This window comes from Pseudomonas sp. 5P_5.1_Bac1 (assembly GCF_025466015.1).
In the GTDB taxonomy this organism is placed as follows: Bacteria; Pseudomonadota; Gammaproteobacteria; order Pseudomonadales; family Pseudomonadaceae; genus Aquipseudomonas.
This window is the reverse complement of record NZ_JANLNX010000108.1, coordinates 1-54843: the sequence shown is the minus strand read 5'-3', so window position 1 is coordinate 54843 and position 54843 is coordinate 1. Positions and strand designations below refer to the sequence as shown.

The 54843-nt window shown below is 62.1% G+C and carries 54 protein-coding genes, 2 tRNA genes and 4 pseudogenes (1 of these 60 only partly in view); 29 read left to right on the top strand and 31 right to left on the bottom strand.

Features of this window, described 5'->3' with window-relative positions:
- A protein-coding gene (locus NTD82_RS23590; RefSeq protein WP_262130619.1) for an amidohydrolase crosses the window boundary here: on the bottom strand, positions 1-1642 show its 5' portion. It extends 206 nt beyond the left edge of the window; the window shows 1642 of its 1848 coding nt (coding positions 1-1642); the start codon lies at positions 1640-1642; its stop codon lies off the left edge, out of view.
- Positions 1643-2144: 502 nt separating this feature from the next.
- On the opposite strand from NTD82_RS23590, the gene NTD82_RS23585 reads away from it, so the two are divergent.
- The gene (locus NTD82_RS23585) at positions 2145-4946 is read left to right on the top strand and encodes an ATP-binding protein (RefSeq protein ID WP_262130490.1); all 2802 of its coding nucleotides are present in this window, start codon (positions 2145-2147) and stop codon (positions 4944-4946) included.
- On the opposite strand, the gene NTD82_RS23580 is transcribed toward NTD82_RS23585, so the two are convergent.
- On the bottom strand, positions 4934-6334 hold the full coding sequence (locus NTD82_RS23580) for an ATP-binding protein (protein ID WP_262130489.1): 1401 nt from the start codon (positions 6332-6334) through the stop codon (positions 4934-4936). The two genes, NTD82_RS23585 and NTD82_RS23580, sit on opposite strands and share 13 nt — an antisense overlap.
- A 251-nt stretch (positions 6335-6585) precedes the next feature.
- On the opposite strand from NTD82_RS23580, the gene NTD82_RS23575 reads away from it, so the two are divergent.
- A complete protein-coding gene (locus NTD82_RS23575; protein WP_262130488.1) occupies positions 6586-7494 on the top strand; it encodes a DUF2167 domain-containing protein in 909 nt (302 codons plus the stop codon).
- 49 nt (positions 7495-7543) lie between these two features.
- Here NTD82_RS23575 and NTD82_RS23570 read toward each other — a convergent pair whose 3' ends face one another.
- Positions 7544-8497 carry a GlxA family transcriptional regulator gene (locus NTD82_RS23570; protein WP_262130487.1) on the bottom strand — a complete coding sequence of 318 codons (954 nt, stop codon included), beginning with the start codon at positions 8495-8497 and terminating at the stop codon, positions 7544-7546.
- A 209-nt stretch (positions 8498-8706) separates the two neighbouring features.
- Between NTD82_RS23570 and NTD82_RS23565 the strand changes: the two genes are divergently transcribed.
- Positions 8707-9429, top strand: coding sequence for a pirin family protein (locus tag NTD82_RS23565; protein ID WP_095153775.1), 723 nt, complete (start codon positions 8707-8709; stop codon positions 9427-9429).
- Positions 9430-9448: 19 nt separating this feature from the next.
- On the opposite strand, the gene NTD82_RS23560 is transcribed toward NTD82_RS23565, so the two are convergent.
- Positions 9449-9742 carry a DUF1330 domain-containing protein gene (locus NTD82_RS23560; protein ID WP_262130486.1) on the bottom strand — a complete coding sequence of 98 codons (294 nt, stop codon included), beginning with the start codon at positions 9740-9742 and terminating at the stop codon, positions 9449-9451.
- Positions 9743-9818: 76 nt separating this feature from the next.
- On the opposite strand from NTD82_RS23560, the gene ribBA reads away from it, so the two are divergent.
- The 5 genes from ribBA to NTD82_RS23535 all read left to right on the top strand — a co-directional run bounded on the left by ribBA (position 9819) and on the right by NTD82_RS23535 (position 15101).
- Positions 9819-10940, top strand: coding sequence for a bifunctional 3,4-dihydroxy-2-butanone-4-phosphate synthase/GTP cyclohydrolase II (gene ribBA / locus NTD82_RS23555; RefSeq protein ID WP_262130485.1), 1122 nt, complete (start codon positions 9819-9821; stop codon positions 10938-10940).
- Positions 10941-11171: 231 nt separating this feature from the next.
- The gene (locus tag NTD82_RS23550) at positions 11172-12197 is read left to right on the top strand and encodes an ABC transporter substrate-binding protein (RefSeq protein WP_262130484.1); all 1026 of its coding nucleotides are present in this window, start codon (positions 11172-11174) and stop codon (positions 12195-12197) included.
- Positions 12194-13117 carry an ABC transporter permease gene (locus tag NTD82_RS23545; RefSeq protein WP_095153779.1) on the top strand — a complete coding sequence of 308 codons (924 nt, stop codon included), beginning with the start codon at positions 12194-12196 and terminating at the stop codon, positions 13115-13117. Before NTD82_RS23550 ends, NTD82_RS23545 begins: the two co-directional genes overlap by 4 nt.
- 6 nt (positions 13118-13123) lie before the next feature.
- Positions 13124-13933 carry an ABC transporter permease gene (locus NTD82_RS23540; protein WP_095153780.1) on the top strand — a complete coding sequence of 270 codons (810 nt, stop codon included), beginning with the start codon at positions 13124-13126 and terminating at the stop codon, positions 13931-13933.
- Between the two features lie 19 nt (positions 13934-13952).
- Complete coding sequence (locus tag NTD82_RS23535; RefSeq protein WP_095153781.1) at positions 13953-15101, top strand: ABC transporter ATP-binding protein; 1149 nt, start codon at positions 13953-13955, stop codon at positions 15099-15101.
- Between the two features lie 73 nt (positions 15102-15174).
- Here the strand turns inward: NTD82_RS23535 and ahpF are convergent, their stop codons facing one another.
- From ahpF to NTD82_RS23500, 7 genes are all read right to left on the bottom strand, one after another.
- The gene (gene ahpF, locus NTD82_RS23530) at positions 15175-16737 is read right to left on the bottom strand and encodes an alkyl hydroperoxide reductase subunit F (RefSeq protein ID WP_262130483.1); all 1563 of its coding nucleotides are present in this window, start codon (positions 16735-16737) and stop codon (positions 15175-15177) included.
- A 117-nt stretch (positions 16738-16854) separates the two neighbouring features.
- Positions 16855-17418, bottom strand: coding sequence for an alkyl hydroperoxide reductase subunit C (gene ahpC, locus NTD82_RS23525; protein WP_095153783.1), 564 nt, complete (start codon positions 17416-17418; stop codon positions 16855-16857).
- 215 nt (positions 17419-17633) lie between these two features.
- Entirely contained in the window at positions 17634-18989 is a 1356-nt protein-coding gene (gorA, locus tag NTD82_RS23520) for a glutathione-disulfide reductase (protein WP_262130482.1), read from the bottom strand.
- A gap of 100 nt (positions 18990-19089) precedes the next feature.
- Positions 19090-19929 (bottom strand): UTP--glucose-1-phosphate uridylyltransferase GalU, encoded by an 840-nt coding sequence (gene galU / locus NTD82_RS23515; protein ID WP_095153785.1) that lies wholly within the window; start codon positions 19927-19929, stop codon positions 19090-19092.
- A 253-nt stretch (positions 19930-20182) separates the two neighbouring features.
- Positions 20183-21097, bottom strand: coding sequence for a c-type cytochrome (locus NTD82_RS23510; protein WP_262130481.1), 915 nt, complete (start codon positions 21095-21097; stop codon positions 20183-20185).
- On the bottom strand, positions 21094-21738 hold the full coding sequence (locus tag NTD82_RS23505) for a c-type cytochrome (protein ID WP_262130480.1): 645 nt from the start codon (positions 21736-21738) through the stop codon (positions 21094-21096). The genes NTD82_RS23510 and NTD82_RS23505 overlap by 4 nt, the downstream gene beginning before the upstream one ends.
- 176 nt (positions 21739-21914) lie before the next feature.
- The gene (locus tag NTD82_RS23500) at positions 21915-22265 is read right to left on the bottom strand and encodes a hypothetical protein (protein ID WP_095153788.1); all 351 of its coding nucleotides are present in this window, start codon (positions 22263-22265) and stop codon (positions 21915-21917) included.
- 158 nt (positions 22266-22423) lie between these two features.
- Between NTD82_RS23500 and NTD82_RS23495 the strand changes: the two genes are divergently transcribed.
- From NTD82_RS23495 to csrA, 7 genes are all read left to right on the top strand, one after another.
- Positions 22424-22726 (top strand): DUF1883 domain-containing protein, encoded by a 303-nt coding sequence (locus tag NTD82_RS23495; RefSeq protein WP_095153789.1) that lies wholly within the window; start codon positions 22424-22426, stop codon positions 22724-22726.
- Positions 22727-22731: 5 nt separating this feature from the next.
- Positions 22732-22902, top strand: a complete 171-nt coding sequence (locus NTD82_RS23490) for a hypothetical protein (protein ID WP_262130479.1) — start codon at positions 22732-22734, stop codon at positions 22900-22902.
- Between the two features lie 33 nt (positions 22903-22935).
- The gene (locus NTD82_RS23485) at positions 22936-24009 is read left to right on the top strand and encodes an NAD(P)H-dependent flavin oxidoreductase (protein WP_262130478.1); all 1074 of its coding nucleotides are present in this window, start codon (positions 22936-22938) and stop codon (positions 24007-24009) included.
- Positions 24010-24092: 83 nt separating this feature from the next.
- Positions 24093-24851, top strand: coding sequence for a molybdate ABC transporter substrate-binding protein (gene modA, locus NTD82_RS23480; protein ID WP_175649990.1), 759 nt, complete (start codon positions 24093-24095; stop codon positions 24849-24851).
- Positions 24851-25531, top strand: a complete 681-nt coding sequence (gene modB / locus NTD82_RS23475) for a molybdate ABC transporter permease subunit (RefSeq protein WP_110970534.1) — start codon at positions 24851-24853, stop codon at positions 25529-25531. The genes modA and modB overlap by 1 nt, the downstream gene beginning before the upstream one ends.
- A 3-nt stretch (positions 25532-25534) precedes the next feature.
- Entirely contained in the window at positions 25535-26632 is a 1098-nt protein-coding gene (gene modC, locus NTD82_RS23470; RefSeq protein ID WP_262130477.1) for a molybdenum ABC transporter ATP-binding protein, read from the top strand.
- 362 nt (positions 26633-26994) lie between these two features.
- Positions 26995-27192, top strand: a complete 198-nt coding sequence (gene csrA / locus NTD82_RS23465; RefSeq protein WP_095153794.1) for a carbon storage regulator CsrA — start codon at positions 26995-26997, stop codon at positions 27190-27192.
- A 75-nt stretch (positions 27193-27267) separates the two neighbouring features.
- On the opposite strand, the gene NTD82_RS23460 is transcribed toward csrA, so the two are convergent.
- The 3 genes from NTD82_RS23460 to NTD82_RS23450 are packed head-to-tail and all read right to left on the bottom strand — an operon-like array spanning position 27268 to position 30248.
- A complete protein-coding gene (locus NTD82_RS23460) occupies positions 27268-27636 on the bottom strand; it encodes a response regulator (RefSeq protein WP_095153795.1) in 369 nt (122 codons plus the stop codon).
- 18 nt (positions 27637-27654) lie between these two features.
- Positions 27655-29097: an ATPase domain-containing protein gene (locus tag NTD82_RS23455; RefSeq protein ID WP_262130476.1), complete on the bottom strand. Its 1443-nt coding sequence runs from the start codon at positions 29095-29097 to the stop codon at positions 27655-27657.
- Positions 29076-30248: a two-component system sensor histidine kinase NtrB gene (locus NTD82_RS23450; RefSeq protein ID WP_262130475.1), complete on the bottom strand. Its 1173-nt coding sequence runs from the start codon at positions 30246-30248 to the stop codon at positions 29076-29078. The genes NTD82_RS23455 and NTD82_RS23450 overlap by 22 nt, the downstream gene beginning before the upstream one ends.
- A 273-nt stretch (positions 30249-30521) precedes the next feature.
- Here NTD82_RS23450 and NTD82_RS23445 point away from each other — a divergent pair, with 273 nt between their 5' ends.
- From NTD82_RS23445 to NTD82_RS23420, 6 genes are all read left to right on the top strand, one after another.
- Entirely contained in the window at positions 30522-30719 is a 198-nt protein-coding gene (locus tag NTD82_RS23445) for a hypothetical protein (RefSeq protein ID WP_175649985.1), read from the top strand.
- A gap of 10 nt (positions 30720-30729) precedes the next feature.
- Entirely contained in the window at positions 30730-31434 is a 705-nt protein-coding gene (locus tag NTD82_RS23440; protein ID WP_095153799.1) for a YoaK family protein, read from the top strand.
- 86 nt (positions 31435-31520) lie between these two features.
- Positions 31521-31605, top strand: a tRNA-Leu gene (locus NTD82_RS23435).
- A gap of 129 nt (positions 31606-31734) precedes the next feature.
- The gene (locus NTD82_RS23430; RefSeq protein WP_371929269.1) at positions 31735-31944 is read left to right on the top strand and encodes a hypothetical protein; all 210 of its coding nucleotides are present in this window, start codon (positions 31735-31737) and stop codon (positions 31942-31944) included.
- Between the two features lie 52 nt (positions 31945-31996).
- Positions 31997-32401, top strand: a complete 405-nt coding sequence (locus NTD82_RS23425) for a bacteriocin (protein ID WP_095153800.1) — start codon at positions 31997-31999, stop codon at positions 32399-32401.
- Between the two features lie 228 nt (positions 32402-32629).
- Positions 32630-34333 carry an AMP-binding protein gene (locus NTD82_RS23420; RefSeq protein WP_262130474.1) on the top strand — a complete coding sequence of 568 codons (1704 nt, stop codon included), beginning with the start codon at positions 32630-32632 and terminating at the stop codon, positions 34331-34333.
- 47 nt (positions 34334-34380) lie between these two features.
- Here NTD82_RS23420 and NTD82_RS23415 read toward each other — a convergent pair whose 3' ends face one another.
- Positions 34381-36312, bottom strand: coding sequence for a sigma-54-dependent Fis family transcriptional regulator (locus tag NTD82_RS23415; protein WP_262130473.1), 1932 nt, complete (start codon positions 36310-36312; stop codon positions 34381-34383).
- Between the two features lie 338 nt (positions 36313-36650).
- Here NTD82_RS23415 and NTD82_RS23410 point away from each other — a divergent pair, with 338 nt between their 5' ends.
- The 3 genes from NTD82_RS23410 to NTD82_RS23400 all read left to right on the top strand — a co-directional run bounded on the left by NTD82_RS23410 (position 36651) and on the right by NTD82_RS23400 (position 39953).
- Positions 36651-37508, top strand: coding sequence for a transporter (locus tag NTD82_RS23410; RefSeq protein WP_262130472.1), 858 nt, complete (start codon positions 36651-36653; stop codon positions 37506-37508).
- A 136-nt stretch (positions 37509-37644) separates the two neighbouring features.
- Positions 37645-39717, top strand: a complete 2073-nt coding sequence (locus NTD82_RS23405) for a PQQ-dependent dehydrogenase, methanol/ethanol family (protein WP_410017087.1) — start codon at positions 37645-37647, stop codon at positions 39715-39717.
- Positions 39718-39779: 62 nt separating this feature from the next.
- Positions 39780-39953, top strand: coding sequence for a hypothetical protein (locus tag NTD82_RS23400; protein ID WP_262130470.1), 174 nt, complete (start codon positions 39780-39782; stop codon positions 39951-39953).
- Between the two features lie 105 nt (positions 39954-40058).
- Here the strand turns inward: NTD82_RS23400 and NTD82_RS23395 are convergent, their stop codons facing one another.
- Both NTD82_RS23395 and NTD82_RS23390 read right to left on the bottom strand, forming a co-directional pair.
- Entirely contained in the window at positions 40059-40832 is a 774-nt protein-coding gene (locus NTD82_RS23395; RefSeq protein ID WP_095153805.1) for an ABC transporter ATP-binding protein, read from the bottom strand.
- 88 nt (positions 40833-40920) lie between these two features.
- Entirely contained in the window at positions 40921-41094 is a 174-nt protein-coding gene (locus tag NTD82_RS23390; protein WP_157969688.1) for a hypothetical protein, read from the bottom strand.
- A gap of 513 nt (positions 41095-41607) precedes the next feature.
- Between NTD82_RS23390 and NTD82_RS23385 the strand changes: the two genes are divergently transcribed.
- Positions 41608-41904 (top strand): DUF3077 domain-containing protein, encoded by a 297-nt coding sequence (locus tag NTD82_RS23385; protein ID WP_262130469.1) that lies wholly within the window; start codon positions 41608-41610, stop codon positions 41902-41904.
- 133 nt (positions 41905-42037) lie between these two features.
- Here the strand turns inward: NTD82_RS23385 and pseH are convergent, their stop codons facing one another.
- The 5 genes from pseH to NTD82_RS23360 all read right to left on the bottom strand — a co-directional run bounded on the left by pseH (position 42038) and on the right by NTD82_RS23360 (position 44605).
- Positions 42038-42586: a UDP-4-amino-4,6-dideoxy-N-acetyl-beta-L-altrosamine N-acetyltransferase gene (gene pseH, locus NTD82_RS23380; protein ID WP_262130468.1), complete on the bottom strand. Its 549-nt coding sequence runs from the start codon at positions 42584-42586 to the stop codon at positions 42038-42040.
- Between the two features lie 23 nt (positions 42587-42609).
- A complete protein-coding gene (locus tag NTD82_RS23375; protein WP_262130467.1) occupies positions 42610-42789 on the bottom strand; it encodes a hypothetical protein in 180 nt (59 codons plus the stop codon).
- 275 nt (positions 42790-43064) lie between these two features.
- Positions 43065-43814 (bottom strand): hypothetical protein, encoded by a 750-nt coding sequence (locus NTD82_RS23370; protein ID WP_262130466.1) that lies wholly within the window; start codon positions 43812-43814, stop codon positions 43065-43067.
- Positions 43815-43860: 46 nt separating this feature from the next.
- Positions 43861-44274 carry a hypothetical protein gene (locus NTD82_RS23365; protein ID WP_095153812.1) on the bottom strand — a complete coding sequence of 138 codons (414 nt, stop codon included), beginning with the start codon at positions 44272-44274 and terminating at the stop codon, positions 43861-43863.
- Between the two features lie 34 nt (positions 44275-44308).
- A complete protein-coding gene (locus tag NTD82_RS23360) occupies positions 44309-44605 on the bottom strand; it encodes a hypothetical protein (protein ID WP_262130465.1) in 297 nt (98 codons plus the stop codon).
- Between the two features lie 158 nt (positions 44606-44763).
- Between NTD82_RS23360 and NTD82_RS23355 the strand changes: the two genes are divergently transcribed.
- Both NTD82_RS23355 and NTD82_RS23350 read left to right on the top strand, forming a co-directional pair.
- On the top strand, positions 44764-45018 hold the full coding sequence (locus NTD82_RS23355) for a Pathogenicity locus (RefSeq protein ID WP_095153814.1): 255 nt from the start codon (positions 44764-44766) through the stop codon (positions 45016-45018).
- Positions 45019-45084: 66 nt separating this feature from the next.
- On the top strand, positions 45085-45627 hold the full coding sequence (locus NTD82_RS23350; protein WP_262130464.1) for a hypothetical protein: 543 nt from the start codon (positions 45085-45087) through the stop codon (positions 45625-45627).
- 215 nt (positions 45628-45842) lie between these two features.
- On the opposite strand, the gene NTD82_RS23345 is transcribed toward NTD82_RS23350, so the two are convergent.
- The 4 genes and pseudogenes from NTD82_RS23345 to NTD82_RS23325 all read right to left on the bottom strand — a co-directional run.
- Complete coding sequence (locus tag NTD82_RS23345) at positions 45843-46019, bottom strand: hypothetical protein (RefSeq protein WP_262130463.1); 177 nt, start codon at positions 46017-46019, stop codon at positions 45843-45845.
- Positions 46020-47136: 1117 nt separating this feature from the next.
- Positions 47137-47247 (bottom strand): annotated as a pseudogene (locus NTD82_RS23335) (site-specific integrase); the annotation flags it as partial.
- 654 nt (positions 47248-47901) lie between these two features.
- Positions 47902-48234 (bottom strand): annotated as a pseudogene (locus NTD82_RS23330) (DUF4113 domain-containing protein); the annotation flags it as partial.
- Between the two features lie 32 nt (positions 48235-48266).
- Positions 48267-48558, bottom strand: a pseudogene (locus NTD82_RS23325) (hypothetical protein); the annotation flags it as partial.
- Positions 48559-48669: 111 nt separating this feature from the next.
- Here NTD82_RS23325 and NTD82_RS23320 point away from each other — a divergent pair.
- Entirely contained in the window at positions 48670-49023 is a 354-nt protein-coding gene (locus NTD82_RS23320) for a hypothetical protein (protein ID WP_262130462.1), read from the top strand.
- Positions 49024-49026: 3 nt separating this feature from the next.
- On the opposite strand, the pseudogene NTD82_RS23315 reads toward NTD82_RS23320, so the two are convergent.
- Positions 49027-49233, bottom strand: a pseudogene (locus NTD82_RS23315) (tail assembly protein); the annotation flags it as partial.
- A gap of 451 nt (positions 49234-49684) precedes the next feature.
- Positions 49685-50541 (bottom strand): IS5 family transposase gene (locus NTD82_RS23310; protein WP_262130461.1). Its coding sequence is split into 2 segments (ribosomal slippage): positions 49685-50193 and positions 50193-50541, totalling 858 coding nucleotides; the frame shifts between segments, so codons are not numbered across the junction.
- Between the two features lie 169 nt (positions 50542-50710).
- Here NTD82_RS23310 and NTD82_RS23305 point away from each other — a divergent pair.
- The gene (locus NTD82_RS23305; protein WP_262130460.1) at positions 50711-51055 is read left to right on the top strand and encodes a hypothetical protein; all 345 of its coding nucleotides are present in this window, start codon (positions 50711-50713) and stop codon (positions 51053-51055) included.
- A 99-nt stretch (positions 51056-51154) separates the two neighbouring features.
- Here the strand turns inward: NTD82_RS23305 and NTD82_RS23300 are convergent.
- The 3 genes from NTD82_RS23300 to NTD82_RS23290 form a co-directional block, all read right to left on the bottom strand.
- A tRNA-Cys gene (locus tag NTD82_RS23300) sits at positions 51155-51228 on the bottom strand.
- 190 nt (positions 51229-51418) lie between these two features.
- A complete protein-coding gene (locus NTD82_RS29490; protein ID WP_410017086.1) occupies positions 51419-52072 on the bottom strand; it encodes a methyl-accepting chemotaxis protein in 654 nt (217 codons plus the stop codon).
- A gap of 1723 nt (positions 52073-53795) precedes the next feature.
- Complete coding sequence (locus NTD82_RS23290) at positions 53796-54563, bottom strand: autoinducer binding domain-containing protein (protein ID WP_262130458.1); 768 nt, start codon at positions 54561-54563, stop codon at positions 53796-53798.
- Between the last annotated feature and the right edge of the window lie 280 nt (positions 54564-54843).

Below are 54843 nucleotides of genomic sequence, written 5' to 3'. Positions count from 1 at the left end.
TGTCCAGCGGGCCGTGGTTGCGGAAGTCGTCGGCGCCGAACACCACCTTGCCGCCGACCACGGTCAGCACCGACTCGATCCACTTGATGGCTTCTTCATCGACGCTGAAGTAGTCGGCGCTGAGCACTGCGACGTCCGCCAACTGGCCGACCTTGATCTGGCCCTTCTTGCCCTGCTCCGAGGAGAACCAGGCGCTGCCGTGGGTGAACAGCTCCAGCGCGGTGAGGCGCGACAGCCCTTCCTCATGCAACGCCAGGCCGCCGACGGTGCGACCGCTGACCATCCAGTACAGCGAGGTCCACGGGTTGTAACTGGAAACCCGGGTGGCGTCGGTGCCGGCGCCGACCGGCACGCCTTCGGCAAGCATGCGCTTGATTGGCGGGGTCGCTTCGGCGGCCTTGGCGCCGTAGCGCTCGACGAAGTATTCGCCCTGGAACGCCATGCGGTCCTGGATCGCGATGCCGCCGCCCAGCGCCCGCACCCGCTCGATATTGCGCGGGGTGATGGTTTCGGCGTGGTCGAAGAACCACGGCAAGCCGTTGAACGGAATGTCGCGGTTGACCTTCTCGAACACATCGAGCATGCGGCTGATGGATTCGTCATAAGTGGCGTGCAGGCGGAACGGCCAGCGCTGCTCAACCAGGTGGCGCACCACCGGCTCAAGGTCCTGCTCCATGCTCGGCGGCAGGTCCGGGCGCGGTTCGAGGAAGTCCTCGAAGTCGGCAGCGGAGAACACCAGCATCTCGCCGGCGCCATTGTGGCGCAGCATGTCGTCGCCTTGGTGCAGCTTGACGCTGCTGGTCCAGTTCTTGAAATCGGCCAGTTCGTCCTTGGGCTTCTGAGTGAACAGGTTGTAGGCGATGCGCACCGTCAACTGGTCTTGTTTGGCCAGTTGCTCGATCACCTCGTAGTCGTCAGGGTAATTCTGGAAACCGCCGCCGGCATCGATGGCGCTGGTCAGGCCGAGGCGGTTGAGTTCACGCATGAACTGGCGGGTCGAGTTGACCTGATATTCCAACGGCAGCTTCGGCCCCTTGGACAGGGTCGAGTAGAGAATCATCGCGTTGGGCCGCGCCACCAGCATGCCGGTGGGCTCGCCCTTGCTGTCGCGGACAATCTCGCCGCCCGGCGGGTTGGGGGTATCGCGGGTATCGCGGGTGTAGCCGGCGACCCGCAACGCGGCGCGGTTGAGCAAGGCGCGGTCATACAGGTGAAGGACGAACACCGGCGTGTCGGGCGCGGCCTGGTTCAGCTCTTCCAGGGTCGGCATGCGTTTTTCGGCGAACTGGAATTCGTTCCAGCCACCGACCACCCGCACCCATTGCGGGGTCGGGGTGCGCTCGGCCTGGTCCTTGAGCATACGCAGGGCGTCGGCCAGCGACGGCACGCCTTCCCAGCGCAGTTCGAGGTTGTAGTTGAGGCCGCCACGGATCAGGTGCAGGTGCGAGTCGTTGAGGCCGGGGATCACGCAGCGGCCCTTGAGGTCGATGACCTGGGTGCCGGTGCTGCGCGCGGCCATGGCCTGGGCATCGCTGCCCACGGCGATGAAACGCCCATCCTTGATCGCGACTGCGGTGGCTTGCGGATTTTCCCGGTCCACGGTGTGGAACTGGCCGTTGAACAGAATCAGGTCGGCATTCATTGCAGGTCCTTGGTCAGAAGTGAGTGAGGCGAAGGACAACCGCGGCAGCAGCGTCGCGGCGGCGGTCAGGAGAGAGCCGGCGGCCAGCAGGCGTCGGCGGGCCGGGTCGGTGTGGTCATCGCGGTCAGTCATGGCCGCGCTCCTCGTCACCGTCGGTCGCGACGGTGTGGCGTTCACCGGGCCGCACTGTGGATGATTCAGTCATGTCGGACTCCCCTGGCGCTTGATCCCGTTGATTCTTGGGCGTGAGGCGATCATGGACGAGTTAATCGTTGTTAATTATTCCCCTGCGCGGCGTAGTGTTTTTCCCTCGACTGCCGGCAGGCGCCCGCAAACAGGGCCTGCACCGTGCACAGCTGTACAAGCGTAGACCGCGTACCGAGGCGCACCGGCGACGCCGCCATTGCGTTGCTGCCCGAACCTGCCCAACATGCGCCAAAGCCACGCGGCAGAGCCCTTTCAGGGCCGCTGCCGGTAGTCGGAACAGCGTCAGGAGCACGATGTGAGCAACAACAGCGAACAGGCCATTCAGTTCGGCCCTTACCGGGTGTTTCCCGGCCAGCGCCTGATCGTCGAGAACGAACGGCCGTTGCGCCTCGGCCGGCGCGCCATGGACATCCTCCTCGCGCTGCTGGCGCGGCCCGGCGAAGTGCTGGGCAAACAGCAACTGATGGCGCTGGTCTGGCCCGACACGGTAGTCGAGGACATCAGCCTGCGCGTACACATCGCCGCCTTGCGCAAGGCACTCGGCGACGGCCAGGGCGGGCAGCGCTACATCGTCACCGTGGCCCAGCGCGGCTACAGCTTCGTCGCGCCGCTGACGCTAAAGACCCCACCGCCGCTGTCGCCCGACCGGGTCAACGCCGCGCACAACCTGCCCCTGCGGCGCACTCGGCCAATCGGCCGCCAGGTGCTGGTCAATCAACTGCTCGATCAACTGTCGCAGCAACGCCTGCTGACCCTCGCCGGCCCCGGTGGCATCGGCAAGACCACCGTGGCGCTGCGGGTCGCCGAGCAACTGCTCGGGCACTACCGCGACGGCGTTCGCCTGCTCGACCTGAGCCCGCTGAGCAGCCCGTCGATGATCGTCAGCAACCTCGCCGGCGTATTCGGTCTGGCCCTGCCCGACCAGGCGCCGCTGGACGCCCTGTGCAATTACCTGAGCGAACGTCAGGTGCTGCTGGTGATCGACAACGCCGAGCATCTGGTGGACTCGGTCGCCAGCCTTTGCGAACACCTGCTGCGCTGCGCCCCGCGCTTGCAGATCCTGGTGACCAGCCGCGAGAGCCTGCGTGCCGAAGGTGAATGGCTGCAGCGCCTCGACGCGCTGGAATGCCCGCCGGCCGACGCCCTGCTCGACCCCGCCGAAGCGCTGCGCTACAGCGCCGTGCAACTGTTCGTCGAACGGGCCATCGCCAGCCAGGACAGCTTCGAACTCGACACCACCAACCTGACCACGGTGCTCGCTATCTGCCGTCAGCTCGACGGCATTCCGCTGGCCCTGGAACTGGCCGCGGCGCAACTGGCGACCCTCGACCTCGACGGTCTGCTCGGCGATCTGCGCAAACACCTGGCCCAGCCGCAGATTGACGCGGCCCCGCAGCAACTGCTCGGCGCCACGCTGGACTGGAGCTTTCAGTTGCTCAACGACAGCGAGCGCACCTGCCTGCGCCGGCTCAGCGTGTTTCGCGGCGGCTTCACCCTGGCCTCGGCGCTGGCCCTGGTCACCGACGAACGCCTCGGCCGCGAGCAGGTGCTGGATGCGCTGAGCCAGTTGGTGACCAAGTCGCTGCTCAATGTCGATGTCGGTGATGAAGAGGTGTTCTACCGCCTGCTCGACACCACCCGCAGCTACGCCATGGCCAGGTTGCAACAGGCCGGCGAGTTGCCGGCGGCGCTCAAGCGCCATGCCGAGCGCTATCTGGTGATCATGCAGCAGGCCGAACGCGAGTGGCCGCAGACCAGCGCCGAGCAGTGGCTGGAGCGCTATTCGCGGGCCCTCGACGATCTGCGCGCGGCGCTGGAATGGGGTTTCGCCAGCAGCGACGCGGGCCTGCTCGGCGCCCGGCTGACCGCCGCGTCGGCACCGTTGTGGCAGGAACTGTCGCTGCTCTCGGAGCATGGCCGGCATATCCGCAAGGCGCTGTTGCACCTGGACGCCGACGCCCATCCCGCCGCACACCTGCACATCAACCTCAAGCTGGCGATGGGCACCTTCAGCTACCACGACCATGGCGGCAACCAGGAAACCCTCGACGCCTTCGGCAGCGCCCGCGAACTCGCCGAGCGCCACGGCGACATGCCCGGCCAGTTGCGGGCGATCTCCGGGCATATGGCGGTCAACCTGAGCCGGGGCGAATACCAGCAAGCGCTGCACCTGAGCCGCGACTTCGACCAGCGCGGCCTCAGCCACGACCCGCAACTGGCCCTCAGCGCCCAGCGCCTGCGCGGGCTTGGCCTGCACTTCAGCGGCGATCAGGCCGGCGCCCGCGCCGAGGCCGCCGACGCGCTGCAACGCATGGCCCACAGCGGCCGCCTCAACCGCTTCACCCAAGGTTTCGGTGTGCAATATGACCAGAGCGTCGCCGCCCTCACCCTGCTGGCGCGCATTCTCTGGCTGCAGGGGCTGGCGGAACAGGCCGCGTGCACCGCCGAGCAGGCGCTGGACCTGGCGCGCCAGATCAACCATGGCACCACGCTGTGCTACACCCTCGCCCTCAGCGGCTGCGTCATTCCCTGGTACAACGGCGACGCGGAACAGGCCCGGGAGCGCGTGGCGCTGCTACGCGAGCAGTCCATCCGCCATTCCGTGGGTGTATTCCAGGACTGGGCCGAGCACTACGCCCGGGCACTCGATGGCGAACCCGGCAAGCCGGCCACCGGCTTGATCGGCGACCTGCTGGCGACGCAGGTGCCAGGGCGGGTCGATACCGCGCTGCTGGAAAGAGCACACAACGGCGACGCCGGCTGGGCCGGCCCTGCCCTGCTCTGCTCACGGGCCGAGCAGCTTATGGTGGCGGGCGCGAATGCTCGTCAGGAAGCCGAAGTCCTGTTGCTCAAGGCCCTCGGCATCGCCCGCAAACAACAGGCGCTGGCCTGGGAACTGCGCAGCGCCAGCGCCCTGGCGCAGCTCTGGCTGGAAGACGGCCGACCGCTGCCCGCCCGGCAGTTACTGGCGCCGGTGCTTGCCCGTTTCAGCGAAGGGTTCGCCACGCCGCAGGTGCTGCGGGCGCGCCAGTTGCTGGAGCAACTGCCCGCCCGTGAACAACCACGCAGCCGCTACGAAAGCACTCAGGCCGGCTGAAGCAGCGCGCCGTCCTCGACGCTCTGGCGCAGGTACCAACCGGTGCTGTTCAGCACCCGGTAACGCAGCGGCGCGTAATGCACCGCCAGCAGCGATTTGGCGGCCAGTCGCTCCACCGCCCGCACGGCGGGCAGCGGGCCGATGCCGTCGGCGGCGACATGGGCGACCGCCTGTTCCAGGCTGAATGGCCGGCTCAGTTGCGCGAGGCTGCGCAAGACCTGCTGCTCGATCGCCGGCAGGCGCTGGAAACTCCAGTCCAGCGCCGCCTTCAGCGATTGATGCCGGGCCTGGGCGGTGCGCCGTCCCCGATTTAGCACCTGCAGACCTTCACTCAAATGCGCACGCAAGCCGACCAGGGCGAACACATCGATCTGCGCCGCCGCCAGCTCCAACGCCAGCGGCAACCCGTCGAGCCGCCGGCAGATTTCCCAGACCGCCTTGAGGTCCTGCGGGCGCAGGACGAAATCCGCCTGCCGGGCCTGGGCGCACCTGACGAACAGGCGCACCGCGGCATAGCTCATGAACTGCTCCACGCTGTGCGCGTCGCTGCTGGGCGGGACCGCCAGCGGTGCCACGGGTAACAGGGTTTCACCGCGAATGCGCAACGGCTCGCGACTGACCGCCAGAATCGTCACCCCCGGCGCCAGCGCCAGCAGCGCTTCGGCCAGCCGGCGACTGCCCTGCGGCATCGCCTCGCAGTGATCCAGCACCAGCAGCAGTTGCCGATTCAATAGGTAGCCCGGTAAACCCGCCAGCGGACACTCGTCACAAGGCGCCAGGCCCTGATCACGCAGCAGGCCGGTGACCGCCTCGCGTGGGCATTGCGCCTCGGCGAAGTCGATCAGCCAGGCACCATCGCGCCAACGCGGCGTCTGCGTTTCGGCGGCGCTCAGGGCCAGGGCGCTCTTGCCCACGCCGACCGGGCCACTGAGCGTCACCAGCCGGCGTTGCGACAGCAACAGGCCGAGCGCCGCCAACTCCTCATCGCGGCCGATGATCCGGCTCAGGCGGGTTGGCAGGTTGTGGGTCGTCGCAGATGCGGATGCGGCAGCGCCTTCGCGCTGTACCGGCGCGACGAACGCGTAGCCCTGGCCGGGCACGTTGGCGATGAAACGCTGGTCATCGCCCAACACCCGACGCAGCGCGGCGATGTGCACCCGTAGATTGATGTCCTCGACCACCGTGTCCGGCCAGACCCGCGCCAGCAGCGTCGGCTTGTCTACCAGCGAACCGGCCTGTTCCAGCAGCACCAGGAGAATGTCCAGAGCCCGGCCACCGATGGGTAGCCGACGCTCGTCGGCGAGCATCAAGCGCTGTCCCGAGTGCACGGTATAGCGACCGAAGCGCAGCACCTCATCGTTGTTGGAAACCCTGGCGAGTGCGCCCAAACCATCCACCTCCTGCCGCTGAAAGACCTGATAGGGAATAGTGGCAGGGCAAGCTTTCAGGACAACCGTGCGAAGGGGCGCCAGGCGGCCAAATGAGTGTCGGGGACGGACAACAACGGTGAATCAGGCTCTTCATGCAGAGCCAAGTGGAGCAGCCGCAGCAGCAGGCAGCTAGCACTAGACCATGGCGATCTACCAGTCCTTTAAGCTATCCTGCGCGACCAAATTAATTCAAATTGTAAGGGATTACGATGAAACACCTGCGCCAGCTATTGGCGGCAGTGTTGCTCTGCGCAACCACGTTGCCCGCCATCGCCGCCAGCACTCCCGCGTCTGCGCCAACCGCCAGCGAACAACCGCAGCAGACCGCCGAACAGTGGCTGGCCACGCTCAAGCCAAAGCACGGCAACATCACCCTGCCCAGCGGCATCGCCAGCCTGCAACTCAACAACGAGTTCTACTACCTGTCGCCAGACGACACCGAGCGCCTGCTGACCGAAGCCTGGGGCAACCCACGGGGCTTCAAGACCCTCGGCATGATCATCCCGACCGCCGTCAGCCCACTGGCGGCAAACGGCTGGGGCGTGATCATCAGCTACAAGAACGACGGCCACATTTCCGATGATGACGCGGCCAAGATCGACTACGCCGACCTGCTCAAGCAGATGAAGGCCGATGACGAGGAAGACAACAAGGAGCGTCGCAAGGAAGGCTATGCCGGCCTGACACTGCTGGGCTGGGCCGAGCCGCCGAGCTACGACCAGGCTACCCACAAGATGTACTGGGCGCGAGAGTTGAAGGCCGACGACGCCGAGCAGACCACGCTGAACTACAGCATCCGCGTGCTGGGCCGCGAAGGCGTGCTGGAACTCAACGCCGTGGCAGCGATGGCCGACCTGCAGACAATCAAGCAGGAAACGCCGAAGATCCTCGCCTTCACCAACTTCACCGACGGCAACCGCTACGCCGACTACGACGCCAAGACCGACAAGCTGGCGCCCTACGGCCTGGCCGCCCTGGTCGCCGGTGGCATCGCCGCCAAGGCGGGTCTGTTCGCCAAGATCGGTGTTGCCTTGTTGGCGTTCAAGAAGTTCATCATCCTCGGCCTGGTGGCCATCGCCGGCGTCCTCGGCAAGCTGTTCAAGCGCAAGCAATCCTGATTCTGGTCTGGCTCAGCCTTGATGGGCGGGTCACCTACAACGAACGTGCCTAAGGAGAGAGTTGCTCGCGATACTCCGCCGGGGTCACGCCCAATCGCTCGCTGAAGACCTGCCGCATATAGCGGACGCTGCCGAATCCGCTGCGGTAGGCGACGGTCTTCAAGGGCAGGTCGCTGCTTTCCAGCATCTCGCGCGCGCGGTCGATGCGGGCGTTCTGCAGGAAGACCATGGGCGTCATGTTCACTTCGCGCAGAAACACCCGGGAGAAATGCCGCGGGCTCATGGCCGCCAGCGCCGCCATGCGCGGGATGCCGAACGGCTCTTCCAGGTGCTCCAGCACATGGTTCTGCACGCGGGTGATTGGGGTTTCTTCCTTGGCCACGGCGCCGGCCAGCGGGCTGAAACGCGCCTGGCCGCCCTGGCGTTTCATGACCACCAGCAGCACCTTGGCCACGTCCTGGGCGACTTTCTTGCCGTGATCCTCGGCCACCACCGACAGCGCCAGGTCGATGCCGGCGGTGACGCCGCCGGAGGTGATCAACTGGCGGTCACGCACGTAGATCTGGTCCGTTTCTACCTGCGCCGTGGGAAAGGCGCGGATCAGGCGTTCGGTGTAGTGCCAGTGGGTGGTGACCCGGTAGCCATCCAGCAGCCCGGCATGGCCGAGGATGAACGAGCCGGTGCAGATCGAGCCGTAGCACCGCGAGCGCCCGGCGACGCCTTGCAGCCACAGGCTCAGCGGCGGGCAGATTTCGTTGTAGGCGCCGGGACCGCCAGGCACCAGCAGCAAGTCCCAGCCGGCATCGTCGGGGTCGATGACCCGGTCCGGCAACAGGCTGACGCCATTGGACGCCCGTATCGCCCCCGGCACCGCGCCGAGGGTGGTCAGCCGGTAATGGTCCTCGGCCTTCAGATAGCGGTTGGCGATGGAAAACACTTCCATCGGGCCCGCCATGTCGAGCAGGAGGAAATCCGCAAACAGCACCATGGCCACATTTTTCATCGAATCGGGTCACCGCAAGTTCAAGTAAATAATGCGCGACGCATTATGACCGTGCCTACCGCGTGATCGGAATGTTCTGATGCATTGTCCACCCCTACGGGACAGTCATTCCATTTATAGCTACTTATTGCTTCGGCCGGTAACCATTAATCTACTCCCATCGAATCGACGGTTGCTCCAGCAGCCGCCACCTCACAAGGAGAACCACCATGCTTACCCTGCGCAAAGCTTCCGATCGTGGCCTGGCCAATCATGGCTGGCTGAAATCGTTCCACACCTTCTCGTTCGCCCAATACCGCAACCCGGACGAGCAAGGCTTCTCCGACCTGCTGGTGATCAACGATGACCGCGTCAGCGCCGGCAAAGGTTTCGGCCAGCACCCGCACCGCGACATGGAGATTTTCTCCTACGTGCTGGAAGGCGCGCTGGAACACAAAGACAGCATGGGCACAGGTTCCGTGATCCGCCCTGGCGATGTGCAACTGATGAGCGCCGGCCGCGGCGTGACCCACAGCGAGTTCAACCATTCGCACGACGAGTCGGTGCACTTCCTGCAAATCTGGATCGTGCCAGCGGTCGGCGGTGCCGAACCGCGTTATCAGCAAGCCAACTTCAGCGCTGAGGACAAACGCGGCCGGCTGAAACTGATCATCTCGCCGGACGGCAAGGACGGCTCGCTGGAAATCCGCCAGGACGCCCGGATCTACGCCGGCCTGTTCGACGCCGATGAAAGCGCCAGCCTCAAGCTGCCCGCCGGCCGCAACGCCTACGTCCACGTGGCCCGCGGCAGTGTCGAGCTCAACGGCGTGGCCCTGCAGGAAGGCGACGGCGTGCGCTTGCGCCAGGAGCAACTGATCGAGCTGAGCCACGGCGTGGATGCCGAGGTGCTGGTGTTCGACCTGCGCCCTCACGAACTGCCGGGCATGGCCTGAACCGCAGCGAGCCCTGAAATCAGGGCTCGTAGCCTTCCACGATAATAACCTCGGCTTTCGCCACTCCCTGGCGAAAGCCGCAGGCTTCCTGATACTGCGCCGAGCGGTAGCACGCCAGCGCCTGATCGTAGGATTCGAATTCAATCACCACGCTGCGCTGCGGCGTGGCCCGCCCTTCCATCGCCTCACTGCGCCCACCACGGGCCAGCAGCTTGCCACCAAACGCGGCGAAGGCCGCCGGGGCGCGCTGGGTGTATTGCTGATACTGCTGCGGGTCGGTCACATCGACGTGGGCAATCCAATAGGCCTTCATCGCTCAGGCTCCTCAACGGGGGAAATTCGTATTATGGTATACCATAATTTCCACCGAACCACAGTGAGCGCGCAGCATGGCTTTCAACAGCATCGAAGAGATTCTCGACGACTACCGCCAGGGCAAGATGGTCCTGCTGGTGGACGACGAAGACCGTGAAAACGAAGGCGACCTGCTGATCGCCGCCGAGCGGTGCGACGCCGCCGCCATCAGCTTCATGGCCCGCGAGGCGCGTGGCCTGATCTGCCTGACCTTGAGTGACGAACACTGCCAGCGCCTGGGCCTGGAGCAGATGGTGCCGGCCAATGGCAGTGCCTTCAGCACCGCCTTTACCGTGTCGATCGAAGCGGCGCGCGGCGTCACCACCGGCATTTCCGCCGCCGACCGCGCCTGTACCGTCGCCGCCGCCGTGGCGCCGAATGCCACGGCGGACGACCTCGTCCAGCCGGGCCACATCTTCCCCCTGCGCGCCCGCGAAGGCGGCGTGCTGACCCGCGCCGGCCATACCGAAGCCGGCTGCGACCTGGCGCGGCTGGCCGGCTACTCCCCGGCCTCGGTGATCGTCGAAGTGCTCAACGACGACGGCACCATGGCCCGCCGCCCCGACCTGGAAATCTTCGCCGCCCGCCACGGCATCAAGATCGGCACCATCGCCGATCTGATCCACTACCGCCTGAGCACCGAACAGACCGTCAAGCGCATCGGCGAACGCGAGCTGCCGACGGTGCACGGCACCTTCCGCCTGGTGACCTATGAGGACCGTATCGAAGGCGGCGTGCACATGGCGATGGTCATGGGTGACATCCGCCGCGACCAGCCGACGCTGGTGCGGGTGCACGTGATCGACCCGTTGCGCGATCTGGTCGGCGCCGAATATGCCGGGCCGGCCAACTGGACGCTGTGGGCGGCCTTGCAGAAAGTCGCCGCCGAAGGCACCGGCGTGGTCGTGGTGCTGGCCAACCATGAATCGTCCCAGGCCCTGCTGGAACGCGTGCCGCACCTGACCCAGCCGCCTCGGCCGTATCAGCGCGGGCAGTCGAAGACCTATTCGGAAGTGGGCACCGGGGCACAGATTCTGCAGGACCTGGGGGTCGGCAAACTGCGTCACCTGGGGCCGCCGCTGAAATATGCCGGGCTGACGGGGTATGACCTGGAGGTGGTGCAGAGCATTCCGTTCGAGCCGGGGTTGGTGGGCTGACCTTCGGGGCCTGATCGCTGCGGTTCGGCGCCCGGAGTGATAGCCGGTAACCCCACACCTCTTGCCAAAAGTTTGGAATACCATAATATGATATCCCGTAGACCTTAAAACCTGCAGGCCGGCACCTACAATCACAAACGGCCACTCACACTTTGTAAAAGCTGCTCCCCGAACTGATTGGCGGGCGACAGAAAGCCCGCCTCGAATAACAAAAGCAACGAGGGCGTAACCATGCTGTTTAGCAAACGTGTAACCGCAGTGCTGTCCATCAGCCTGCTGACCCTGGCCTGTCAGGCCACCCAGGCCGCCGACAGCCTGAACTTCGTCAGTTGGGGCGGCACCACCCAGGACGCGCAAAAAGCCGCCTGGGCCGAGCCCTTCAGCAAGAGCAGCAACATCAAGGTCGTGCAGGACGGCCCCACCGACTACGGCAAACTCAAAGCCATGGTCGAAAGCGGCAATGTGCAGTGGGACGTGGTCGACGTCGAAGCCGACTTCGCCCTGCGCGCCGCCAGCGAAGGCCTGCTCGAACCCCTCGACTTCAATACCATCCAGCGTGATCGCATCGACCCGCGCTTCGTTTCCGACCACGGCGTAGGCTCCTTCTTCTTCTCCTTCGTCCTCGGCTACAACGAGGGCAAGCTGGGCGGCAACAAGCCGGTGGACTGGAGCGCGCTGTTCGACACCAAGACCTACCCCGGCAAACGCGCCCTGTACAAATGGCCAAGCCCCGGCGTACTGGAACTGGCCCTGCTGGCGGACGGCGTCCCCGCCGACAAGCTCTATCCGCTGGACCTGGACCGCGCCTTCAAGAAACTCGACACCATCAAGAAAGACATCGTCTGGTGGGGCGGCGGCGCGCAGTCGCAGCAACTGCTGGCCTCCGGCGAAGCCACTCTCGGCCAGTTCTGGAACGGCCGCGTCTACGCCCTGCAACAGGACGGCGCGCCAGTGGGCGTGAGCTGGAAGCAGAACCTGGTCATGGCGGACTTCCTCGTGGTGCCCAAAGGCGCCAAGAACAAGGACGCGGCCATGAAGTTCATCGCCAATGCCGCCAGCGCCAAGGGCCAGGCCGAGTTCGCCAACCAGACCGCCTACGCCCCGGTGAATCTGGACAGCGTCAGCCTGCTCAAGCCTGAACTCGCACCGAACCTGCCCACCGCCTACGCTCAAGATCAGGTCACCCTGGATTTCGCCTACTGGGCGAAGAACGGTCCAGCCATCGCGACCCGCTGGAATGAGTGGCTGGTCAAATGAAAGTCGCCATCAACGCCTTGCAAACCGCGTCCGCTGCCGGTGGCGGCGGCGCCAAGGGAGCGGCCATGAACCCCACGCCGTCGCTGCGCCAACGCTGGCGCGGCAGCCGCAACCTGCTGCCGGCCTTGTTGTTCCTCGGATTGTTCTTCTTCGCGCCACTGATCGGCCTGCTGCTGCGCGGCGTGCTGGAACCAGTGCCGGGGCTGGGCAACTACGAGCAACTGTTCGCCAACTCGGCCTACGCCCGGGTGCTGTTCAACACCTTTTCGGTGGCCGGCCTGGTCACCCTGATCAGCGTGTTGCTGGGCTTCCCGCTGGCCTGGGCGATCACCCTGGTGCCGCGTGGCTGGGGCCGCTGGCTGCTGAACATCGTGCTGCTGTCGATGTGGACCAGCCTGCTCGCCCGCACCTATTCCTGGCTGGTGCTGCTGCAGGCCTCGGGGGTGATCAACAAGGCGTTGATGGCAATGGGCATCATCGATGCCCCGCTGGAAATGGTGCATAACCTCACCGGCGTGGTGATCGGCATGAGCTACATCATGATTCCGTTCATCGTCCTGCCGTTGCAGGCGACCATGCAGGCCATCGATCCGATGGTCTTGCAGGCCGGCTCGATCTGCGGCGCGAGCCCGTGGACCAACTTCTTCAAGGTGTTCCTGCCGCTGTGCCGTTCCGGGCTGTTTTCCGGCGCCTTGATGGTGTTCGTGATGTCCCTCGGCTACTACGTGACCCCGGCCCTGCTCGGCGGCGCGCAGAACATGATGCTGCCGGAATTCATCGTCCAGCAGGTGCAGTCGTTCCTCAACTGGGGCCTGGCCAGCGCCGCCGCGGCATTGCTGATCGCGATCACCTTGGTGCTGTTCTATTTCTACCTGAAGCTGCAACCGGAATCCCCGGTCGGCAACAGCAACGCGAGGTAAGCGACCATGCTCCTGACCCCCAATGCCATGAGCCGGCGCCTGCGTTTCGGGCTCTACACCACCACCGGGCTGATCGCGCTGTTCCTGCTGCTGCCGATCGTGTTCATTGTCCTGCTGTCGTTCGGCTCCTCGCAGTGGCTGGTGTTCCCGCCGCCGGGCTGGACGCTGAAATGGTACGGCCAGTTCTTTTCCAATGCCGAATGGATGGACGCCGCCTTCGCCAGCCTCAAGGTGGCGCTGCTGACCACGGTGGTCGCCGTGGCCCTGGGCCTGCCCACCGCCTTCGCCCTGGTGCGCGGGCGTTTCCCCGGCCGCGAAATGCTCTACGGCCTGTTCACGCTGCCGATGATCGTGCCGCTGGTGATCATCGCCGTGGCGGTGTACGCGCTGTTCCTGAAACTGGGCTACACCGGCACGCTGTTTTCCTTCGTGGTCAGCCACGTCATCGTCGCCCTGCCCTTCACCATCATTTCCATCATCAACTCGCTGAAGCTGTTCGATCAGTCGATCGAGGACGCCGCGGTGATCTGCGGCGCCTCGCGCCTGCAAGCGATCGTCAAGGTGACCTTCCCGGGGATTCGCCCGGGAATGATCGCCGGCGGCCTGTTCGCCTTCCTCGTCTCGTGGGACGAGGTAGTGCTCAGCGTGATGATGGCCAGCCCGAACCTGCAAACCCTTCCCGTGAAAATGTGGACCACCCTGCGCCAGGATCTGACGCCCGTGATCGCCGTCGCCTCGACGCTGCTGATCGGCCTGTCGGTGCTGGTCATGGTGATCGCCGCCGCCCTGCGCCGGCGCAACGAAGTCAGCGCCTGAGCGCCCGGAGAGAACAACCATGAGTGCAGTCATCAACGATGCCGCCCAGGCCAAGACCCTCGTCAGCCTGCGCAACCTGAACAAGCACTACGGCGACTTCGCCGCGGTGGACAACATCAGCCTCGACATCCAGGACGGCGAATTCCTCACCTTCCTCGGCTCCAGCGGCTCGGGCAAGAGCACCACGCTGTCGATGCTGGCAGGTTTCGAGACGCCGAGCAGCGGCGAGATCCTGGTCAACGGCCAGTCGCTGGTCAACGTGCCGCCGCACAAACGCGATATCGGCATGGTGTTCCAGCGTTACTCGCTGTTCCCGCACCTGTCGGTGCGCGACAACATCGCCTTCCCCCTGGCGATCCGCAAGCGCAGCGCCGCCGAGCGTGACAAGCAAGTGGACGCCATGCTCAAGCTGGTGCAACTGGACAAATTCGCCCACCGCCGCCCGGCGCAACTGTCCGGCGGTCAGCAGCAGCGTGTGGCGATTGCCCGGGCGCTGGTCTACGAACCACGCATCCTGCTGATGGACGAACCTCTCGGCGCGCTGGACAAAAAACTGCGTGAAGACTTGCAGGACGAACTGCGTCAACTGCACCGTCGGCTCGGCATCACCATCGTCTACGTGACCCACGACCAGGAAGAAGCCATGCGCCTGTCCCAGCGCATCGCCATCTTCAGCCACGGCAAGATCGTCGGCCTCGGCACCGGCTACGACCTCTACCAGAACCCGCCGAATGCGTTCGTCGCCTCGTTCCTGGGCAACTCCAACTTCCTCCGGGTGAAGGCTCAGGGCAACGGCGCGGCCAGTTTCGAAGGCCAGCCGGTGGCGATGCGCCTGACCCCGGGCCTGGCGGTAGGCCAGGACGTGCTACTGATGGTCCGCCCGGAAAAAGCCCTGGCCCTGAGCCGCGAACAGGCCGCAACCGAGGCGCTGCCGGCAGGTTGGAACGAAGTCACGGCAAAGGTTGGCGAAGTGCTGTTCCTCGGCGAAAGCCAGACCTGCAGCGTGGTGACTACAGGCGGCACTGCCATGACCGTGAAAGCGCTGTCGGCGGCAGGCATGTCGATGAAACCGGGGGATGAAGTGAAAGTGCGCTGGGCGGTGGCGGATGCCTGTGTGTACACCGAGTGGCAGGAGAGTGATTTGAACAAGGCGGCGGGGGCGCATTGATGCCCTGATCGCTGAACACAAAAATCCCGGCGCATGGCCGGGATTTTTATTGGTTAAAGCAGGCCCAAAGACCTCAGGCTGGCGCCGAAGTCCGGATCAGGTGATCGAACGCCGCCAGCGACGCCTTGGCCCCCTCACCCACCGCAATCACGATCTGCTTGTACGGCACGGTGGTCACGTCACCCGCGGCGAACACGCCCGGCAGGTTGGTCTGGCCACGGGCATCGACGATGATCTCGCCGCGCGGGGTCAGCTCCAGCGTGCCTTTGAGCCAGTCGGTGTTCGGCAGCAAACCGATCTGCACGAAGATCCCTTCCAGCGCCAGGTCATGCACGGCGTCGGTGGTGCGGTCCTTGTAGCGCAGGCCGTTGACCTTCTGCCCGTCACCGAGCACTTCGGTGGTCAGCGCGCTGGTGATGACCTTGACGTTCGGCAGGCTGTGCAGCTTGCGTTGCAACACGGCGTCGGCACGCAACTGGCTGTCGAACTCGATCAACGTTACCTGGGCGACGATACCCGCCAGGTCGATGGCCGCTTCCACACCGGAGTTACCACCGCCGATCACCGCTACACGCTTGCCTTTGAACAGCGGGCCGTCGCAGTGCGGGCAGTAAGCCACGCCACGGCTGCGGTATTCCTTCTCGCCCGGCACGTTCATTTCGCGCCAGCGAGCGCCGGTGGCGAGGATCACGGTCTTGGCTTTCAGCGTCGCGCCGCTGGCCATGCGTACTTCATGCAGGCCGCCATCGGTGGCCGGCACCAGAGCATCGGCGCGCTGCAGGTTCATGATGTCGACGTCGTACTGCTTGACGTGTTCTTCCAGCGCCGTGGCCAGTTTCGGCCCTTCGGTTTCCTGCACCGAGATGAAGTTCTCGATCGCCATGGTGTCCAGCACCTGGCCGCCGAAACGCTCGGCGGCGACGCCGGTACGGATGCCTTTGCGCGCGGCATAGATAGCCGCCGCGGCACCGGCCGGACCACCGCCGATCACCAGCACGTCGAAGGCGTCCTTGGCATTGAGCTTCTCGGCCTGACGCGCATCGGAGCCGGTATCGAGCTTGGCGACGATCTCTTCAAGGCCCATGCGGCCCTGACCGAAGACTTCGCCGTTGAGATAAACGCTCGGCACCGCCATCACCTGGCGCAACTCGACTTCCGCCTGGAACAGCGCGCCGTCGATCGCCACGTGGCGCACGTTGGGGTTGAGCACCGCCATCAGGTTCAGCGCCTGGACCACATCCGGGCAGTTCTGGCAGGACAACGAGAAGTAGGTTTCGAAATTGAATTCGCCTTCCAGCCCGGCGATCTGCTCGATCAGCTCGGCGCTGGCCTTGGAGGGATGGCCGCCAACTTGCAGCAGCGCCAGTACCAACGAGGTGAATTCGTGGCCCATGGGGATGCCGGCGAAGCGCAGGCTGATCTCACCGCCAGGGCGATTGAGCGAGAACGACGGGCGACGGGCGTCAGTGCCGTCCTCGCGCAGGGTAATGAGGTTCGACAGGCTGGCGACTTCGCTCAGCAGGTCGTGGAGTTCGCGGGACTTCGCGCCGTCATCGAGGGAGGCGACGATCTCGATCGGCTGAGTGACCCGTTCCAGGTAGGCTTTCAACTGAGTTTTAAGCGTGGCGTCCAACATACGGGCGATTCCTTTTCAAACGGTAGAAATAACAACGCCCGGGCGAAAGCGCCCGGGCGTTTTGCGGGGCGGTACAGCGACTAGGTGCGGAGGACCGCCCTCGGCTTTTTCACGGTCTTAGATCTTGCCGACCAGGTCCAGCGATGGTGCCAGGGTGGCTTCGCCTTCTTTCCACTTGGCCGGGCAGACTTCGCCTGGGTGAGCGGCGACGTATTGGGCAGCCTTGACCTTGCGCAGCAGCTCGCTGGCGTCACGGCCCACACCACCGTCGTTCAGTTCGACGATCTTGATCTGGCCTTCTGGGTTGATGACGAAGGTGCCACGGTCAGCCAGACCGGCTTCTTCGATCAGCACGTCGAAGTTGCGCGAGATGACGTGGGTCGGGTCACCGATCAGCGGGTACTGGATCTTGCTGATGGTGTCCGAGGTGTCGTGCCAGGCTTTGTGGGTGAAGTGCGTGTCGGTGGACACGCCGTAGATCTCGACGCCCAATTTCTGGAACTCGGCGTAGTTGTCGGCCAGGTCACCCAGCTCGGTCGGGCAGACGAAAGTGAAGTCGGCTGGGTAGAAGAACACAACGGACCATTTGCCTTTCAGATCCGCTTCGGAGACCTGAACGAAGTTGCCGTTGTGGTAAGCAGTTGCGTTGAACGGTTTAACCTGGCTGTTGATGATAGGCATCGGATGTTTCTCCTTCAGGGTTTGTAAAAACTTGATGGAGAGATCCTAGCCAATAGACCCGGTTAATGCTCATTGGCAAAAGTCATGCTGGCGATTGGTTTTGGCTATAACAGGTGGGTATTAATAGAAGGGATTGGTTCATCGCGAGCAAGCTCGCTCCTACAGGTCGGTGTTGCACCTCTGTAGGACCGAGCTTGCTCGCAAAAACGCCTCACTCAGCGCGTCACGGTCCGCATCGTCACAAACTCTTCCGCCGCCGTCGGGTGCACACCAATGGTGTCGTCAAACTGTTGCTTGGTCGCCCCGGCCTTGAGGGCGATGCCCAGGCCCTGGACGATCTCGCCGGCCTCCGGCCCGACCATATGGCAACCCAGCACGCGGTCAGTTTCGGCATCGACCACCAGCTTCATCAGGGTCTTTTCCTGCACGTCGGTCAGGGTCAGCTTCATCGGCCGGAAACGGCTTTCGAAGATCTTCACCTGGTGTCCGGCTTCCAGTGCCTGCTCCTCGGTCAGGCCAACGGTGCCGATCGGCGGCTGGCTGAACACGGCGGTCGGGATGTTGCGGTAGTCCACCGGGCGGTATTCCTCCGGTTTGAACAGCCGCCGCGCCACCGCCATGCCTTCGGCCAGCGCGACCGGGGTCAACTGCACGCGGCCGATCACGTCACCAATGGCCAGGATCGACGGCTCGTCGGTCTGGAATTCATCGTTGACCCGCACGAAGCCACGCTTGTCCAGTTGCACCTCGGTGTTTTCCAGGCCGAGATTGTCCAGCATCGGCCGGCGCCCGGTGGCGTAGAACACGCAGTCGGTAATCAGCTCGCGGCCATCCTTGAGGGTCGCCTTGAGGCTGCCGTCCGGCTGCTGGTCGATGCGCTGGATGTCGGCGTTGAACTGCAGGTCGAGGCCGCGCTTCTCCAGTTCTTCCTTGAGGTGGGTGCGCACCGAGCCGTCGAAACCGCGCAGGAACAGGTCGCCTCGGTAGAGCAAGGTGGTGTCGGCGCCCAGCCCCTGGAAAATGCCGGCGAACTCGACGGCGATGTAGCCACCGCCCACCACCAGCACGCGTTTAGGCAGGTCTTTGAGGAAGAAGGCTTCGTTGGAACTGATCGCCAGTTCGCGGCCGGGGATGTCCGGCACCTGCGGCCAGCCGCCGGTGGCGATGAGGATGTGGCCGGCGCTGTAGCGCTTGCCTTCGACTTCCACTTCATGCGGCCCGGTGATCCGCGCATGACCTTCGAGCAAGGTCACGCCACTGTTGACCAGCAGGTTGCGGTAGATGCCATTGAGCCGCGCAATTTCGCGATTCTTGTTGGCGATCAGTTGCGACCAGTCGAACTGCGCGTCTTCCAGCGACCAGCCAAACCCCGAAGCCTGCTCGAAGTCGTCGGCGAAGTGCGCGCCGTACACCAGCAGCTTTTTCGGCACGCAGCCGACGTTGACGCAGGTGCCGCCCAGGTAACGGCTTTCGGCAACCGCCACTTTCGCCCCGTAGCCCGCGGCAAAACGCGAGGCCCGTACACCGCCGGAACCGGCGCCAATCACAAACAGATCAAAATCGTAGGCCATATCAGTCTCCTCGGCAGTTCGCCAGCATAACGCCGGCGATGGCCATAAACAAAAAAGCCACCCGAAGGTGGCTTTTTTCGTACAGGCGAGCGCTACCGGATCAGTAGGCTTTGCCAGTCTTGTAGAAGTTCTCGAAGCAGAAGTTGGTCGCGTCGATGTAGCCTTCGGCGCCACCGCAGTCGAAACGACGGCCTTTGAATTTGTAGGCCATGACGCAACCGTTCTGCGCCTGCTTCATCAGTGCGTCGGTGATCTGGATTTCACCGCCCTTGCCTGGCTCGGTTTGTTCGATCAGGTCGAAGATGTCCGGGGTCAGGATGTAGCGACCAATGATCGCCAGGTTCGACGGCGCGTCTTCCGGCTTCGGCTTCTCGACCATGCTGTGCACGCGGTAGATGTCGTCGCGGATCATTTCGCCGGCGATCACGCCGTACTTGTGGGTTTCCTGCGGATCGACTTCCTGGATGGCGACGATCGAGCAGCGGAACTGCTTGTACAGCTTGACCATCTGGGTCAGCACGCCATCGTTATCGAGGTTGACGCACAGGTCGTCCGCCAGGACCACGGCGAACGGCTCGTCACCGATCAGCGGGCGGCCGGTCAGGATGGCGTGGCCCAGGCCTTTCATTTCGGTCTGACGGGTGTAGGAGAAGGAGCACTCGTCCAGCAGACGACGGATGCCGACCAGGTATTTTTCCTTGTCGGTGCCCTTGATCTGGTTTTCCAGCTCGTAGCTGATGTCGAAGTGGTCTTCCAGGGCGCGCTTGCCGCGGCCGGTAACGATGGAGATTTCAGTCAGGCCGGCTTCGAGGGCTTCCTCGACGCCGTACTGGATCAGTGGCTTGTTTACCACCGGCAGCATTTCCTTGGGCATGGCTTTGGTGGCTGGCAGGAAGCGAGTGCCGTAGCCGGCTGCCGGGAACAAGCATTTCTTGATCATATAAGTCCTTAACGAAGGGCTGTGCGTGCGAAATTCGGCGCAGTCTAATCAGGCGGCGAGCACCTTACAATGCCCCACCCGACGGCAACCGTTGCCATCATAGAGAAAACCGGCGGGAGATAGTTCCCGCACGCTGCAAATATTGCTCCGACGCCTGTAATCCGGCGCCTGACGCTGACAGAAAGACGCCGCTTCCAGTGTCGGAAGCGGCGCCCTGGCCATCATTGTGCGACCGCCTCGGCGGTCGCGTCGGTCACTTCCCGGTGCCCTGCCCGATCAGCACGCCCTCGACGGTCTGGCCGTAGAGGTTGACGCCATCATTGGCATGGAACTTGAGCCGGGTTTTCTCCACCGAACCCTCGACCAGACGCGGGTCCTGCGGGCGTTCATGCTTGTTGATGTAGGCCGCCACGTCCCAGGCCTGCTGATCGCTCAGGCTGCCCGGCTTGCCCAGCGGCATGTTGTACTTGATGAAGGATGCCGCCGTATTGATCCGGTGCATGCCTGCGCCCCAATTGTAGGAGTCTTTTCCCCACAAGGGCGGCATCACGTAGTCATTGGCGATTTTCTTCCCCTCACCCTGATCGCCGTGGCAAATGGAACATTGCTCCTTGTAGAGCTTCTCGCCACGCGCGATGTCGTAGCCCTGGGCCGGCTGCGCCACATCCGGGTAGCCGCGGCCAGGAGGCTCGACACCGATCGGCGCCTTGGTCGACAGCCAGTACGAATACACCGACAACGCCGTGATCTCCTTGCTGTCAGCCGCGGGCGCCTTGCCGTTCATGCTGAACTGGAAGCAGCCCTGGATGCGCTCGGCGTAGGTGTTGACCTTGTCGTTTTTCTTGCGATAGGCCGGGTACATCGGGTACGCGCCCCACAACGGTGCCGAGTGCGCCATGCGGCCTTGATCCAGGTGGCAGTTGCTGCACTTCATGCCATTGCCGACGTAGTCCGGGGCCAGGCGCTTGGTGTCAACGAACAGCGCATAACCGTCGCGGACCATCTTGCCGAAGGCGTTGTCAGGCAGTTCGCTTTGTGCGGGAGGAACGAAGAATGGCGTCTTGCTTGCCGCCGGCACTTTCAGTTGCGACTGGTCTTCCATGGCAACCTGCGCGGCATGAGCCGAACCCAGCGAGAGGGCCAGTGCGGAAAAAATGAATGCTTTCATGGCTTGACCCCCTGTCCGCCGGCGAAATAGTCGGCGATGGCCTTGATCTCTTCATCGGTCATGGCCTTGGCCACGCCGACCATCAACTGGTTGGGATCGTTGTGTCGGCTGCCATCGCGCCAGGCGTTGAGCTGCGCGGTCAGGTAAGCCGCCGGCTGGTGTGACAGCGGCGGGAAGTGCTCGCCGACACCGACACCGCCCGGGCCATGGCATTGCACGCAACCGGGGATCTGCCGGTCCCAGTCGCCGTACAGGGCCAGTTGTTCCACCGGGCTGCTGGCCATCTGCTGACGGCGCACCTCCGGTGTTGCCGGTGCCGGCATGGCCGCCAGGGACTTGCTCACGGCGGCGATTTCTTCGTCGGCGAGGGCCTTGGCCAGCGGTTCCATGATCGGGTTCTTGCGGGTGCCGTCGCGGAAGTCCTGCAACTGCTTGCTCAGGTAACCGGCCGGCAAGCCCGCCAATCGCGGAAAGCCGGCGGCTGCCATGCCCAGGCCATCCGGGCCGTGACAGCTCTGGCAGGCCATGGCAGCGGGGTTCTGGCCTCCTTGGGTAAAGACTTTCTGGCCCTGGTCGGCATGGGCTGCCGGGAGGGAAAACAACAACAGGCTACTGATCAGGATTCGATCCAGTGGAATCATCACGGAGCTCCATCTTCTGGTTATATGCTTAGACTTAAAAAATATAAGCCTATGGATAGTAGGTCTATCCTTTCGCCACTACAACGGCGAAATGCACCGAAAAGGAGCATCCAGCTCAGTGAATCGATTAATCAGCAGGGATGAAAACGACCCGTTGAAGCGCGGGGTACAGGGACTCAGCCAGAAATGCAGCGCGTCGCCGCGTTCTTTACATCGGAAAGGCGCAGGGGGAAGTTGTTCAAGCGCTCGTGCAGCTTGATGCCGCTGCCGCTGGAGCGTTCGCTGATGTCCAACACCGCCGCGGGCGATTCAGACAATTTCTGCGGCACGATCACCCGGATCGAATTCTTGTCGCGGGTCACTTGCAGCGGACCGCGGCTGTCCTTGAGCCTTTCCTGCACGCACAGCAGATAGTGCTCTGGCGACTTGCCGGAAATCACATCCAGGGTTTCAGGGCTCTGTTCCAACTCGGCCACACTGGCGCATCCGGTCAGCGTCAACGCCAAGGCAGGTACAAACCATTTCATTGAATCCCATCTCCCAAATAAAAACACTTCGACCACTATTAGGCCGTTTTGCTCCCTGCATTGACAGTTTTCTCATCAAGACTGTGATGAAGTCCTACATTCGGCCGACATCTGTTATCGTTTCGCACTGCCGAAATATCCCCTTGCGGAGCCGTAACATGAAATTCGTACACCAGCGCGAACACCTGAATGAAGACGATATTGTCGTCATCGAATGTTCCCAGCGCTGCAATATCCGTCTGATGAACGACGCCAACTTTCGCAGTTTCAAGAATGGCGGCCGACACACCTATCATGGCGGCGCTTTCGACCATTTCCCGGCGAAAATCACGGTGCCCAGTACCGGTTTCTGGAATATCACCCTCGATACCGTCAGCCCTCGGGCAATTTCGGTAACGCGCAAACCGACGTTCACCTACAAGATCAAGTTCATTCGCCGCTCGTCGTCGCAACTGAGATAAGTCCCATGACCGCAACCATCAAATACGTCATCAAGTACAAGCTCGACGGCGAGCGCCGCTGGGACTTCGCCCAGTTGCCGGACAACTCGCAGGCACAGGCGCTGGAAGCGCTGCGCAAAATCCACGGCGACGACGCCGACAAGATCACCGAGATTCAGGTCAGCAAGGCACTCTGAGGCCCGCTGATCGCAGAAGGGAGAGCACCGCTGATGAGCCAATGGCCGGACCGCCGCATTGTTGATCTGCTCGGCATCGAGCTGCCGATCCTGCAAGCGCCCATGGCCGGCGCCACCGGTTCGGCCATGGCGATTGCCGTGAGCAATGCCGGTGGCCTGGGTGCCCTGCCGTGCGCCATGCTCAGCGCCGAGCAGATCCGCCAGGAGCTGGAGGCGTTCAGCCAGGCCAGCCGGGGTCCGATCAATGTGAACTTCTTCTGCCACAGCCCGCCGCAAGCCGATGCCGAAAAGGCCGAGCGCTGGAAGCAGGCGCTCAAGCCTTACTACGACGAAGTCGGCGCTGATTTCACTGCGCCGACGCCGGTCTCCAGCCGCGCGCCCTTCGACGAAGCCGCCTGCGCGCTGGTCGAGCAGTTCAAGCCGGCGGTGGTCAGTTTTCACTTCGGTCTGCCTGAGCCGCGCCTGCTGGCGCGGGTCAAGGCCAGCGGCGCCAAGGTGTTGTCCAGCGCCACCACCGTCGCCGAGGCGCTGTGGCTGGAGCAACACGGCTGCGACGCGATCATCGCCATGGGCTTCGAGGCCGGCGGCCATCGCGGGATGTTTCTCAGCGATGACCTGAACAGCCAGGTCGGCACCCTGGCCCTCGTCCCGCAGATTGCCGACGCGGTGCGCCTGCCGGTGATCGCCGCCGGCGGGATCGGTGATGCCCGCGGGATCGCTGCGGCGTTCACCCTGGGCGCCTCGGCGGTGCAACTGGGCACTGCGTACCTGTTCTGCCCCGAGGCGAAGATTTCCCCGGCCCACCGCCGCGCGCTGCACACCGCGCAGGAAAGCGACACGGCGCTGACCAACCTGTTTACCGGCCGCCCGGCCCGCGGCATCAGCACGCGGATCATGCGCGAACTGGGCCCGATCAGCGCCCTCGCCCCGGCCTTCCCCCTCGCAGGCGGTGCACTGGCGCCGATTCGCGCGATCAGCGAACCGCAAGGCAACAGCGACTTCAGTAACCTTTGGTCCGGTCAGGCGCTGCGTCTTGGCGTCGAACTGCCCGCCGAACAATTGACCCGCAAACTGGCGGACGAAGCTCTCGCATTGATTGGTCGCTAAAAACAGGACTTTCCGTATACAAGACAATCGCTATATATTCGCCTATATAGCGATTGGCCTTTACTCACCCACGGAGCTGTTTCATGCGTAAGTGTGCACCTCGTCTTGCCCTGACTACTTTGTTCGCCTTCATGACCCTCAACAGCGCCTGGGCCGATGACGTCCAGGTCGCCGTCGCGGCGAACTTCACCGCGCCGATCCAGGCGATTGCCAAGGACTTCGAAAAAGACACCGGCCACAAACTGGTTGCCGCCTACGGCGCTACCGGACAGTTCTACGCGCAGATCAAGAACGGCGCGCCGTTCGAAGTCTTCCTCGCCGCCGACGACAGCACCCCGGCCAAGCTGGAAAGCGAAGGCGCCACCGTCAAGGGCTCGCGCTTCACCTACGCGGTCGGAACCCTGGCGCTGTGGTCTGCCAAGGAAGGCTATGTCGATGACAAAGGCGCCGTGCTCAAGGCCAACCAGTTCAAGCACCTCTCCATCGCCAACCCGAAAGCCGCGCCTTACGGCCTGGCCGCCACTCAGGTCCTGGACAAGCTGAAGCTGACCGAAGCCACCAAGGCCAAGATCGTCGAAGGCCAGAACATTACCCAGGCGTTCCAGTTCGTCTCCACCGGCAATGCCGAGCTGGGCTTCGTCGCGCTGTCGCAGATCTACCAGGACGGCAAGGTCACCAACGGTTCGGCCTGGATCGTTCCGTCCGAGCTGCATGACCCGATCCGCCAGGACGCGGTGATCCTCGAGAAAGGCAAGGACAACCCGGCCGCCAAGGCACTGGTTGATTACCTGAAAGGTCCGAAAGCCGCTGCGGTCATCAAATCCTACGGCTACGAACTCTGATGCCACTGGACGCCAGCGACCTCGGCGCAATCTGGCTGACGCTCAAGCTGGCGTCGTTGACGACCCTGATCCTGCTGCTGATCGGTACGCCGATCGCCTGGTGGCTGGCCCGCACCCGCTCCTGGCTGCGTGGCCCGGTGGGTGCGGTGGTGGCATTGCCGCTGGTGCTGCCGCCGACGGTGATCGGTTTCTACCTGCTGCTGACCCTCGGCCCTCACGGGCTGGTCGGCCAGACCACCGAGGCCCTGGGCCTGGGCACGGTCGTCTTCAGCTTCACCGGGCTGGTGATCGGCTCGGTGGTCTATTCCATGCCCTTTGTGGTGCAGCCGTTGCAGAACGCCTTCACCGCCATCGGCGACCGTCCGCTGGAAGTGGCCGCGACCCTGCGCGCCAGTCCGTGGGACACATTTTTCAGCGTGGTGCTGCCGCTGGCCAAGCCCGGCTTCATCACTGCCAGCATCCTCGGCTTCGCCCATACCGTCGGCGAATTCGGCGTGGTGCTGATGATTGGCGGCAACATTCCCGACAAGACCCGGGTGGTCTCGGTACAGATCTACGACCACGTCGAAGCCATGGAATACGCCCAGGCCCATTGGCTGGCGGGGGCAATGTTGGTGTTCTCGTTTCTGGTGCTGTTGGCGCTGTATGGCAGCCGCGGCGGCAAATCGGCCTGGAGCTGAATGATGGTTGCAATGATCCAAGCCCGGCTGAAAGTGGCCCGCGACGACTTCACCCTGGATGTCGACCTCAGCCTGCCAGGCCAGGGCGTCAGCGCGCTGTTCGGCGCCTCCGGCTCCGGCAAGACCACCTGCCTGCGTTGCCTGGCCGGGCTGGAGCGTGCCGAAGATGCCTACATCGAGGTCGGCGGCACGGTCTGGCAAGACTCCCGCAACAACGTCTTCGTCCCACCGCACCAACGCCCGATCGGCTACGTGTTCCAGGAAGCGAGCCTGTTCAGCCACCTTTCGGTGCGCGACAACCTCGAGTTCGGCTGGCGCCGCATCGACCCGGCCACGCGGCGGATCAGCCTGCAACAGGCTTGCGACCTGCTGGGTATCGACCACTTGCTGGCGCGCAAGCCCGATACCCTCTCCGGCGGCGAGCGCCAGCGTGTCGGCATCGCCCGGGCCTTGCTCACCAGCCCGCGGTTGCTGCTGATGGACGAGCCGCTGGCGGCGCTCGATGCCCCACGCAAGCGCGAGATCCTGCCGTACCTGGAGCGCCTGCATGACGAGCTGCAGATTCCGCTGATTTACGTCAGCCATGCCCAGGAAGAAGTCGCCCGCCTCGCCGATCATCTGGTGCTGCTGGACCAGGGCAAGGTCCTGGCCAGCGGGCCGATCAACCAGACCCTCGCCCGCCTCGACCTGCCGCTGGCACAGGATGACGACGCCGGGGTGATCATCGAAGGCCGTACCGGCGCCTACGACGCCGCCTACCAACTCCTCGACCTGCACCTGCCCGACAGCCAACTGCGCCTGCGCATCCCGCACGCGCCGCTGCCGCCAGGGTCTTCATTGCGAATCAAGGTCCAGGCGCGCGACATTAGCCTGAGCCTCGCCGAAGACACCCAATCGAGCATCATCAATCGCCTGCCGGTGACCCTTCGCGCCCTCAGTCACCTCGGCAACCCGGCGCAGGTACTGGTCAGCCTGGACGCTGCAGGCCATCCGCTGCTGGCGCGGGTCACGCGGTTTTCCAGCGATCAGTTGGGGCTGCACGAAGGCCAGCAGTTGTGGGCGCAAATCAAGGGTGTAGCGTTGCTGGGTCACAGCGCCTGAAAACGTTGCGGCGCTATTGCGGAGAAAGAGCGCCCAACAATCAAGAATCAATCTCATTTGTTGAACTTCTTAATACCCCCACAAATTGAACGCTAAATGTCGAAAGTTTCTCTTTTTATAAGAGAAATTTCCCATATGCGTTCAACACCCCTATGCTTGCCGGGTGGAAAATCTCGCGTCGCGAAATTCCCACCTGCCCAGTCGACGCCCAACCTAAAAAAGACACTCGCAAATATTTTATTCGGGGAATTAATTTTCAACGAATGCGTCTTTAATGAAGGGAAAGAGGGAAGCGTCTCCCAGCGCCCCCGTCCTCTGTGGGTACCGCCTGCGAGGCATTTCAAGTTACCAAGGAGAAATACATGCTGATACTCACCCGCAAGGTTGGCGAAAGCATCGTCATCGACGATGACATCAAAGTCACCATTCTAGGTGTCAAGGGGATGCAAGTGAGGATCGGCATCGATGCACCGAAACACGTTCAGGTGCACCGTGAAGAGATCTACAAACGCATTCAGGCCGGCAGCCCGGCGCCGGAAAAAGGAGAAGACCATTCATAAGTTGTTTGCATGAATCGAGTCGCACGGATGCGCTTGGTCCCACCTCGCCGGACCCGCGGATTGAACTGAGGGGTTTCATCCCCCAGGTGGCCGGACGAGCCCCTGAACCATGTCAATCAGCGTTTCAGGATCGAAGGGTTTATCCAGCACACCGTCGAACAATTCGGGACTCTTGCGAGCGATATCGCTCTGTGCGCCACTCATGAGAATGATGGGCATGCCTTTGTATTGTGGGTCGGCGCGTAGTTTTCGGGCGAGTTCTTCGCCATTCATCACCGGCATCATCCAGTCTGTGATCAGCAGTTCGACCCGTGTTTTTTCCAGCACTTCGAGTGCCTTCGCACCGTTGGCGGCTTTCTCGACCTGAAAGCCCGCATCCTCCAGCACAAAGCCGAGGATGTCGGAAATGATGTATTCGTCGTCGACCACCAGAATTGTGCTCATGATTTCAGACCGCGGCCCTCAGGACCGTTCCAGTGGCTGCGCCGTGCCGGACAGCACTGCGGTTGCCTCGTTGAACGCCTCATGCAGCTCCACCCCTCCTGCACCAATCACCACTTCCAATAGCGCCGGGTCGTAACGGCTGTCGCGCACTTTCAAGATCGACAGCACCCGCTTTAGCTCCGAGCCCAGCTCAACGAAGCGCATCAACAGCAGGTTGTCGACGATGCTCGATAGCTCCGGCGCCGGGGCGTTGATTTCCGAGCCGAAGATGTCGCGCATTTCCCAGGTGGCCAGCACCGTCACGTCGCGGGCCCGCAGTTCGCCCATCAGGGCGCGGAAGAATTCGTTCAAGCGCTCCGGCCGGGTCGCCAGCCGGGCGAAGGCGCCAAGGTTATCGATCAGCACCCGCTTGATGCCCTGCTCGCTGACCTGGCGCAACAAGCGTGCACCGACATCGTCCAGCAGGCCTTCAGTGGTCGGCTGCCAGGCAATCTGCAAGGCGCCGTCACGCTCCATCGCCGCGAAGTCCAGGCCCAGGGCCGCCGCTTTCATCCGCAAGCGCGGCGCCGGCTCATAGAATCCGAAATGCAGCCCGGGCGCCTCTGGTGTGGCGGCGCCGAGAAAACTCAGCCCGAGCGAGGTCTTGCCGCTGCCCGACGGGCCCATTGCCAAGGTCACCGAGCCTTGCGCCAGACCGCCGAGCAAAAGCCGGTCGAGGCAGGCGACACCGCTGCCGACGCGGGTGAACGTCTCGCTACCCATGCCTGACGGACGACCGTAAAGCGCTTCCAGTCGCGGATAAACCTGCAGCCCATCGCCGGTGATCTCACACTCGTGCAGGCCAGATAGCGCGGCGCTGCCGCGGGTCTTGCGCAATTGGATGCGGCGCACCGCACGGGCACCATGCAGGTCTTCACCCAGCTCGATCACGCCATCGACCATGGTGTGCTCGGGACTGTCGTCCTCCAGGTGGCTGCTGGTCAGCAACAGCAATGTGCAGCCGGCGAAGGCCGCGTGGGCCTGCAGCTCGGAGATGAATTTCTTGGTGTCGAGCACGGTCTCGGCCCGCGAGCGGGCGTTGAGCAGGCCATCGACGATCAATAACGAAGCGCCCTGGCGAGCAATCTCGCCGCGCAGCACGCGCACCACGGCTTCGAGGCCGTCCTGATCAAGGGTGTCGAAGGCACTGATGAACTGGATCTGGTCGCCGATCCTGGTCGCGTCGAAAAACGACAAGGTCGACAGGTACTGGAACAGCCGCTCATGGGACTCGCTCAACAAGGTCGCGACCAACACCCGGCCACCATGACGGACATGGTTGAACGCCAACTGGTTGGCCAGCACAGTCTTGCCGGAGCCGGGACGGCCCTGGACGATATAGGCAGAACCCGCGATCAGGCCGCCCTTGAGCAGGTCATCGAGGCCTCTGATACCTGTCGCTACACGCTGGAGCTGTTCCACGGCGCATTGCCCTCCCCGTTGTCCGAAAGCGGCAGGCACAAGGTCATACAGGTGCCCTGTCCCGGCTCACTGTCGACCCAGATGCCGCCATTGCTCTGCTTGGCAAATCCATACGCCTGGCTCAGGCCCAGGCCTGTGCCCTGGCCGAAGCCCTTGGTGGTGAAGAACGGTTCGAAAATCCGCGGCAATACCTCTGCGGGAATCCCCTTGCCGGAATCGATGACACTGATCAAGGCGAACGGCCCATTGAGGTTTTCGCGTTCGCCCAGCAACACCTGATTGCGCGCCCACAGGCGAATCTCGCCACCGTCCGCCATGGCATCCCGGGCATTGAGCACCAGGTTGAGCAATACCATCTGCAACTGACCGGCATCCACTTCCACCGGCAGCAGGTCCTCGTCGCACTGCACGTGCAGTTCGATGCCTTTGGGCAGCGCCTGGTACAACAGCGCGCGGATCGCCTCGATCACCTCGGGCAAATTGACGCGCACCACCTCCAGCGACTTGCGGCGGGCGAAGCTGAGCAATTGCTGGGTCATCTGGCTGCCGCGCTGCCCGGCATCGAGCACATGCTCAAGCAACCGCTGGGTGCGTTGCGGGTCCTGGCTGTTCATGGCGAGCTTCGCCGAGCTGATGATGATGGTCAGCAGGTTGTTGAAATCGTGGGCCATGCCCCCGGTCAACTGGCCGAGCGCTTCGAGCTTCTGCGACTGGAACAGTTGCGCGCGCATCGCATCCAGTTGCAGGGCGGCTTCGTGGCGATCGGTAATGTCGCGGGTGATCTTCGCCAGGCCGATCACTTCGCCTTCAGGCGAGCGCACCACATCCAGCGCCACCAGCGCCCAGAACTGCGTGCCGTCCTTGCGCACGCGCCAGCCTTCATCCTGGGAACCGCCGCTGCTCAAGGCTTTGTTCAAGAGGAACAGCGGACGGCCATCGGCACAATCCTGCTCGGTGAAAAACAACGAGAAATGCTGGCCAATGACTTCCTCGGCACGGTAGCCCTTGATGCGCTCGGCCCCCGCGTTCCAGGAAATGATGTAGCCGTTGAGGTCCATCATGTAGATGGCGTAGTCGACCACGGTCTGTACAAGCTGTTCGTACAGACTGGTGTGCATGCTGTGCAGGTCCAGTCGCTCGGATGGAGCCATTGCTGAGTCCGCTGATGATGAGTGAAGTGTAGCTACAGCATACGCTGAGGATGACTCTTAGTGAGCCGTATTCCTACATCCATGCTCATCAACTCCTACATGCACTCCTGCACCGACCATGAACAGGGCCTGCAATCACTGCGCTGGATCAAGGTATAGCGCCATTGACTGCACACTGCCTCCTGAGAATGCCGGCAAGTTGCTATAGTCGCTAGGTCCGGCAGGTACAACAGACAAGCGGTCGAGGAAGGGATCTTGGTAATAAACACGCGCATGCAACGTATTCATGATGATCTGGAGCACACGGCCGACGGGATGGAACGCCTGGCGAAAGGGCTGGCTGGGCACGCTGTCTACCTGCAAAACTCGGTCCACGCCGCCGACGCGGTCGAGGTCAACGAACGGGTCAGCGGCCTGACCGCCTCGATCAACGAACTGCGCGCCGTAGCCAGCGCCATCGAACCCAGCTGACCCGCCCGGCATGCTGCCAGAACACCCCGCAGGCCAGCGCAGACCCCACGCCCTGCGCTTGTACCGACTGCGCGGCCGGGTCGGGCTGTTCTTCGTCGGCGGCCTTTCGGTACTGGCCGGCATGACCGACGCCATTGGCTTCCTGGCCAGCGGCGACTTCGTCTCCTTCATGAGCGGCAACACCACCCGCCTGGCCGTGGCATTCAGCGACGGCCAGTTCGATCTGGTTGCACGCCTGGCGCTGCTCATTGCCACCTTCGTGATCGGCAACGCACTGGGCGTCATGATCGCCCGCTCCAGCCGCAAGCGCGCCTGGCCGTTGCTGGCGCTGACCGCCCTGCTGCTGCTCGCCGCCGCGTTGTGCGGCAAACAGTTGGAACTGCTGGCGATGCTGGCGGCGATCCTGTCCATGGGCATGCTCAATGCCGCGGTCGAAGAAGTGAACGGCCTGCCCATCGGCCTGACCTACGTCACCGGCGCCCTGTCGCGCTTCGGTCGCGGCCTCGGCCGTTGGCTGATGGGCGAGCGGCGCCCTGGCTGGCGCATGCAGTTGGTGCCGTGGAGCGGGATGCTGTTCGGCGCGGTGCTCGGCGGCTGGCTGGAACACCACCTGGGTTTTGCCGCATTATTGGCCAGCAGCGTCCTGGCAGCCATGCTCGGACTGGCCTCGATGATGATTCCCAGGCGGTGGGTGCAACGTTACATGGCGCGGTGAGTATTCGTCTTACCCGTTGACGCGAATATAACGATGAGTTATAAAGCGCGCTTGATTTGAGAGACCTCGTGAATCTCGATCAACCTGCGAGTGTGGTGGAATTGGTATACACAGCAGACTTAAAATCTGTCGGCGTGAGCCTTGCGGGTTCGAGTCCCGCCACTCGCACCACCTCTCGAGAAAAGCGCCTTCATGGCGCTTTTTTCATATCTGCCAATCACTTGGCTGTCTCTCTGCAACAAATCCTGAAAAACGCGGTCATACCTGCGCCATCGAATACCGCCCCCGCGGTTAGAGGAAATGACCGTGCTGACCCGTCTTGCTCAACTGTCCCTGCTGGCCGCGATCCTGGTTTCCGCCGGCTGCGCCCATCATCACCACCATGACCGTAACGACGGCTGGCGTGGCGACCGTGACCAGCACCGCTGGCAGGATGACCGCCGCGATCGCCGCTACGACGACCGCTATGACCATCGCCGCGATGATCGCCGCTACCGTGACGACGACTGACCGGCTGCTTTCCACTTTTTCCTGACTGCCCCCACTGCCAGAGGTTTCGACCATGCGTTTTTCACTGCCTACCCTCGCTCTAGGTATCTTGATGTCCCAGGCGGCACTGGCCGGTGACGGCACCACCGCGATCGGCGGCGGCCTTGGCGGCGCGCTTGGCAATGTCGTCGGTCAACAGATCGGTGGCAGCACCGGCGCGGCCATTGGCGCCGGCCTGGGTGGCGCAGCCGGCAGCGCCGTCGGCGCGAAGAAGGGCAACCGCACCGAAGCGGCCCTGGGCGGCGGACTGGGCTCGGCGGGCGGCTCGCTGATCGGCGGCAAACTGGGCGGCTCGACCGGCTCTACCGTTGGCGCGGGCCTGGGCGGCGCAGCCGGTGGTGCGCTGGGCAACCACCTGGCAGATGACAACCGTGATACCGGCAAGCGCAAGCACAAGCGTCGTCATCGGCACCGCTGAGTCGGACGAATCGCTCGCTCCTACAAATTGTAGTGCCCCCGTAGGAGCGAGCTTGCTCGCGATCCGCCACTGTCCCACTTTGAAACACCCCCTCGCCCACCCTGCAAATTTGCACATTGCACCGGCTTTTATGTGAATTCTGCTCTCATAAACGCGCGCCTATACTCGGCCCAACCCCCGGTTTCCTGACCAGGCGGGACCGACAACAACAATCAAGGCACGCCCCTCATGAACTCAGAACGCCACGCCTTTCTTGCCGCCCGTGATTTCCTGCTCGCCCACCGTACCGACTACGAAACCGCCGTACGGGATTTCCGCTGGCCCAGGCTGGAGCGCTTCAACTGGGCGCTGGATTACTTCGATCACATGGCCAGCGACAACCCGGCCCCAGCCCTGTGGATCGTCGAGGAAGACGGCAGCGAACGCCGCTACAGCTTCCATGAGATGGCGCAACGCTCCAACCGTGTGGCGAACCACTTGCGTGCGCTGGGCGTAAAGCGCGGTGAGCGCATTCTGATGATGCTCGGCAACGACATCGCCCTGTGGGAAAGCATGCTCGCCGCCTTCAAGCTCGGCGCCGTGGTGATTCCCGCCACCGCCCTGCTGACTGCGGAAGACCTGCGCGACCGCATCGAACGCGGCAACGTTCGCCACTTGATCGTCGGCGCCGCCAACCTGGAAAAATTCGCCGGCATCGGTGGCGACTTCACCCGTATCAGCGTCGGCACCCGGGCGGACGGTTGGGTGCCCCACGCCGACGCCGAGCACCACAGCGCCGCGTTCATCGAGGAAGGCGTGACCCGCGCCACCGACCCGATGCTGCTGTACTTCACGTCAGGCACCACGTCGAAGCCGAAAATGGTCCTGCACAGCCACCAGAGCTATCCGGTGGGGCACCTGTCCACCCTCTATTGGATCGGCCTGCAACCCGGCGACCTGCACCTGAACATTTCGTCTCCCGGCTGGGCCAAGCACGCCTGGAGTTGTTTCTTCGCGCCGTGGAACGCCGGCGCCTGCGTGTTCATCCACAACAACCCGCGCTTCAATGCCATCTCGCTGCTGCAGGTGCTGGAGCGCTACGGCATCACCAGCCTGTGCGCGCCGCCCACGGTCTGGCGGATGCTGATCCAGGAAGACCTCGCCGCCTACCGTGGCCGTCTGCGCCTGCGGGAACTGGTCGGCGCCGGCGAGCCGCTCAACCCGGAAATCATCGAGCAAGTGCAGCACGCCTGGGGCCTCGACCTGCGCGACGGCTTCGGCCAGTCGGAAACCACCGCGCTGGTAGGCAACACCCCCGGCCAGGTCCTCAAGCCCGGTTCGATGGGCCGCCCGCTGCCCGGTTATCAGGTCAGCCTGCTTGATCCCGACGGCCTGCCCGGCAACGAAGGCGAAGTCGCCCTGCCGCTGGCGATACGGCCGCTGGGCCTGATGCTCGGCTACGAAGACAGCCCGGAGAAAACCGCCGAGGTCATGCGCGACGGCTACTACCGCACCGGCGACACCGCGCAGATCGATGCCGACGGCTACATCACCTTCGTCGGGCGCGCCGATGATGTGTTCAAGGCCTCGGACTACCGCATCAGCCCCTTCGAACTGGAAAGCGCGCTGATCGAACACCCGGCGGTGATGGAAGTGGCGGTGGTGCCCAGCCATGACCCGGTGCGCCTGGCGGTGCCCAAAGCGTTCCTGATCCTGGCCCACGACCAGGTGGGCAGCGCGGAGCTGGCGCACAGCATCCTCGCCTTCGCCCGCGAACACCTGGCGCCGTACAAGCGCGTGCGGCGTATCGAGTTCGTCACCGAGCTGCCCAAGACCATCTCCGGCAAGATCCGCCGGGTCGAACTGCGGCAGATGGAAGTGCAGCGCCGGCAAGGCGACAGCCGCGGTGAACACGAGCATTTCGAAGAAGACTTCCCGCAGCTCAAGGGTTGATGCTACGCCGGCCCTTTCGCGGCAGCTCGTCGCGAAAGGGCCAGTCCTCAAGCGTCCTGCTCCATCTCCTTCATCTTCCGGTACAAGGTCGCCCGCCCGATCCCCAGTCGCCGTGCGGCGGCGGAGAGGTTGCCGTTGCACGCGGCGATCGCCGTACGAATCGCCCGCTGCCCGGACGCCTGCAAGGTGTCGCCCGGCCCCCTCTCGACATCGACGTCCAGCGTCTCGCGAATCGGCTCCGGCGCACCCCGCAGCACCTCATCCGGCAGGTGCTGCAAGCCGATCCGGCCGTCCTCATCCGCCAGCGCCACAGCCAGGCGCAGCGCCTGATGCAACTGGCGAATATTGCCCGGCCAGGAATACGCCAGCAGCGCACGCAAAGCCGGCCCGTCCAACACCGGTGGCGCAGAGCCCGCAGACTCGCTGAGCAACAAGTGCTGGATCAGTTGCGCCAGATCGCTGCGCTCGCGCAGCGCCGGCAGGCTGACCCGCAGACCGTTGACGCGGTAGTAGAGGTCTTCGCGAAAGCCCTGTTCCTGGGCGAGCTGAAGCAGGTCGCGGTGGGTCGCGCAGATCAGCGCGAAGTCCACCTTCACCACGCTGTTGCTGCCCAGCCGGCTGAGGTTGCGTTCCTGCAGCACCCGCAGCAGCCGCCCCTGCAATTCCAGCGGCATATCACCGATTTCATCGAGGAACAGCGTGCCGCCATCGGCCAGTTCGATCTTGCCCGGCGCCCCGCCCTTGCGACTGCCGGTGAACGCCCCTTCGACATAACCGAACAGCTCCGACTCGATCAGGCTGGCCGGAATGGACGAGCAGTTGATCGCCACGAACGGACCCGCGGCGCGGCTGCCGCCGTCATGCAACAGGCGGGCGAAGACTTCCTTGCCGGTGCCGGTCTCGCCATTGATCAACACTGGAATATTGCGGGCAAAGGCTTTGCGCGCGCGCTCGAGTGCCGCGCTGACCGTCGGGTCTTCCAGGCAAGGCCCATGCGCGGCTGGCTCGCGGCGCTCGGCGGTGACCGGCGGGAGCGCTGGCCGTCGCGACTGCACCGAGGCGTTGCCCGGCGCGGCGGTCAGGCATGCGTTGAACAGAGCGCCGCAATGGGTTTGCAACCGGAACGGAACGCTGAGGTCGTAGCGCCGATAACACAGGGCATGGGCAAACGGCATGTCGAACAGCTCGCTGAAGTCCATGCCCGGTTTGAGCCCCGGCGGCTGGAAAAGCTGGTGGGCGATCCGGTTCGCGCCCTTGAGCTGCCCGGCCTGATCGAACGCCAGCAGCCCTTCCATGGGCGTGCCGAGAATATCCAGGCGACCGTGCAAGTGCACCAGCAGCACGCTGCCCAACTGGCTGAACAGGCGACGCTCGATCGCCCGCGCGGCGATCACCAGGGACTCCAGGGTATACAGCGAGGCTTCCACGCCTTTGCGGCTGGCATCCAGCACCCCGACGATGCCGCCGTCGACGCCAAAGATCGGCGTCGCCATGCAGGTGAAGGCGCGCGCTTCCTCCAGATAATGCTCGGAGCCGGCGATGATCACCGACTCCTGCTCGGCCAGCGCACAGCTCGGCGCCGTGGTGCCCACCAGGGTTTCCAGAAACTGCGCGCCCTGGCGGAACACCTGGTTCAGTTCCTGGCTGGCACCGTTGGACTTGCCCATCGAACTCAGCACCACGCCGTCCAGATCGATGCAGGCCAGCACCCAGTCCCGCGGCGCGAGCGAAGCATGCAACTGCTCCATCTCCGGCCGCGCGGCCTCCAGCAACGAGCCGCCGTAATCGCGCAGATTGTCGGGGCGTACCGCCACCGGCGCGTCGAACAACACCCGGTCGCGGGTGCGGATCCCGTAGCGCTGCGAACGCTCCCAGGAACGCTCGACAAGTTGCGAACCAAAGGCGCGGTTGCGCGCTTCGATCGCGGTAATCACGTTCACTTCACGCTGGGCAGAAAAAGGGTCATCGGGCTTGTTCATTACATTGCCTCGAAACGGCTGTATCAGTCCGGTACAGCCCTCACTCAAGACAACTGCCTCATCATGAGACAGTGCGGTGAAAGCGCGTTTCGGAAAGTCTCAAGCCGCACATTGATCTTGTTATAAACCGTTGATCTTGAATGGATTTCCATCCATTCAAAATAACTGGCACAGGTTCTGCTCAAGCCTTCTTCGTCTCCGGCCCGTACTGCGTTTTAACGGCCGGGATACACCACTCGATCATAAACAAAAACAATAAAGGTGATGTCATGACGAAGAGCGTTGATACGCGCCTCGCCACTGTCTTCAACACACGGAAACTGGCCAGGATTGTCGGAGTGTCTACCGCGCTTGGCCTGGCGACGGCAATAGTACCTTCGGCCCGGGCCGTGGATGTGGACGCCGGCGATTACACCGCCATGCCCGCCGGCACCAACCTCGGCCTGGTGTACTACCAGCACGCCGAGCGCAAGTCGCTATACGCCGACGGCCACAAGGCGCCACTGGATGCGCGGCTGGATTCGGATGTCGGAATCCTCCGGGGCGTGCACTTCATGGAGCTTGGCGACTACATCATCGACCCGCAGTTTCTCCTGCCGTTCGGCAGCCTCCGGGGCAAGGACGACACCAAGTCGCTGGGCGACGACAGCGGCATCGGCGACCTGATCCTCGCGTCCACGATCTGGCTGGTGAACGAACCGGCCAAACGCCGCTACTTCGGTATTACGCCCTATGTCTATGTCCCGACCGGCAGCTACGACAACGATCACGCGCTCAACCTCGGCGAGAACCGCTGGAAGTACACCCTGCAGGCCGGCTACATCCAGGGCCTGACCGACAAGCTCACCCTCGACCTTGTCGCCGACGTGACCTTCTTCGGCAAGAACGACGAATACGGCCCGGCCAAAGCGACCCTGAAGCAGTCCGAGCTTTTCCAGGGCCAGGCATTCCTGCGTTACAACTTCACCGATGCCTTCGACGTGCGCCTGGGCGTTTCCCGGCTCTGGGGCGGCGAAACCAAGGTCGACGGCCTGCGCCAGGACGACGAGCCGGACACCAGCAAATTCAGCGTCGGCGCCTCTTACTTCGTCACCCCGGGCACCCAGTTGCTGGTCAACTACGGGCAGGACATGTCCGTGGAAAACGGCTTCAAGGAAGACAACCGCCTCAACCTGCGCATCCTGCAAGTTTTCTGATGTCCCGCCGATCCGTCGCGGATCGGCCATTGCTCCGCACAAGAACGAATAATCAAGGAGTCATGCCTACATGAACCGTTTGCAGTCCTCGCGTCACCGCCGAACCTGCCTTGCCACCGCCGTGCTGCTGTGCCTGATGGGCCCCATCGCCGTCTCGGCCCCCGTCAACCAGGCGGCCATCGTCGCCAGCAACACCGATGGCAACGAGTGGCTGAGCCACGGCCGCACCTATGACGAAACTCGCTACAGCCCGCTGAAACAGCTCACCGAACAGAACGTCAAGGACCTCGGCCTGGCCTGGTCGATCGACCTGGACAACCATCGCGGCCTCGAAGCCACGCCGCTGTTCCACGACGGCGTGCTCTACGCCTCGCTGTCCTGGAGCCGCGCCATTGCCGTGGATGTCGCCACCGGCAAAGTGCTCTGGACCTTCGACCCCGAACTCGACCGCGGCAAGGCCCGCGACGCCTGTTGCGACGCGGTCAACCGCGGCGTCGCCCTGTGGAACGGCAAGGTCTACATCGGCACCCTCGACGGCCGCCTGATCGCCGTCGACGCCAAGACCGGCAAGCAACTCTGGAGCCAGCAAACCACCGACAGCAGCAAGCCGTACACCATCACCGGCGCCCCGCGCGTGGTGAAGGGCAAGGTCATCATCGGCAACGGCGGCGCCGAATATGGCGTGCGCGGCTACTTCTCCGCCTATGACGCCGAGACCGGCAAGATGGCCTGGCGCTTCTACACCGTGCCGGGTGACCCCAACCAGCCCTACGAACACCCCGAACTGATCGACGCGGCCAAGACCTGGAAAGGCGATCAGTACTGGAAAAGCGGTGGTGGCGGCACGGTGTGGGACGGCATGGCCTACGACCCGGAGCTGGACCTGCTCTACGTCGGCACCGGCAACGGTTCGCCGTGGAACCGCGAGATCCGCAGCCCCGGCGGCGGCGACAACCTGTACCTGTCGTCGATCCTCGCCGTGCACCCGGACACTGGCAAACTGGCCTGGCACTACCAGGTCACCCCCGGCGATAGCTGGGATTTCACCGCCACCCAGCAACTGAGCCTGGCGACCCTGGAACTCGACGGCAAGCCGCGCAAAGTGATCATGCAGGCGCCGAAAAACGGCTTCTTCTACATCCTCGACCGCAAGACTGGCGAACTGCTCTCCGCGGAAAAATTCGGCAAGGTCACCTGGGCCGAGAAGGTCGACCTGAAAACCGGTCGCCCCATCGAAGCCCCCGGCGTGCGCTACGAAGACAAACCCATCGTGATGTGGCCGAGCCCGTTCGGCGCGCACAACTGGCACTCCATGTCCTACAACCCTGACACCGGCCTGGTCTATATCCCCTATCAGGAAATTCCCGGCGTCTATCGCAACGAGTCGAAGGAATTCGTCAGACGCAAGGCCTTCAACACCGGCGCCGGCTTCTCCGATGGCGAGGAAGTGCCACGCGAGGTGGTGTCCGGCGCGTTGCTCGCCTGGGACCCGGTCAAACAGAAAGAAGCCTGGCGCGTGCCCTACCCGCACTACTGGAACGGCGGCACCCTGACCACCGCCGGCAACCTGGTATTCCAGGGCACCGCCGCCGGCAACCTGATCGCCTACTCGGCGGACAAGGGCCAGCAACTGTGGTCGTTCGACGCCCAGACCGGCCTGGTCGCCGCGCCCATCACCTACAGCTTCCAGGGCGAGCAATACGTGGCAATCATGGCCGGCTGGGGCGGCGTCGCCCCGCTGATCGGCGGCGACGCGGCCAAGGCGCCGGGGGTCGGCAACATCAGTCGCCTGCTGGTGTTCAAGCTCGGCGGCAAGGCCTCGCTGCCGGCGTTGCCGGAAAAACCGGCCGTCGCCGCCGCCCGCGTGCCCGAGGCGGTCCACGCCAGCGCCGCCGACCTGAGCACCGGCAAACAGCTCTATGGCGCCTACTGCTCGGTGTGCCACGGCGTTGGCGCCCAGAGCGGCGGCCTGATCCCCGACCTGCGCAAAACCGACGAAAGCCGCCGCGCCATGTTCCAGCAGATCGTCCGCGAAGGCGTCCTGCGCCCGCTCGGCATGCCGGCCTTCGGCGACAGCCTCAGTGCCGACGACGTCGAGAAGATCAAGGCCTACGTCATGAACCGCGAATACCTCGACTACCAGAAACAGCAGACCGCCGCCGAGGTCGCTGCGCGGCCCCGTTCCCCGGATAAATCTCAAAAAGATTGAATTCGCCGAGATGGGCCTCGGTCCAGACCTATGAACGCAGTCAATCTGACGAGGTAACAGCGATGACTATCGAAGCAGAGACACTCGTACAACTGACCGAAGCCCTGAAGAAATGCGGGATGAACCGAATCTGCGACATCGACTTCACCCGCGCGCCCTACCGCGAAGATCACCGCTGGGCGTGCATTGTCAGCAAGAAGTCCAGCGCCAACCGGGTTCATGGGATGCGCGCGTGAATCGATGTGGGTGGGCTATCGCGACGGTTCGGCGCCCCGATAAGCTCGCTCCTACAGGCGCGTTACCCCCTTCCCCTGTAGGAACGAGCTTGCTCGCGAAACGCCTCACGCGTGCCAGCAACGATACCAACCGTCTTCTTCGCTGATGCGCAGTTCGGTCTGATACAGGTCGGACAACGCGGCGCTGGTCAGCACCTCGGCCTTGGGCCCGTCGGCAACGATGCGGCCCTGTTGGAGCAGCACCACCCGCTCGATCTCCGGGATGATCTCGTCGATATGGTGCGTGGTGATGATCATCGCGTGGTCCGCGCCGCAGAAATTGCGCATCAGCTTGAGCATGCCCAGGCTCGCGCCCATGTCCAGGCCGTTGGCCGGCTCGTCGAGAATCAACGCGGCGGGCTGATGAACCAACGCCCGCGCCAGCAGCAGACGGCGCTTCTGCCCGGTGGACAAGCGCTGGAACATGGTCTGCTCATGCCCGGACATCTCCACCACCGCGAGCAACGCCCGCGCCTGTTCGATCTGCTCGGCACTCGGCTGCAAGTGGCCGTGCGCGCCAATGGCGCCAAAGAACCCCGAAACCACCACATCCAGCGCCTGGGTGGACGGCGTGTAGTCTTCCTGCAAATCCTGGGACACAAAACCGAGGCGGCTGCGCAGCGCCCACAGGTTGACCGTGTCGCTGCCGAACAGCTTCAAGTGGCTGCCTTCGCGTTCCACCGGGTACAGCTCGCGGGTGATCAGCTTGAGCAAGGTGCTCTTGCCGGCCCCGTTGGGGCCGAGGATGGCGACCTTCTCGCCGGCGCCGATATGCAGGGAAAAACCGTCCAGCACGCGGGTCTGCTGCTGGTAGGCGGTCACGTTATGGATGTCGATCATGGGGTACTCGTCAGCGCTGAGCGATAAAGAAAGAGGATGCGTTGGGGCAGAATAATGCAGCATTTCTCGACCGCATTGCTCGCCCGCCTTACTTGCCTGGCGCTTGCCAGAGCGTTGCGCCCATCAGCGAGTAGCGGACCGTTTCGCAGCTCTGATCGACCGTGCTGCATTCTTTATCAATTTTCAGGTTGGCGATAATAAAGGCCAACGCCAGCACGTTGCTTACAATCCCAAAGATCATGATTGCCCTGCTTTTGGTCATCTTGACTCTCCATTTGCCGGCCACATGCCAGCGCAGGTTAAATACCTGACCTTGGCCGGCAATGCCACTGCTGCGTAATCAAATGGTTGGTGACACCGAGAGCTGAGTTCGCGGCGAGCCGTGATTCTTGTTTGCGCGTGATGGGAAATTTCGGACTGTCAGGTGTTGCATAACGCAACGAAAATTAGTCCACGTCCGACTTTCGTGTAGGCAGTTTCCCAATCATACTTTCGCGCCTTCTCAGCGGTTGCGCTCATGGGAATCGGTGCCTAGTCTGCGCTGGTCGCTGCCAATTCAGCGATCAGGTTTGGTCACCTGAGTCCGATGCGCACTAGCGCCCCATCCGTTCGAGCGGGCGCTTTTTTGTGGCTGTCATTTCGTTTTATGGCGGCTGTGCGCGGGGCGCCCTCGGGTGCGCCGGTTTCCTCGGGCCCGGTTGACCAACCTGCGTACAGTCGTCACCTATCGTTTGGTCACGTATGTGGCGGCTCCACAGCCCAGAGGAGCTTCACAATGAAAAAGATTGTTCCAGATCCACCCATTCCGACGCCCTTCCTCGGTCACTTCGGCTCATGCAACGGCGCGCATGCCCCGCTGTTTGCCGTGCGTGCGGACGTCGATATCCAGGACGCGCTGGCCCACCTGTCAGCGGCACTCACCGCGGCATTCGAAACCAATGCGCAACTGTGCGAGATGCTTTCCCGGCCCGTGGCAGACGTCGCCTGGAGCACTTACCAGTCACTGGAAATCTGCCAGGCGCTATCTGAGGCGCTATTGACGGACGTTGCGAAAAAGCAGGCTGCCGGTTAACCCTATTGGGGCTGCTTTGCAGCCCTTCGCGAGCAAGCTCGCTCCTACACTGTAGGAGCGAGCTTGCTCGCGAAGGGCACCAACAGGGGCATCAGACTACCTGGCGGCTCTTTGCTGAGCGAGACAAGGCTTATTACCTTGATACCCGCTCGATAAGGCTCAACATCGCCGGACGCTGCACCCGCCACTCATCCCTGGTAATCCCCAACAACACCACATCAATACGCTCGCCATCCTTCTCGATGTTCTGCCGCCGAACACCTTCAACCGTAAATCCGAACTTCTGGTGCATCTTCACAACGGCGGCATTGCTTTCAAGCACCTCGCAATTGAGTTTCTCGAGACCGGCGGCATTGAATGCATGGTCCAGCATCCAGAACTCGACAACACTTCCCAGGCCTTTGCCCTGCAGCTCAGGATCGAGATAAAACGCCCAATCCGCCGTGCGGTGAACGGCATTGATCGCATTCAGCGAAACGACTCCGGCCAGCGCGTCATCACGCAATACGACGAACACGGTTTGCCTTGTACTTCCCACCAGCGTGCTCAGCCAGTTCAAATGCTCTTCTTCAGAAATCTCGTGAGCGCTGTACATGAACCGCCGGACATCACGATGATTGCGCAACGCCCGGACTTGCTGCTGAACAGTGGCGTCTGAGTGCAGGATATTGATGAATTGCATGGTTATCCGTTGCTCCCCGACTTCTACTGCCTGCGATTTCGCCATGCGCCAACAATCAGCAAGACCGCGCCCGGAATCAGCAGCCCCACAGCGGTATAACCAAAGGCGGGTTGCCCTGACGCACCAACGGCCGCGAACGCGGCGCCGATTGCAACCAGCGGCACGCCGGCGAAGTTGAACGGGTTTCTGGTATTGCTGGCCATATCGATTACTCCTGTAAATCTCTCGATGTGCTCGCCGGGGACTTTCTGAACCGGAGCAGTGCAAAGGCGATATTCGGCAGCATCATGACGGCGAACATCCCCCAGAAACCGACCTTGCCCGCGCTATGAAGGGAGGCGCCCAACACAATAAATACGATCGTGAGACCGAACCGCAATGATACGAATTTTTCTATGCCTCTCACCCTGACTCCTGAATTCACGTCTCAAATATCTCGCGATTCTACAGGCCACCCATCACGCGAGGGGAATAACGTTCAGTAAGAGAAATAAGGCAGGTACGAGCGCCATGTACTCCAGGTCAGCTTCTCCACCACGTTTTTATTATCTACCCGCCGCTGCCGGTAGAAATCGAACTCGGTTTTCCGGCGAATACCGATGACTTGCGTCGAATGTTTGCGCGAGGACTCAAACATCGACTGCACCATGATGTATCGCTGCGGCGTGCTCTTGGTCGTCGTTGTGTTGTTCACGACCGTGGTCATTTCCTGTTTGAGCCAGGTGTTCTTGTAGGCATACGTCGTTTTGTTGCCCACCCACATGATTGCCTGGCTCGCGCGATTGAATTGCGCATCCTCGCTTGGCTGAAGATGGACCAGCGAATAGCGGCTGCGTCCCCAGTCCAACATCAAAGTGGTACATCCCGTCTGCAACTCGGTTACCCAGAGTTGCTCCTCGCCCACCGTCGCATCGAACACTTCGGCAGCCTGGTGGCGATCGCCCACACCGTTCCCGACCGGTAATCCATGACCACGCATTGGCGAAACAATCATTGGACGCTCGATTGCGCCGTCTATTTCGATCTTCAACATGCCGCTGGCGATCATCGGCGACTTATCGATGACGATGTTTGTGCCAGCGGCGGCAAACGCCAGTGTGCGGACCATGGGGCTGCCGGCGGGATCAAGGCTGTTGACTTCGATACTGGCCTGCTTGAGAACCGACAGCGGATTCTGCAGGAGGCCGTCATATACTTTTTTCGAGTACTGCGCGTCTTCTTCAGCCATGAAACGTTCCTCAGTCCATTGTCATCATGTGCGCTGATCAAATAACTCAGGCGTCCGACTGTACACCGCGATGCCTTCGTTCCATTGCAATAGCAATGCCCGCCAGCAGAATCGCCAGCGTATACGCAAAGAGTCCGAGGTTGATGCCCAGAATCATCTTCTCCGAACCGTCGGTAAGCACCATCGACCCACCGTAACCGTCCCTCAGCCAATAGGCCATCAAGAACCCGCCAGTAACGAACAAGGTAAGAAGGCTCGCCAGTTTGAGGTCACCCTTGATCCAGACGAGCCAGACGCTGTAAACGCCAATTGCTGTGTTCGTGAACAACTGCCAGGTCTCATGCAAGCGCGCATGGGGCGCCCACGCCTGATTGAAAACATGGGTTTCATTGATTTCGAGGATAGGCACGAGCACGGCATAAAAGACCACGCCAATGGTGACCAACAGCTTCGCGATCATCTGGGAAAGCTCCTTCTTTCTTTTTATAGAGACATCAGTCCTGCTCGACCAACTCGCAAACGCCGTGGACGCCGCCTTTACCGGTATAGGACAGATCAGGCGAGCCGTCTGGCTTGATCATGAGCGAGACAGTCACCCCGCTGCCTTTTGCCTCGAAGTAGCTATCGCTGAACCTTTTCATCTTGGCCTCTTTACCGTTGATATAAATCGGGCCGCCTTCGTCGGCGTGCACCTCCAGGTTACCCGGGCAGGTGGCGTTAATCAGCGGGATCCCGGCATTGGCAAACCCCGCGGCGCAAGCCAGTACAGCGCCCAGTAATAATTGCTTCATGGCAACTCCTGAATCGGTCAAATGCTGAAGCTTCAGCAATAGCTGTTTTCAACGAATCACGCCAGGGTTGCATGTGGATGGCGAAAGGAACATTGAGATGCCCTGCCCCGTCGGGCAAACTCCGCTGACTTGGATTGGCCGATAACAGGAGTTTACAGATGCCATTTCCACCCACGGAACACAATGCGTTGCTGGCCTTGAAGGGCGTAGGGCCGACCGTAATCGCCCGACTTGAGCAAATGGGCATCGACTCACTCGCGGTGCTCAGCGAAGCGAATACGAGTGACATCCTGGCTCAAGCATCGGCAACAGTGGGCTCGACGTGCTGGAAGAACAGCCCCCAGGCCCGGGCCGCTATTAACGCAGCCATTGAACTTGCAAAGAACTCGCGATCAAACACACCGGGTGCGTAACGGCATTCGCTTATGAAAGCATCCCCGACCGCCTAACACTCGCCACCACGGATCGAAAAGCAAACAATGAAAATCGCCCTCATCACCAGCGCGCTCACTGCAGCAATGTTGACTGCCAGCCTGCAAAGCGCCCAGGCGGCATCAGATCTGATCGGCAAGCGCGTGCAGAATACCTACGACGTAACGCTCTACCTGGACCCCGAGAAAGGCTTGGCCTATGCGTTGAAGAATCCCAAGTTCCAGCGCTATCACACCAATCCGCGCAAGATGAAAATCAGCTACGCAATGGACAGCGTCGAAGCCGACCCCAAGTCAACATCCGCCGAACCGGTGCTCGTCGAAATGGCGGTCATGAGTGATCGCAAACTGGCCGAAATGAAACTGAGCCAAGAAGACCAGTGCTACGAAGCGTTTACCGCCGTACTAAGCCGCTTGGCATTCTCGGCCGCCTCCGCCAAGAATCTCGAAGACCACCAATATTTCCACCTCGCCAACGTCATTACCCTGGACGATAAAAAAGTCCCGGGCGCGCCGGGGGTGATCACGTGCAAGATCCCGGATCATGGTTCGATTTTTATGTATGCGCGGGGGCAGGTCAGTACCAAGTAACGGCGGGTAGAACTCTGGCGTGACCAAGAAGGTTTATTGGTGGCGCCTATGCCTTTGGTGATCCCGCCGAGCGTTACGCCCTGCAAATCGCACTGGAAGAGTTGACCGGCCGAAAGGCTGAATACGGCTTCAAGAATGCCGACACGGATCGCGGACATGCTTACTTTCAAAGTCCGCGCAGCCTGACCCAGCAGTGCCGCCCGCCGGCGCCTTCCCTACGCTTTTCGAAGCCTGGAAGCCGTTACCCCGGACGACACGGCCAGAATCACATAGAGGGGGGCAGCCGCGAAATACCAAGGGCTGTCCGTGAAGCCCTTCACGGTGAACAAGATACCGGCGAAGACCATCAGCACCGCGCCAGCAAAAAAAGCCCAAAACTTAAATTTCTTCATCCATTCCTCCTATAGGCAAGGCCGCGACGGTATCAGGCAGAGGGATGAATCTCAAATAAACGCCACCCCGGCGAGGCTGGCGGCTGACCGTAGCGCAGCCAGCCCCTTCGCGGCGAACGAGTGCTTCTTCCATTTGTTGATGCGCGTCAGATCTTGCTTGGCGCCTTTCAGCGCCTCTACCGCAGTAACTACCGCCTCAGGAAATCCATCCGCACGCAGATCATTAGCAGTCGTGTCGCTGTTACGGTGGAAACATAGTCAAAGCATCGCCTCATCCTGCGCCGCATGCCGACGCTGTGCTTCTTGCCTTACCTAATCCTCGACCTGGGCCTTCGAATCGCTGTCGCCCTTATCGCGGACCAAGGGAGGCAATCGTTGTCATGATCTGCTCCAGACAGACAACAAAAAGCCCGCACTAGGCGGGCTTAGCAATAGTTCGGGAACTACAGGAGTTAAGAGGGTTGAAATCTAGTACCGCAGGAATGGCACATCCAAGTACGGCGCCACTCTTCGTATTCATCATATTGCACAACGTTGTGCCTCCAATGCCGCACAAATCCGATCACACCGATTGTGATGAACGTCACACCGATGAAGAACCTGCCCCAATCCACCTCCCAAGACAATTTGAGGCCATCGTACAAAATGATGCCCCCCACCCCCGCAAGAACCAATGGTCCCCGCAAACGCTTAGCCCCTGGAGGGGCGACGCTTGCAGCCAGATTGGTTTGCTGACGTCCAGTCGTTTCAACGTTCACACGCGGCCCGAACCCTGAGTGCGCCTCATGAGTGGCTTGGATATGAGAGGTTCCTGCTGCATGAATGACAGAAAGAAGCTGCACGCTTTGACCGTGACACTGAGGGCAGGCGACTGCATGTTGACTTACCACAAGCTCATTCCTTTGAATTGACAGAGGGGAGCTATTTTAAATAGCTCTGAGCATTCTTTGCACCTGATGGCATTTTGCTCAGCCTGCATCGGCCATGACGGCCAAGGCCTCTACCGCCATTACGCGGGGATCGGGAAAAATGTCGGTGAGGTCGCGGCGCTTGATTCCGAGCATTGATGCCGTTGCGGGAATGGCGGTGTAGTCCAGGCCGGACGTACCGCCGGAAGCCAGCGCTGGGCCTCCGCCTTGGTGTCGAAGCTCGCGGAGAGTACGGGATATCCCTTGCGGCGGATCTTGGCCCGCCATGCGCCGCCTGGGCGCTGTTCGAAAGTTGCCATGCAGCGGAGTTTGCCGGGCGCTTGCGGGACACGCAATTTCCTTCGATGTCCCAAATTTGTCCCAAACCGGTGGCCCAGTGACAATCCGCAAGCACAAAAAAAGCCCCGCAGACCTTAATCTGCGGGGCTTTCGAATATGGAGGCCGAGGTCGGAATCGAACCGGCGTAGACGGATTTGCAATCCGATGGCGAAAGCCAGACAGGGTGCGGCTTTGGAGCGCGCACTGGTTCCAAAACTATTTGGATTTACCATCGCCACAAGCCGCACTCTAAAAGGGTCGGGGCTTTAGTTTTGGGACGGATTTTAGGGGCTCTTGGCCTGAGACAGAGTGCGTGCCATCACAACAAGGAGTCGAGTAATGGTAGCTAGTGATGAATGGACTGAATGGCACCTGACGCCTCGCGGCTGGGAGCGAGGATCAGAAAAAATAGATCTTGGGAAAGTGGTTAGTCGAGAGGCGCCGTCAGACCGCGTGATGACCGCTAGGTACGCCGTGGTTCTAGGTCATCCTGTCCCCCAGGTAAATACCGTACTCACCGTTTGGGAAAGCGCCGACGACCAGATGGTGCGCTCACTGATGGACCGCTTCGGACCTACGCCAGCCCAACTCTGATCGAAAACACAGCGGGCGCCTCGGCGCCCTCTCTCGCAATCTAATTGCACCTCACCGTCCACAACTGATCGAGCTTGGTCGTAAACGACTGACTCATCATATCCCGCCTCATTCCCCAGTCCGGTGCCACCGGCACACTGGCGGCACGCATCGTCCCCCTTCCCCATCTCCCATTGATGTCGTCCATCACCTGCATCAGGCGGTCGCTGCCGGCTGACTGTCTGGCTGCAAACAAATCCTCCGAGAATTCCCCGGGTTGTCGTAGATCCATCAGCAGGACCTCGGCCTTGCTGCACCTGTAGCCCGTCCTGAATATCTGCTCCAACGCCACGCCAGCAAGCCGGGTCATGAGGAGCGTGTCGCTTGTCGGATAGGCGTTGTCGCTGCGCAGTTCGACGCATTCGCTGATCTCGTTCTCGATGGACAGGATGCCTGGGATATGGCCCTGCTCCACCGACCCGGTACGCCATTCCCATCTCACGTTCGGGAAGTTCAGATTACCGGCCGGGTCGGCCAGTGGGGTGTTGTCCAGATAGATGTCCCGGGCAGTTGGCGTGCCCTCGAATTCACCCTCGCCCACGGCGAGCAGCATTTTTGCCACAGCGACCGAGCGCAGGCTGTCTGGCGCTTCAGTCGGAGTCTTCGGCTTGTTCGACCCGCCCTTGGCGCCGTGAATATCGAGCTGTGGTGTATCCATGGAAAGTCCTCAGAACGCCTTAAAGTTGCTTTTTTTGAAATAAGAGCTTCATTTACACAGTCAGGTTAGTGGCGAGCATTAGCGACGCCACGTACATATCAGGAGAAAGGAATGGCCGAGAACAGCGCAACGATAAGATCAATAAAATCCATTATGAAAGGCTGGTTCTTTTGCTTCGCTTGCTGGTCCGCCATACATTACATTTTCGGGATGGCAGCAACAGTCGGGGCAATAGTTGTATCTGCAAAAATATATCCAGACTACCAAACCGAAATCAGTGCCGGAGTGGCGATATGCACGGCCATCCTGACTTTTCTAAACGCACAGGCAAAAGCGAACGCCTACATCACTGCATGGAGAACTATGAACAAAGCAATGCAACACTTATTCGCTATAAATCCAGAAGAGAAAAAGCTGGCCGATGCTTACGCAGAGTGCGAGGACATTATTGGAAAATCTGACTAACTGTTACATCTGGTCTTCGGCGTAGATCGCGGCACTGATAACCGCGCCACCCCATCGCCTGCGCCCCAGGCAGAGCGGTACGGGGTTGCCGCTGGCCGTGGTGTTCTTGGCGCTGCCGAAGGCGTAGCCCGGGGTGTTCTCAGGGGCGGCGCTGGTCTTCAGGCGTTTGGCTTGAGGGCTGAGCATCTGGATGACGCCGCCTACCGCAAGAGATACACAGGTCACCCCCCCCCCCCCATGCACCACCAGCCGCGACGCGATTGTTGCCACGACAACTAGGGCTCTCGGCCATATTTCTTCGCCAAAGATCCGCCCAACAGGATCTTGGTGCGAGGAGTGTAGTGAGCCGCTGTCATTGCCATGAGTTACTCCGGGCACAAAAAAGCCGCCTTGGGGCGGCAATGTTAAAGGCAGCGTTGAACTGCCTCGGTTCGTCTGTTCTTTCGCCAATCCATCAAGCCGGACTGGAAATACACCTCAACCTTCGTTCCGTTATTTACCGGCTTGAAATCTGCAAACTCAACCTGACCGGCACTTACAACAGTTTTCCCACCTTTAGGCAATGGCTGAAGAGAGGCGTCGTAATGGGCGCCAGTAAGTGACTGCTCCTGCCAAGCGAACAATACACATTCTGAAACTTCGTTCACTGCCTTGGTGCTAGCTAGGTTCTGTACGAAAAGAGATGTCGCAAACAGCACATGGAACAAGCCAGCGAGACCATAGCGGCATAGCTTTCCGCGAGTTTGTCGAAGCGCGTCACGATCCGGCGGTTCTCTTTCAGCCAGCCAAACATGCGCTCGATGATGTTGCGTTGTCGGTACTTGGGTCGATCAAACAGTCTTGGTAAGCCAGGCTTGGGTTTGCGCTTCATCGAGCGCAGCGGGATGACGGGTTGCATTCGATATCGGTCGCAATAACGGCGTAGCGCTTCGGCGTCGTAGCCCTTGTCGGCAAGCAGCCATTTACAGCGTTTATACGGGCGGCCACGTTGGCTAGAGGGAATGCTGACCTCGTCCAACAGGGGTTGGGCGTAGCTGATGTCACTGGCTTGACCGCCAGAGAGCAGGAAGCGCAACGGTGTCCCGTTGGCGTCGCAGAGCATGTGGACTTTGGTTGTCAGGCCAGCGCGGCTGCGGCCTAGAGCGTGATCGGCAGGCTCGTCAGGCCCCCTTTTTTCCCGGCGCCAGAAGAGGCTCGGGTTGCACGTACTGCGGTTGAGTCGATCATCCAGGTTTGCAAATCGATCAAGCCTTGCTCATTCAATCTCAGATGCAAGCGTTTGAGCATCTGATCGAATGTCCCTTGGTTTCGCCAGCCCCGAAACCGTTGATACACCGTTGACCAAGGGCCAAAGCGCTCCGGCATATCTCGCCACGCAGCATCCGAGCAAAGCACCCAGAGCACGGCATCGAGCATCAGGCGGTCGCTCAGACGAGGGCGCCCCCGGCCACGGGTTTCGGTAAAGAGATCAGCAACCACAGTCCAGGCCTCGTCCGAGAGCTCGTAACGCTTTGCCATCACAGAAATCCTTTCCGTAGATAGCCGCCGACTCTACAAAATCTAAGCTCCCGAGGGGTGCCGATTGGGTTTCTCGGGATTTCGTACAGAGCCTAGGGAAGGAATGTATCTTAGGACAGCCCAAGGCAAGACGGGCAAAAAGCTGAGGATCCTGCTCGAGGTCGACGGAGTGCAGAACGCTTTGGGCGGCTTGCTGGACCGCATCGAGCGCCGGAACAGTCACCACCTGTCACCGTTTTACATCCTGAACGAAGATGGCAAGCGGATGAGCTGGGGGATGCTGCGCAACCGTTGGGCAGATGCTAGGGCGGCAGCGGCGGCCAAAGCCAGGACTGAGAAGAAGACCGACCTCGCCAAGCAGATCGAGCTGTTCCAGTTCCGAGACATCCGCCCAAAGGCGGCTTCCGAGATCAACGACTTGGGTGAAGCTAGCACCCTACTGGGCCACTCCAAAGCGGAAATGACCGAGCGCGTTTACCGGCGAGTGGGCGCCATCGCGAAGCCTTCGAAATGACGAAGTTTCGGAACTCCACCCCTAAAGTTTCGGAACTCTCGCACTTTTCCACGCACAAGAAAAAACCCCGCAGACCTTAATCTGCGGGGCTTTCGAATATGGAGGCCGAGGTCGGAATCGAACCGGCGTAGACGGATTTGCAATCCGGAGCATAACCACTTTGCTACTCGGCCTCTGATGAGTTTCGGAAATCGTTGATTTCTCTAACTCTTTGAAAACGTTGAGAATTTTATTTCTCGTCGCTTTCGATGGACGCCATTATGCGTGCATTCACCCATGCTGGCAACCCCCTGATTTAAAAAAGTTTTCGTCCTGGAAGCGGGCGGTTTTTCCTACGTAACCGCCCTGCTCCAAGGGTTCGTTTCAAGCAGCGGCACGCTGGCCGCTGCTGGCGCGGGTGACTTCGAACAGGCCCACCAGTTTTTGCAGTTTGTTGGCGTTGAGGCGCACGGTTTCGGCGCTGGCGTGCAGGACGCTGACGGTCTGGTGCATTTCCACCGAGGACTGGTCGACTTCCTTGATGGTCCGGCCGTAATCCAGGCTGCGCTGGTTGAGCTGCTGGATGATGCTGAACATGTTTTCCACGGCCTGGTGCAGTTGCACGTTTTCCGAGGACGCTTGCTCGGCCAGGCCGAGGCTTTGGTCGACGTTCTTTACGCCATCTTCCATAAAGCCTACGGCTTTTTGGGTTTCGCCTTGCAGGCTCTCCACGGTCAAGCGGATTTCTTCGGCGGCGCTGGAGGTGCGGGCGGCAAGGCTGCGGACTTCATCGGCGACCACGGCGAAGCCACGGCCATGTTCCCCCGCCCGCGCCGCTTCGATGGCGGCGTTGAGGGCCAGCAGGTTGGTCTGGTTGGTGATGTCACTGATCAGGCCGCTGATCTTGCCGATCTCGGCCATGCGGCTGTCGAGCAGTTGCACGCTGGACGCCGAGCGCTCGACCACATCGCGGATCGATTGGGTGCCCTCCTGCACGGTGTGGAACTGTTTGCGGGCGCGCTCGACCACTTCGTCCATGGCCTGCTTCATCTGTTCTGCACCGGCGGACGCCTGCTGGATCTCGCCCAGTTGCTCTTCGACGATGACCATCATGCGGTGGATGGCGTCAGCCACTTCCATCGAGGTGCTGCTGGCCTCTCGGCTGCGGCCGAGCATCATCTGGTTGGTGGTGCCAACGCTGTGGCTGGCCTTGACCACTTGCCCGACCACCGAGTCCAGGTGGTCGATAAAGCTGTTGATCCAGCGCCCCATGTCGCCGGTTTCGTCGTTGGCCATGCGCGAGGTGTCCAGGCGCTGGCGCAAATTGCCCTCGCCCTCGGCGATGGTGCGGATGACCCCGGTCATTTCGTTGATGCGCACCGCCAGGCGTTTCGGGCCGAGGGTGCTGAAGATCACGGCGGCGATCACCAGGCTGCCGGCCTCGCAGAGATCGATCAGGTGTTGCGACAGCCCACTGTAGTGCTGGACCAGGTAGTTGCAGGCGAACAGGCCGAGCATGGTCGCCAGGTACGGTTTCATCAGGCCGTAGCTGAGCGAGCGGCGGCGATAGACTTCTTCCAGGTCGGCCTCGCACATCATGCCCCAGCGGTCCGGCGAGCCCGGCATCTGGAAGGTCACGCCCTTGCCCACCACCGGGATATGGCGGTAGTCGGAATAGCCCGGGTAGGTGACGAACAGGTTCGAACCGTTGCGGATGGTTTCACGCACGCCGGGGTGCAGTTGCTGGGTCGCAGGATCGGTGAAGCGCAGTTCCAGTTCGGTGTGGCGCTGTACCTGCACGGTCTTCCAGGCGGTGTGCACCCCGCTTTTGAGGTTCTCGCCATGGCTGAAGGTGCCGTCTTCGAAGCGCGAGCGCGACAGCGCCACGCCCGGCTGCAGGCTGGGGTCGAAGCGCGACTGGACCATGAACAGGTAGTTGTCCCCGGACTCGGCGAAGATATGCCCGGCCTCGCGCTGGATCAGGTCGCCCAGCACGTCGTTGGGCACCCGCCCGCAGAGGCAGCCGAGCACTTTGCCCGCCACTTTCACCGGCTGGTAGAACATCAGCGTCACTTCGTCATGGAAGCGCGACGAGGACGGGCCGATGGCCTGGGTCAGCGGATCGCTGTAGGGCCCGTGCAGGAACGGCGCTTTCAGGCCTTCGGCAAGGGCTGCCGGGTTGACGCTGCGGCGGTCCTGACTGTTCCAGGTCGAAGCCAGCAGCTTGCCCGCTGAATCGACGACGAACAGTTCGGAAAAATCCTCGGCCTGTTGCAGTTTTTCCTGCAGGGCGTGAGGGTCGATGCCGCTCAGGTCGCCCAGCCCCTGGGCCAGTTCGGCAAGGTGTTCCCATTGTTCCAGGGCCCAACTGTTGAGCAGCTTGACCCGGGTTTCAGCAATGGCTTCGAACGTCTGCTCGATGACCGGATAGGCCGAACGGTTGACCCGGCAAGCCCAACCCATGGCCAGTTTGCCGGTCTTGCCGAACCACGGCAGCCAGCGGCGCTCTTCCCCTGATAAATGCATGGAGTTGCTTGTAAGCGACATAGACCTCTCCAATGACGACATCCCAATGGATTTTGAGAGGCAACTACCAGGCCAACTGAAAGCTTGCTAACTAACTGAATGGTTTAAGGCTGGCTTTATGCTATCGCAGCGCTCGTAGATGAGAGTGACTCTTGAGCAGACTTAAAACAAATGCCCCAAACCGGGGCATATGGTTATCGCCAGTCGTCATAAAGGTGCAATAAAAGGCTCTGGCTCAAGCTCCGGCAGCCAGCGGCCAGTCCGTTGCCCGGCGTCCGTAGTCGGTCACTTCCGCGCTCGGGTGTGTTTCCCGGGTCATGAACAACCCCAGCCGGGCGGCACGGGCGATGGCCGCCACCTTGTTCTGCACGCCGAGCTTGACGATGGTGTTGCGCGCATGGAAGTTCACCGTCGACTCCGAAAGATTCAGAATGCCGGCCACTTCCTCAGCCGTCTTGCCGGTGGCGGACCAGCGCAGCACTTCAATCTCGCGTTCGCTCAAGTGCAGGGTGCCGATCTTGCGCTTGAGTTCCTCGGCCTGGTTCATGTGGATCAGGTTGCACAGCAGCAAGACCTGCCCGGCCTTCTCGTACCACTCCTCATCGGAGATGCTGCCCTCTTCACGGGCTACGTCGAGGATGCTGAACACCCCTTCCGAATGAGCCCCCTGCGACCAGCCGTTGCACAGGCCGAACGCCTGGGCGTCCTCCCACATGCCGGCCACCGGGCGAAAGAACTCCTCGGTCCAGAAGATCGGCATGATCGAGCGTCGACAATGCTCGATCCGCGGATCGGTGTCGATGTATTGCCTGCGCTTGTAGTTCTGGATCCAGCCCACCGGAAAGGTACTGAAGAGCAACGGGCGGTGGTCGAAGCTGGTCCAGCAGGTGAAGCCGAAAAAGTCGAAGCCCAACTGCTGCACCAATTGGTGGAGTGTTGCGAAGCGCAGCGTGGGGGAGATTTCTCGTACCAGGACATTCAATGCGTCGGTACTGAACGGCATGATGGCAAAACCCCTTGATGAGCGCCGGGCTCCCTCCCAGATGCGCTGCGGGTGTTAAAAGTATGGGTGACGAGCTGTGAGGCTAGTTGCGGGGCGGCCAGGTCACAACCGGATATTGGTGATATATCCAAAGCATACCCAGGTGAACGAAGGGCTCTGGAATGGGGGTTCGCCAAGCGCCAGCAGGCGCCGGCGCAAGTGTTTCACGAGGGAACTTTTTTTCATGCACGCTGTAAAGCCTCGGGGGGGGCCCCCCCCCCCCCCCCGCGCCCCCACCCCA

What these genes read in the sequence shown, in the direction of transcription:
- NTD82_RS23575 (WP_262130488.1), top strand. Translation starts at nt 6,586, where the DNA reads ATGAAACACCTGCGCCAGCTATTGGCGGCAGTGTTGCTCTGCGCAACC.
- NTD82_RS23570 (WP_262130487.1), bottom strand. Translation starts at nt 8,497, where the DNA reads ATGAAAAATGTGGCCATGGTGCTGTTTGCGGATTTCCTCCTGCTCGAC.
- NTD82_RS23565 (WP_095153775.1), top strand. Translation starts at nt 8,707, where the DNA reads ATGCTTACCCTGCGCAAAGCTTCCGATCGTGGCCTGGCCAATCATGGC.
- NTD82_RS23560 (WP_262130486.1), bottom strand. Translation starts at nt 9,742, where the DNA reads ATGAAGGCCTATTGGATTGCCCACGTCGATGTGACCGACCCGCAGCAG.
- ribBA (WP_262130485.1), top strand. Translation starts at nt 9,819, where the DNA reads ATGGCTTTCAACAGCATCGAAGAGATTCTCGACGACTACCGCCAGGGC.
- NTD82_RS23550 (WP_262130484.1), top strand. Translation starts at nt 11,172, where the DNA reads ATGCTGTTTAGCAAACGTGTAACCGCAGTGCTGTCCATCAGCCTGCTG.
- NTD82_RS23545 (WP_095153779.1), top strand. Translation starts at nt 12,194, where the DNA reads ATGAAAGTCGCCATCAACGCCTTGCAAACCGCGTCCGCTGCCGGTGGC.
- NTD82_RS23540 (WP_095153780.1), top strand. Translation starts at nt 13,124, where the DNA reads ATGCTCCTGACCCCCAATGCCATGAGCCGGCGCCTGCGTTTCGGGCTC.
- NTD82_RS23535 (WP_095153781.1), top strand. Translation starts at nt 13,953, where the DNA reads ATGAGTGCAGTCATCAACGATGCCGCCCAGGCCAAGACCCTCGTCAGC.
- ahpF (WP_262130483.1), bottom strand. Translation starts at nt 16,737, where the DNA reads ATGTTGGACGCCACGCTTAAAACTCAGTTGAAAGCCTACCTGGAACGG.
- ahpC (WP_095153783.1), bottom strand. Translation starts at nt 17,418, where the DNA reads ATGCCTATCATCAACAGCCAGGTTAAACCGTTCAACGCAACTGCTTAC.
- gorA (WP_262130482.1), bottom strand. Translation starts at nt 18,989, where the DNA reads ATGGCCTACGATTTTGATCTGTTTGTGATTGGCGCCGGTTCCGGCGGT.
- galU (WP_095153785.1), bottom strand. Translation starts at nt 19,929, where the DNA reads ATGATCAAGAAATGCTTGTTCCCGGCAGCCGGCTACGGCACTCGCTTC.
- NTD82_RS23510 (WP_262130481.1), bottom strand. Translation starts at nt 21,097, where the DNA reads ATGAAAGCATTCATTTTTTCCGCACTGGCCCTCTCGCTGGGTTCGGCT.
- NTD82_RS23505 (WP_262130480.1), bottom strand. Translation starts at nt 21,738, where the DNA reads ATGATTCCACTGGATCGAATCCTGATCAGTAGCCTGTTGTTGTTTTCC.
- NTD82_RS23500 (WP_095153788.1), bottom strand. Translation starts at nt 22,265, where the DNA reads ATGAAATGGTTTGTACCTGCCTTGGCGTTGACGCTGACCGGATGCGCC.
- NTD82_RS23495 (WP_095153789.1), top strand. Translation starts at nt 22,424, where the DNA reads ATGAAATTCGTACACCAGCGCGAACACCTGAATGAAGACGATATTGTC.
- NTD82_RS23490 (WP_262130479.1), top strand. Translation starts at nt 22,732, where the DNA reads ATGACCGCAACCATCAAATACGTCATCAAGTACAAGCTCGACGGCGAG.
- NTD82_RS23485 (WP_262130478.1), top strand. Translation starts at nt 22,936, where the DNA reads ATGAGCCAATGGCCGGACCGCCGCATTGTTGATCTGCTCGGCATCGAG.
- modA (WP_175649990.1), top strand. Translation starts at nt 24,093, where the DNA reads ATGCGTAAGTGTGCACCTCGTCTTGCCCTGACTACTTTGTTCGCCTTC.
- modB (WP_110970534.1), top strand. Translation starts at nt 24,851, where the DNA reads ATGCCACTGGACGCCAGCGACCTCGGCGCAATCTGGCTGACGCTCAAG.
- modC (WP_262130477.1), top strand. Translation starts at nt 25,535, where the DNA reads ATGGTTGCAATGATCCAAGCCCGGCTGAAAGTGGCCCGCGACGACTTC.
- csrA (WP_095153794.1), top strand. Translation starts at nt 26,995, where the DNA reads ATGCTGATACTCACCCGCAAGGTTGGCGAAAGCATCGTCATCGACGAT.
- NTD82_RS23460 (WP_095153795.1), bottom strand. Translation starts at nt 27,636, where the DNA reads ATGAGCACAATTCTGGTGGTCGACGACGAATACATCATTTCCGACATC.
- NTD82_RS23450 (WP_262130475.1), bottom strand. Translation starts at nt 30,248, where the DNA reads ATGGCTCCATCCGAGCGACTGGACCTGCACAGCATGCACACCAGTCTG.
- NTD82_RS23445 (WP_175649985.1), top strand. Translation starts at nt 30,522, where the DNA reads ATGCAACGTATTCATGATGATCTGGAGCACACGGCCGACGGGATGGAA.
- NTD82_RS23440 (WP_095153799.1), top strand. Translation starts at nt 30,730, where the DNA reads ATGCTGCCAGAACACCCCGCAGGCCAGCGCAGACCCCACGCCCTGCGC.
- NTD82_RS23430 (WP_371929269.1), top strand. Translation starts at nt 31,735, where the DNA reads ATGACCGTGCTGACCCGTCTTGCTCAACTGTCCCTGCTGGCCGCGATC.
- NTD82_RS23425 (WP_095153800.1), top strand. Translation starts at nt 31,997, where the DNA reads ATGCGTTTTTCACTGCCTACCCTCGCTCTAGGTATCTTGATGTCCCAG.
- NTD82_RS23420 (WP_262130474.1), top strand. Translation starts at nt 32,630, where the DNA reads ATGAACTCAGAACGCCACGCCTTTCTTGCCGCCCGTGATTTCCTGCTC.
- NTD82_RS23415 (WP_262130473.1), bottom strand. Translation starts at nt 36,312, where the DNA reads ATGAACAAGCCCGATGACCCTTTTTCTGCCCAGCGTGAAGTGAACGTG.
- NTD82_RS23405 (WP_410017087.1), top strand. Translation starts at nt 37,645, where the DNA reads ATGGGCCCCATCGCCGTCTCGGCCCCCGTCAACCAGGCGGCCATCGTC.
- NTD82_RS23400 (WP_262130470.1), top strand. Translation starts at nt 39,780, where the DNA reads ATGACTATCGAAGCAGAGACACTCGTACAACTGACCGAAGCCCTGAAG.
- NTD82_RS23395 (WP_095153805.1), bottom strand. Translation starts at nt 40,832, where the DNA reads ATGATCGACATCCATAACGTGACCGCCTACCAGCAGCAGACCCGCGTG.
- NTD82_RS23390 (WP_157969688.1), bottom strand. Translation starts at nt 41,094, where the DNA reads ATGACCAAAAGCAGGGCAATCATGATCTTTGGGATTGTAAGCAACGTG.
- NTD82_RS23385 (WP_262130469.1), top strand. Translation starts at nt 41,608, where the DNA reads ATGAAAAAGATTGTTCCAGATCCACCCATTCCGACGCCCTTCCTCGGT.
- pseH (WP_262130468.1), bottom strand. Translation starts at nt 42,586, where the DNA reads ATGCAATTCATCAATATCCTGCACTCAGACGCCACTGTTCAGCAGCAA.
- NTD82_RS23375 (WP_262130467.1), bottom strand. Translation starts at nt 42,789, where the DNA reads ATGGCCAGCAATACCAGAAACCCGTTCAACTTCGCCGGCGTGCCGCTG.
- NTD82_RS23370 (WP_262130466.1), bottom strand. Translation starts at nt 43,814, where the DNA reads ATGGCTGAAGAAGACGCGCAGTACTCGAAAAAAGTATATGACGGCCTC.
- NTD82_RS23365 (WP_095153812.1), bottom strand. Translation starts at nt 44,274, where the DNA reads ATGATCGCGAAGCTGTTGGTCACCATTGGCGTGGTCTTTTATGCCGTG.
- NTD82_RS23360 (WP_262130465.1), bottom strand. Translation starts at nt 44,605, where the DNA reads ATGAAGCAATTATTACTGGGCGCTGTACTGGCTTGCGCCGCGGGGTTT.
- NTD82_RS23355 (WP_095153814.1), top strand. Translation starts at nt 44,764, where the DNA reads ATGCCATTTCCACCCACGGAACACAATGCGTTGCTGGCCTTGAAGGGC.
- NTD82_RS23350 (WP_262130464.1), top strand. Translation starts at nt 45,085, where the DNA reads ATGAAAATCGCCCTCATCACCAGCGCGCTCACTGCAGCAATGTTGACT.
- NTD82_RS23345 (WP_262130463.1), bottom strand. Translation starts at nt 46,019, where the DNA reads ATGAAGAAATTTAAGTTTTGGGCTTTTTTTGCTGGCGCGGTGCTGATG.
- NTD82_RS23320 (WP_262130462.1), top strand. Translation starts at nt 48,670, where the DNA reads ATGGCCGAGAACAGCGCAACGATAAGATCAATAAAATCCATTATGAAA.
- NTD82_RS29490 (WP_410017086.1), bottom strand. Translation starts at nt 52,072, where the DNA reads ATGGACGAAGTGGTCGAGCGCGCCCGCAAACAGTTCCACACCGTGCAG.
- NTD82_RS23290 (WP_262130458.1), bottom strand. Translation starts at nt 54,563, where the DNA reads ATGCCGTTCAGTACCGACGCATTGAATGTCCTGGTACGAGAAATCTCC.